Source organism: Mangrovicella endophytica (genome assembly GCF_002893625.1).
Taxonomy (GTDB): Bacteria; Pseudomonadota; Alphaproteobacteria; order Rhizobiales; family Rhizobiaceae; genus Mangrovicella; species Mangrovicella endophytica.
The window spans coordinates 114,364-169,605 of sequence record NZ_PKMZ01000006.1 but is presented as its reverse complement, the minus strand read 5'-3'; the positions used below and the strand labels follow the sequence as shown (position 1 = coordinate 169,605).

At 66.9% G+C, this 55,242-nt stretch carries 54 protein-coding genes (2 of these 54 cut by a window edge); 13 read left to right on the top strand and 41 right to left on the bottom strand.

Annotated elements, in window-relative coordinates; translation table 11 throughout:
- The 3 genes from C0R46_RS14760 to gshB form a co-directional block, all read right to left on the bottom strand.
- Window positions 1-451, bottom strand: the beginning of a protein-coding gene (locus C0R46_RS14760; protein WP_102960409.1) for a YifB family Mg chelatase-like AAA ATPase. Its footprint begins 1,082 nt before the window's first position; the window shows 451 of its 1,533 coding nt (coding positions 1-451); it begins with the start codon at window positions 449-451; its stop codon lies beyond the left edge, outside the window.
- A gap of 246 nt (window positions 452-697) precedes the next feature.
- Window positions 698-1,498: an SH3 domain-containing protein gene (locus tag C0R46_RS14755; RefSeq protein ID WP_102960408.1), complete on the bottom strand. Its 801-nt coding sequence runs from the start codon at window positions 1,496-1,498 to the stop codon at window positions 698-700.
- A gap of 142 nt (window positions 1,499-1,640) precedes the next feature.
- Entirely contained in the window at window positions 1,641-2,585 is a 945-nt protein-coding gene (gshB, locus tag C0R46_RS14750) for a glutathione synthase (protein WP_102960407.1), read from the bottom strand.
- Between the two features lie 237 nt (window positions 2,586-2,822).
- Here gshB and C0R46_RS14745 point away from each other — a divergent pair, with 237 nt between their 5' ends.
- On the top strand, window positions 2,823-4,601 hold the full coding sequence (locus C0R46_RS14745) for an SLC13 family permease (RefSeq protein WP_102960406.1): 1,779 nt from the start codon (window positions 2,823-2,825) through the stop codon (window positions 4,599-4,601).
- A 58-nt stretch (window positions 4,602-4,659) separates the two neighbouring features.
- On the opposite strand, the gene C0R46_RS14740 is transcribed toward C0R46_RS14745, so the two are convergent.
- From C0R46_RS14740 to infC, 15 genes are all read right to left on the bottom strand, one after another.
- Window positions 4,660-6,552 carry a potassium transporter Kup gene (locus C0R46_RS14740; protein ID WP_245413596.1) on the bottom strand — a complete coding sequence of 631 codons (1,893 nt, stop codon included), beginning with the start codon at window positions 6,550-6,552 and terminating at the stop codon, window positions 4,660-4,662.
- A gap of 268 nt (window positions 6,553-6,820) precedes the next feature.
- A complete protein-coding gene (locus C0R46_RS14735) occupies window positions 6,821-7,219 on the bottom strand; it encodes a YraN family protein (protein WP_102960404.1) in 399 nt (132 codons plus the stop codon).
- Between the two features lie 29 nt (window positions 7,220-7,248).
- On the bottom strand, window positions 7,249-8,178 hold the full coding sequence (rsmI, locus tag C0R46_RS14730; RefSeq protein ID WP_102960403.1) for a 16S rRNA (cytidine(1402)-2'-O)-methyltransferase: 930 nt from the start codon (window positions 8,176-8,178) through the stop codon (window positions 7,249-7,251).
- 37 nt (window positions 8,179-8,215) lie between these two features.
- On the bottom strand, window positions 8,216-8,539 hold the full coding sequence (locus C0R46_RS14725; protein WP_102960402.1) for a YnfA family protein: 324 nt from the start codon (window positions 8,537-8,539) through the stop codon (window positions 8,216-8,218).
- Between the two features lie 33 nt (window positions 8,540-8,572).
- Window positions 8,573-9,769, bottom strand: coding sequence for a radical SAM family heme chaperone HemW (gene hemW, locus C0R46_RS14720; protein WP_102960401.1), 1,197 nt, complete (start codon window positions 9,767-9,769; stop codon window positions 8,573-8,575).
- Window positions 9,766-10,410 carry an RdgB/HAM1 family non-canonical purine NTP pyrophosphatase gene (rdgB, locus tag C0R46_RS14715; protein WP_102960400.1) on the bottom strand — a complete coding sequence of 215 codons (645 nt, stop codon included), beginning with the start codon at window positions 10,408-10,410 and terminating at the stop codon, window positions 9,766-9,768. Before rdgB ends, hemW begins: the two co-directional genes overlap by 4 nt.
- A complete protein-coding gene (gene rph / locus C0R46_RS14710; protein ID WP_102960399.1) occupies window positions 10,407-11,135 on the bottom strand; it encodes a ribonuclease PH in 729 nt (242 codons plus the stop codon). Before rph ends, rdgB begins: the two co-directional genes overlap by 4 nt.
- Before the next feature lie 165 nt (window positions 11,136-11,300).
- The gene (gene pheT, locus C0R46_RS14705; RefSeq protein WP_102960398.1) at window positions 11,301-13,715 is read right to left on the bottom strand and encodes a phenylalanine--tRNA ligase subunit beta; all 2,415 of its coding nucleotides are present in this window, start codon (window positions 13,713-13,715) and stop codon (window positions 11,301-11,303) included.
- 90 nt (window positions 13,716-13,805) lie between these two features.
- Window positions 13,806-14,207, bottom strand: a complete 402-nt coding sequence (locus C0R46_RS14700; RefSeq protein WP_102960397.1) for a hypothetical protein — start codon at window positions 14,205-14,207, stop codon at window positions 13,806-13,808.
- Between the two features lie 81 nt (window positions 14,208-14,288).
- Window positions 14,289-14,606: a BrnA antitoxin family protein gene (locus tag C0R46_RS14695; RefSeq protein WP_102960396.1), complete on the bottom strand. Its 318-nt coding sequence runs from the start codon at window positions 14,604-14,606 to the stop codon at window positions 14,289-14,291.
- Window positions 14,566-14,691 (bottom strand): BrnT family toxin, encoded by a 126-nt coding sequence (locus C0R46_RS21355; RefSeq protein WP_198598348.1) that lies wholly within the window; start codon window positions 14,689-14,691, stop codon window positions 14,566-14,568. The genes C0R46_RS14695 and C0R46_RS21355 overlap by 41 nt, the downstream gene beginning before the upstream one ends.
- 184 nt (window positions 14,692-14,875) lie before the next feature.
- A complete protein-coding gene (gene pheS / locus C0R46_RS14685) occupies window positions 14,876-15,958 on the bottom strand; it encodes a phenylalanine--tRNA ligase subunit alpha (RefSeq protein ID WP_102960395.1) in 1,083 nt (360 codons plus the stop codon).
- A 175-nt stretch (window positions 15,959-16,133) separates the two neighbouring features.
- On the bottom strand, window positions 16,134-16,550 hold the full coding sequence (gene rplT, locus C0R46_RS14680; protein WP_102960394.1) for a 50S ribosomal protein L20: 417 nt from the start codon (window positions 16,548-16,550) through the stop codon (window positions 16,134-16,136).
- 32 nt (window positions 16,551-16,582) lie between these two features.
- Window positions 16,583-16,783, bottom strand: coding sequence for a 50S ribosomal protein L35 (gene rpmI / locus C0R46_RS14675; RefSeq protein ID WP_102960440.1), 201 nt, complete (start codon window positions 16,781-16,783; stop codon window positions 16,583-16,585).
- Between the two features lie 234 nt (window positions 16,784-17,017).
- On the bottom strand, window positions 17,018-17,557 hold the full coding sequence (gene infC / locus C0R46_RS14670) for a translation initiation factor IF-3 (RefSeq protein WP_102960393.1): 540 nt from the start codon (window positions 17,555-17,557) through the stop codon (window positions 17,018-17,020).
- A gap of 277 nt (window positions 17,558-17,834) precedes the next feature.
- Between infC and C0R46_RS14665 the strand changes: the two genes are divergently transcribed.
- Together C0R46_RS14665 and C0R46_RS14660 are read left to right on the top strand one after the other, a co-directional pair.
- Window positions 17,835-18,629, top strand: coding sequence for an alpha/beta hydrolase (locus tag C0R46_RS14665; RefSeq protein ID WP_102960392.1), 795 nt, complete (start codon window positions 17,835-17,837; stop codon window positions 18,627-18,629).
- A gap of 390 nt (window positions 18,630-19,019) precedes the next feature.
- A complete protein-coding gene (locus C0R46_RS14660) occupies window positions 19,020-19,550 on the top strand; it encodes a transglutaminase-like cysteine peptidase (RefSeq protein ID WP_245413595.1) in 531 nt (176 codons plus the stop codon).
- Between the two features lie 326 nt (window positions 19,551-19,876).
- Here the strand turns inward: C0R46_RS14660 and yacG are convergent, their stop codons facing one another.
- The 4 genes from yacG to murA form a co-directional block, all read right to left on the bottom strand.
- A complete protein-coding gene (yacG, locus tag C0R46_RS14655) occupies window positions 19,877-20,077 on the bottom strand; it encodes a DNA gyrase inhibitor YacG (protein WP_102960390.1) in 201 nt (66 codons plus the stop codon).
- 9 nt (window positions 20,078-20,086) lie between these two features.
- Window positions 20,087-20,731 carry a Maf-like protein gene (locus tag C0R46_RS14650; protein ID WP_102960389.1) on the bottom strand — a complete coding sequence of 215 codons (645 nt, stop codon included), beginning with the start codon at window positions 20,729-20,731 and terminating at the stop codon, window positions 20,087-20,089.
- 20 nt (window positions 20,732-20,751) lie between these two features.
- Window positions 20,752-20,970 (bottom strand): translation initiation factor IF-1, encoded by a 219-nt coding sequence (infA, locus tag C0R46_RS14645; RefSeq protein ID WP_102960388.1) that lies wholly within the window; start codon window positions 20,968-20,970, stop codon window positions 20,752-20,754.
- Between the two features lie 182 nt (window positions 20,971-21,152).
- On the bottom strand, window positions 21,153-22,442 hold the full coding sequence (gene murA / locus C0R46_RS14640) for a UDP-N-acetylglucosamine 1-carboxyvinyltransferase (protein WP_102960387.1): 1,290 nt from the start codon (window positions 22,440-22,442) through the stop codon (window positions 21,153-21,155).
- A gap of 299 nt (window positions 22,443-22,741) precedes the next feature.
- Here murA and C0R46_RS14635 point away from each other — a divergent pair, with 299 nt between their 5' ends.
- Genes C0R46_RS14635 through C0R46_RS14625 form a run of 3 tightly spaced genes read left to right on the top strand, consistent with a single transcriptional unit; the run spans window position 22,742 to window position 26,885 of the window.
- Window positions 22,742-24,145 carry a c-type cytochrome gene (locus tag C0R46_RS14635; RefSeq protein WP_102960386.1) on the top strand — a complete coding sequence of 468 codons (1,404 nt, stop codon included), beginning with the start codon at window positions 22,742-22,744 and terminating at the stop codon, window positions 24,143-24,145.
- Window positions 24,139-24,627 carry a (2Fe-2S)-binding protein gene (locus C0R46_RS14630; protein ID WP_102960385.1) on the top strand — a complete coding sequence of 163 codons (489 nt, stop codon included), beginning with the start codon at window positions 24,139-24,141 and terminating at the stop codon, window positions 24,625-24,627. Before C0R46_RS14635 ends, C0R46_RS14630 begins: the two co-directional genes overlap by 7 nt.
- A complete protein-coding gene (locus tag C0R46_RS14625) occupies window positions 24,627-26,885 on the top strand; it encodes a xanthine dehydrogenase family protein molybdopterin-binding subunit (RefSeq protein ID WP_102960384.1) in 2,259 nt (752 codons plus the stop codon). The genes C0R46_RS14630 and C0R46_RS14625 overlap by 1 nt, the downstream gene beginning before the upstream one ends.
- A gap of 82 nt (window positions 26,886-26,967) precedes the next feature.
- Here the strand turns inward: C0R46_RS14625 and C0R46_RS14620 are convergent, their stop codons facing one another.
- Window positions 26,968-27,315 (bottom strand): ArsR/SmtB family transcription factor, encoded by a 348-nt coding sequence (locus C0R46_RS14620; protein WP_102960383.1) that lies wholly within the window; start codon window positions 27,313-27,315, stop codon window positions 26,968-26,970.
- Window positions 27,316-27,428: 113 nt separating this feature from the next.
- Here C0R46_RS14620 and C0R46_RS14615 point away from each other — a divergent pair, with 113 nt between their 5' ends.
- Window positions 27,429-28,607 (top strand): MFS transporter, encoded by a 1,179-nt coding sequence (locus tag C0R46_RS14615; protein ID WP_157944653.1) that lies wholly within the window; start codon window positions 27,429-27,431, stop codon window positions 28,605-28,607.
- Window positions 28,608-28,632: 25 nt separating this feature from the next.
- Here the strand turns inward: C0R46_RS14615 and C0R46_RS20970 are convergent, their stop codons facing one another.
- The 5 genes from C0R46_RS20970 to betB form a co-directional block, all read right to left on the bottom strand.
- Window positions 28,633-28,791, bottom strand: a complete 159-nt coding sequence (locus C0R46_RS20970) for a hypothetical protein (protein ID WP_198598345.1) — start codon at window positions 28,789-28,791, stop codon at window positions 28,633-28,635.
- A gap of 189 nt (window positions 28,792-28,980) precedes the next feature.
- A complete protein-coding gene (locus tag C0R46_RS14610; RefSeq protein WP_102960381.1) occupies window positions 28,981-29,541 on the bottom strand; it encodes a fasciclin domain-containing protein in 561 nt (186 codons plus the stop codon).
- A gap of 130 nt (window positions 29,542-29,671) precedes the next feature.
- A complete protein-coding gene (locus C0R46_RS14605; RefSeq protein WP_157944652.1) occupies window positions 29,672-30,436 on the bottom strand; it encodes an anti-sigma factor in 765 nt (254 codons plus the stop codon).
- Window positions 30,433-31,014 (bottom strand): sigma-70 family RNA polymerase sigma factor, encoded by a 582-nt coding sequence (locus C0R46_RS14600; RefSeq protein WP_198598344.1) that lies wholly within the window; start codon window positions 31,012-31,014, stop codon window positions 30,433-30,435. Before C0R46_RS14600 ends, C0R46_RS14605 begins: the two co-directional genes overlap by 4 nt.
- 132 nt (window positions 31,015-31,146) lie before the next feature.
- Window positions 31,147-32,610: a betaine-aldehyde dehydrogenase gene (gene betB / locus C0R46_RS14595; RefSeq protein WP_102960378.1), complete on the bottom strand. Its 1,464-nt coding sequence runs from the start codon at window positions 32,608-32,610 to the stop codon at window positions 31,147-31,149.
- 169 nt (window positions 32,611-32,779) lie between these two features.
- Between betB and C0R46_RS14590 the strand changes: the two genes are divergently transcribed.
- Window positions 32,780-33,145, top strand: coding sequence for a DUF427 domain-containing protein (locus C0R46_RS14590; protein WP_102960377.1), 366 nt, complete (start codon window positions 32,780-32,782; stop codon window positions 33,143-33,145).
- A 45-nt stretch (window positions 33,146-33,190) separates the two neighbouring features.
- On the opposite strand, the gene C0R46_RS14585 is transcribed toward C0R46_RS14590, so the two are convergent.
- Window positions 33,191-33,484, bottom strand: coding sequence for an Rdx family protein (locus C0R46_RS14585; RefSeq protein ID WP_102960439.1), 294 nt, complete (start codon window positions 33,482-33,484; stop codon window positions 33,191-33,193).
- Window positions 33,485-33,634: 150 nt separating this feature from the next.
- On the opposite strand from C0R46_RS14585, the gene C0R46_RS14580 reads away from it, so the two are divergent.
- Entirely contained in the window at window positions 33,635-33,967 is a 333-nt protein-coding gene (locus tag C0R46_RS14580) for a four-helix bundle copper-binding protein (protein ID WP_102960376.1), read from the top strand.
- A gap of 50 nt (window positions 33,968-34,017) precedes the next feature.
- On the opposite strand, the gene C0R46_RS14575 is transcribed toward C0R46_RS14580, so the two are convergent.
- The 6 genes from C0R46_RS14575 to C0R46_RS14550 all read right to left on the bottom strand — a co-directional run bounded on the left by C0R46_RS14575 (window position 34,018) and on the right by C0R46_RS14550 (window position 43,050).
- Entirely contained in the window at window positions 34,018-34,551 is a 534-nt protein-coding gene (locus tag C0R46_RS14575; RefSeq protein ID WP_102960375.1) for a metallophosphoesterase family protein, read from the bottom strand.
- A 63-nt stretch (window positions 34,552-34,614) separates the two neighbouring features.
- Window positions 34,615-36,669 carry a sensor domain-containing diguanylate cyclase gene (locus tag C0R46_RS14570; protein ID WP_198598343.1) on the bottom strand — a complete coding sequence of 685 codons (2,055 nt, stop codon included), beginning with the start codon at window positions 36,667-36,669 and terminating at the stop codon, window positions 34,615-34,617.
- A gap of 315 nt (window positions 36,670-36,984) precedes the next feature.
- Complete coding sequence (locus C0R46_RS14565; RefSeq protein WP_102960373.1) at window positions 36,985-37,443, bottom strand: RrF2 family transcriptional regulator; 459 nt, start codon at window positions 37,441-37,443, stop codon at window positions 36,985-36,987.
- Window positions 37,444-37,625: 182 nt separating this feature from the next.
- Window positions 37,626-40,715 (bottom strand): efflux RND transporter permease subunit, encoded by a 3,090-nt coding sequence (locus tag C0R46_RS14560; protein ID WP_102960372.1) that lies wholly within the window; start codon window positions 40,713-40,715, stop codon window positions 37,626-37,628.
- On the bottom strand, window positions 40,712-41,851 hold the full coding sequence (locus tag C0R46_RS14555; RefSeq protein ID WP_102960371.1) for an efflux RND transporter periplasmic adaptor subunit: 1,140 nt from the start codon (window positions 41,849-41,851) through the stop codon (window positions 40,712-40,714). The genes C0R46_RS14560 and C0R46_RS14555 overlap by 4 nt, the downstream gene beginning before the upstream one ends.
- The gene (locus C0R46_RS14550; RefSeq protein ID WP_102960370.1) at window positions 41,848-43,050 is read right to left on the bottom strand and encodes an efflux RND transporter periplasmic adaptor subunit; all 1,203 of its coding nucleotides are present in this window, start codon (window positions 43,048-43,050) and stop codon (window positions 41,848-41,850) included. The genes C0R46_RS14555 and C0R46_RS14550 overlap by 4 nt, the downstream gene beginning before the upstream one ends.
- A 232-nt stretch (window positions 43,051-43,282) precedes the next feature.
- Between C0R46_RS14550 and C0R46_RS14545 the strand changes: the two genes are divergently transcribed.
- Window positions 43,283-44,005: a TetR/AcrR family transcriptional regulator gene (locus tag C0R46_RS14545; protein WP_198598342.1), complete on the top strand. Its 723-nt coding sequence runs from the start codon at window positions 43,283-43,285 to the stop codon at window positions 44,003-44,005.
- Between the two features lie 83 nt (window positions 44,006-44,088).
- Here the strand turns inward: C0R46_RS14545 and C0R46_RS14540 are convergent, their stop codons facing one another.
- The 6 genes from C0R46_RS14540 to C0R46_RS14515 form a co-directional block, all read right to left on the bottom strand.
- Complete coding sequence (locus tag C0R46_RS14540; RefSeq protein WP_102960438.1) at window positions 44,089-45,783, bottom strand: glycerol-3-phosphate dehydrogenase/oxidase; 1,695 nt, start codon at window positions 45,781-45,783, stop codon at window positions 44,089-44,091.
- 20 nt (window positions 45,784-45,803) lie between these two features.
- Complete coding sequence (locus C0R46_RS14535; protein WP_102960368.1) at window positions 45,804-47,330, bottom strand: FGGY-family carbohydrate kinase; 1,527 nt, start codon at window positions 47,328-47,330, stop codon at window positions 45,804-45,806.
- 115 nt (window positions 47,331-47,445) lie between these two features.
- Entirely contained in the window at window positions 47,446-48,399 is a 954-nt protein-coding gene (locus tag C0R46_RS14530; protein WP_102960367.1) for a D-ribose ABC transporter substrate-binding protein, read from the bottom strand.
- Window positions 48,400-48,466: 67 nt separating this feature from the next.
- The gene (locus C0R46_RS14525; RefSeq protein ID WP_102960366.1) at window positions 48,467-49,567 is read right to left on the bottom strand and encodes an ABC transporter permease; all 1,101 of its coding nucleotides are present in this window, start codon (window positions 49,565-49,567) and stop codon (window positions 48,467-48,469) included.
- 26 nt (window positions 49,568-49,593) lie between these two features.
- Complete coding sequence (locus tag C0R46_RS14520; RefSeq protein WP_102960365.1) at window positions 49,594-51,156, bottom strand: sugar ABC transporter ATP-binding protein; 1,563 nt, start codon at window positions 51,154-51,156, stop codon at window positions 49,594-49,596.
- Window positions 51,153-51,812 (bottom strand): DUF2291 family protein, encoded by a 660-nt coding sequence (locus C0R46_RS14515; RefSeq protein WP_102960364.1) that lies wholly within the window; start codon window positions 51,810-51,812, stop codon window positions 51,153-51,155. Before C0R46_RS14515 ends, C0R46_RS14520 begins: the two co-directional genes overlap by 4 nt.
- 335 nt (window positions 51,813-52,147) lie before the next feature.
- Between C0R46_RS14515 and C0R46_RS14510 the strand changes: the two genes are divergently transcribed.
- The 3 genes from C0R46_RS14510 to C0R46_RS14500 all read left to right on the top strand — a co-directional run.
- Entirely contained in the window at window positions 52,148-53,113 is a 966-nt protein-coding gene (locus C0R46_RS14510; protein WP_102960363.1) for a sugar-binding transcriptional regulator, read from the top strand.
- A 103-nt stretch (window positions 53,114-53,216) separates the two neighbouring features.
- The gene (locus tag C0R46_RS14505) at window positions 53,217-54,869 is read left to right on the top strand and encodes an FGGY-family carbohydrate kinase (RefSeq protein WP_102960362.1); all 1,653 of its coding nucleotides are present in this window, start codon (window positions 53,217-53,219) and stop codon (window positions 54,867-54,869) included.
- A protein-coding gene (locus C0R46_RS14500; protein ID WP_102960361.1) for a glycerol-3-phosphate dehydrogenase crosses the window boundary here: on the top strand, window positions 54,862-55,242 show its 5' end (the start). It continues 1,131 nt past the right edge of the window; 381 of the gene's 1,512 nt are visible here — the first part of the coding sequence; the start codon lies at window positions 54,862-54,864; its stop codon lies beyond the right edge, outside the window. The genes C0R46_RS14505 and C0R46_RS14500 overlap by 8 nt, the downstream gene beginning before the upstream one ends.

Here is a 55,242-nt window from a genome sequence, read left to right as displayed (position 1 = left end):
CGCCGCTCGCCCAGGCGGCCTCCGCACCACAATCGGCGGGGCAGATGAGCCCGAGACCGGCCGCATTGGCGCCCATGGCCGCCGGCAACGCGCCTGCCACGGCTGCGATCGTTCCGTCCAGCGACAACTCGCCCAGGACAGCGAAACCCGCCAGGACATCGGATGGCAGCGCGCCCAGCGCCGCCATCAGGCCGAGCGCGATAGGCAGATCGTAGTGGCTACCCTCCTTCGGCAGATCGGCGGGCGCGAGATTCACCGTCACCTTCTTCGGCGGCATCGACAGGCCGGAGGCATGCAACGCCGCCTGGACGCGTTCGCGGCTTTCGGCCACCGCCTTGTCCGGAAGGCCAACGATCTGAATGCCGACCTTACCCGGCGCCACCATGACCTGAACGTCGACCGGTATGGCTTCGACACCCTGGAACGCCACGGTCTTCACGCGTGAAACCATCGCCGCCGCCCTTCCGACGCGTGCATGCGGGGACGATATGCCCGCTGCGGTGGAAGCTAAGCATGCTTGCCTTCGACGCGCAAGAACATCTGGAGAACAAACACGAACCGAATCGCGACTGCGATTCCGGTGTCACCGATGCTTAACGAGCATTTAACAGCGCTCCGCTGTCCAACTGACTGAACCGCAAATGAAAAAGGCGCACACCTGCGTGGCGCGCCTCCTGATTCTGATGGGCTGTCGAACTTACTCGGCAGGCAGCATGACGCGGCGGTTGACCTGCATGCCTTCGCCACCGGCGCCATCACCGCGGCGCCACTGCCGATCGCCGCCGCCCGAACCACGACGACCCTGCTCGAAGCCGCCATTGTCGTCCCGATCGAAGCTGTCATCCTGCCGGTCCGAAGTGTCACGACGCGGCGGCAGATTGTCACGCGGATCGCCGAACTCGGCGCGGTCGGCGCGGCGCGGCGGAGGACCGTCGCGACGATCGCCATCGCGGCGGCCGTCCCAGTCACGCTCGCCGCGACGACCGTCCCAGTCACGCCGGTCACCGCGGCGATCCCAGTCCCGGTCCCTGTCACGATCCCGGCGGTCCCAGTCGCGGTCGCGGCGATCCCAGTCGCGATCCCGGCGCGGGCCGGCGCGGTAGATGTCGCGATAGCGGTCGCGATCGCGGTAGAAGCGGCGGCCGCGGTAGTGATTGTCCCAATAGTCGCCGAAGGAATAGGTGATGATCGGCGCACCGATCAGCGGGACCACCCGCTCGCCGGTGTAGCGGCGACCACGATCGCTGTAGGCGAGATAGTTCGACGACATCCAGCCGCGCTGACCGTCATAGGAGACGTCGCACCAGGAGCGGTTGGACAGGCAGCCGAACACACGCACCCGATCGCCCGCACCTACGACATTCACCGGCGGATAGGCCGTGGACGGCCCGGCGCGCAGATTGACGTTGGTCACCGCGATTGCCGTCGCGGCCGAAGCCACTGCCGGCAGCAGGACGGCACCCAGCAGAGCTGCGGCACCTAGGAGTCTTCGATGCATTGTCGTTTCCCCGACGTGTTGCTTCTTGCGCGATCAAAGCACGGCGAACCCGAATGGTTCCGAAACGAACCATTCATCTCCCGTTCATCGGAACGGATCGCGGCGTTTTCGCCAGAGCAAATCACGGGCCGAGTGGCCCGTATCAGCGTGCGACCTTGCTCTCGATAACGTCCCAGAGCCTCGCCGCGATATCGACGCCGCCGAAGCGCTTCACCTCGCGGATACCCGTCGGCGAGGTCACGTTGATCTCCGTCAGATAGTCGCCGATCACGTCGATGCCGACGAAGAGGAGGCCCAGCCGGCGGAGCGCCGGGCCGATGCGCTCGCAGATCTCCCGCTCTCGGTCCGTCAGCTCGGTCGGCTCCGCCCTGCCGCCGACATGCATGTTGGAGCGCGCGTCGGTTTCCGAGGGCACGCGATTGATGGCACCGGCAAACTCGCCATCGACGAGGATGATGCGCTTGTCACCCTTGCGCACATCCTTGAGGTAGCGCTGCACGATAAAGGGCTCGCGGAAAAGCAGCGCGAAGGTCTCCATGAAGGAGGTGAGGTTCCTGTCCTCCCGCGTGATGTGGAAGACGCCGGCGCCGCCATTGCCGTAGAGCGGCTTCATGACGATCTCGCCGAACTCCTTGCGGAACTCGGCCACCTCGAGCGGATCCTTGGTGATCAGCGTCTCCGGCATCAGATCCGGAAACTCGGTGACGAAGATCTTTTCCGGTGCGTTGCGCACCGAGGACGGGTCGTTGACCACCAGCGTCTTGGGATGGATGCGGTCGAGGATATGGGTCGAGGTGATATAGGCCATGTCGAAGGGCGGATCCTGGCGCAGCAGGACGACATCCATCGTGGCGAGGTCGATCTTCTCAGACGGGCCGAGGGTGAAGTGCTTGCCCTGTTCCTCGAAGAGCTCCATCGCCTCGGTGCGCGCGGTTGCGCGGCCATCGCGCAGCGACAAGCGATCGGGCGTGTAGTGGAACAGCCTGTGGCCGCGCTGCTGCGCCTCCAGGCATAGGGCGAAGGTCGAGTCGCCCTTGATGGTGATCGAGGAGACATGGTCCATCTGGACGGCGACGTTGAGCGGCATGCGCGAAGCTCCGGACATTCGAGTTGCCCCGAGGCCTAGCGCCTCGCCGGCGCGCTGACAATTCGTCCGCGCGCGGCCGGTGCGTTCGACCTGCCGGCGTGGCCCACGACGCACGCCGCCGGACTGCGGCAGTCATGATCTTTTCCGGCTGCAGCAAATAAGCCGAGGCCGGCGCGAACCGCGAGGCGTTCCGCGCGTTCGCTGTCCCGACGCCCTTCCGCGTCCCGGACCCGCCGAATGACATCCGCACAGATCTACGCATTCGCCGTCATCGCCCTGATGATGGCAGCCTTCATCTGGGGCCGGCTGCGCTACGACCTCGTCGCGGCACTGGCCCTCCTCCTTGCCGTCGCGACCGGCATCGTCCCCTATGAGGATGCCTTCAGCGGCTTCAGCGACGAGATCGTCATCATCGTCGGCAGCGCCCTTCTGGTCAGCGCGGCGGTGGCCCGCTCCGGCATCATGGAGGTGGCGATCCAGCGCTTTGCGCCCGGCATCAGCTCCGTGCGCGGGCAGCTGACGCTTCTTGTCATCATCGTCACCATCCTGTCGGCCTTCGTGAAGAACATCGGCGCGCTGGCGATCATGATGCCGATCGCCTTTCAGTTCGCCCGCCGCTCGGGCGTATCGCCCTCGGTCTTCCTGATGCCGATGGCCTTCGGCTCCCTCCTGGGCGGGCTGATGACGCAGATCGGCACATCGCCCAACATCATCGTCTCGCGGGTGCGGGAGGATATCGGCGGAACACCGTTCACCATGTTCGACTTCACGCCGGTCGGGGCCGCGCTGGCCGTCGTCGGCATCGTCTTCCTCGTCCTCTTCTACTGGCTGGTGCCGCAGCGGAGCCGGGCAACGGCCTCGATGCACGAGGCGATCGACATCAAGAACTATGTGACGGAGGCGCGCGTCGTCGCGACATCGACGGTCATCGACCAGACGGTTCGCGATCTTGCCAAGATCGCCGAGGGCGAAGCGATGGTCATGCAGATCGTGCGCGCCGGCAATCGCCGGCTGACGCCGCTCCCCGACGTGACGCTGAAGGAGGACGACATCGTCATCCTCGAAGGTTCACCGGAGGCGCTGGACAGACTGGTGGCACAAGGAGGACTGCAGCTCTCCAGTGACCGCCGCGCCGCGGTCGCCGTCGAATCCGCCGCCGAGATCGGTGCCATCGAAGCCGTTGTCGGCGAGTCTTCGGAGCTGATCGGCCGCACGGCACGGCAGTTCGCCCTGTTCGACCGGCACCAGGTCAATCTCCTCGCCATCAGCCGCAAGGGCCAGCGCCTCAGCAGTCGCCTCGGCGAGGTGCAGATCCGCATGGGCGACGTCCTGGTGCTGCAGGGCAGTCTGGAGCGCCTTCCCGAGCTCCTGCGCGATCTCGGCTGCCTGCCGCTGGCGGAGCGGCCGCTGCGGCTCGGCAGCGTGCGTCGGGGGCTGGTGCCGATCGCGATCCTGGGAGCGGCCATGATCAGCACCGCCCTCGGCGTTCTGCCGGTCGCGGTCGCCTTCTTCGGCGCGGCGGTGCTGATGGTGCTGGCGCGGGCGGTGCCGCTTCGGGAGGTCTACGACTCGATCGACGGCCCCATCCTGGTCATGCTGGCTGCGCTGATCCCGGTCAGCGATGCGCTCCGCACCACCGGCGGCACGGACCTCATCGCCAAGCTCCTGTCGGATATCTCGCACTCGCTACCGCCCTACGGCGCGCTGGCGCTGATCCTGGTTGCGGCGATGGCGGTCACGCCCTTCCTCAACAATGCCGCAACGGTGCTGGTGATGGCGCCGATCGCGGCGGGCTTTGCCAGCGGTCTCGGCTACCGGCCGGAGGCGTTCCTGATGGCGGTGGCGATCGGGGCCGGTTGCGACTTCCTCACCCCGATCGGGCACCAGTGCAACACGCTGGTGATGGGGCCGGGCGGCTATCGGTTCGGCGACTACTCGCGGCTTGGCCTGCCGCTGTCGATCCTCGTGGTGTTCGTTGCCGTGCCCATGCTGATGCTGGTGTGGCCGCTGCGATGACAGCGACCGACGGCGGCTGCCCGAAGGGAGCCGCCTCACCGATGCGCAACAGTCCGGCTCAGACGGTGAACTGCTGACCCATCTCGACGACGCGGTTGGTCGGCAGGCGGTAGAAGCTCGAGGCATCCGCGGCCGACTGCGCCATCAGGATATACAGATCGTCCTGCCAGAGCGGCATGCCGGCATGCGGCGAGCGCCGCAGGCTCCGCCGCGAGAGGAAGAACGAGGTCGACATGATCTCGAACTTCAGGCCCTTCTTCTTGGCCGCCGCCAGTGCCTTCGGCACGTTCGGCTCCTCCATGTAGCCGAAGGTCAGCGATACGCGTTGGAAGGAATCGACCAGCGGCTCCACCTTGACGCGCTCCTCCTCCGAAACGCGCGGCGTGTTGGCGTAGTTGATCGTCAGGATCAGGTTCTGCTCGTGCAGCACGCCGTTGTGCTTCAGGTTGTGGAGGAGGCAGCTCGGCGCGACGGTGGCGTCCGAGGTTAGGAACACGGCCGTGCCCCGCGCCTCCAGCGGATGCGAGCGCGTCAGCATGCGGGCGAGGTCGTCGAGGGCGACGCTGTCGCGCCGCGCCTTGGCATAGACGATCGCGGTGCCACGGATCCAGGTCCACATCAGAACGGTCAGCGCCGCGGCGAGGCCAAGAGGAACGTAGCCGCCGTCGAACAGCTTCAGAAGATTGGAGCCGAGGAAGACGAGTTCCAGGAGGATCAGCGGCAGGATCACCGCCGTCGTCAGCCAGATGGACCAGCGCCAGCACTTCCAGAAGACCAGGAAGGCGATGGTGGAGGTCACCACCATGTCGCCGGTGACGGCGATGCCGTAGGCATTGGCGAGCGCACCCGAGGTCTGAAAGGTCCAGACGAGGATGATGACGCCAAGGAACAGGAAGAGGTTGGCGCGCGGGATGTAGATCTGCCCGAACAGCTCCTCGGAGGTGTGGCGGATCTCCAGGCGCGGGATCAGGCCGAGCTGGATCGCCTGCCGAGTAACGGAGAAGGCGCCGGTGATCACCGCCTGGCTGGCGATGATGGTGGCGACGGTTGCCAGGATCACCAGCGGGAGCAGCGCCCAGTCCGGCGCGAGGAGGAAGAACGGATTCTCCAGCGCCTGGGGCGAGGAGAGGATCAGTGCGCCCTGCCCGAGATAGTTCAGCGCCAGGGCCGGAAAGACGATGGTGCCCCAGGCGACGCGGATCGGGAAGCGGCCGAAATGGCCCATGTCGGCATAGAGCGCCTCGGCGCCGGTGACGGCGAGGAACACCGAACCGAGCACCACCAGCGCGACGAAGCCGTGGCGGTAGATGAAGCCGATCGCATAGCCGGGATCGATGGCATAGAGGATGTCCGGCTGATCGCCGATATGCATGAGCCCGAGCCCGGCCATCACCGTGAACCAGACCAGCGTGATCGGCCCGAAGAACTTGCCGATGCGCCCGGTGCCGCGGCTCTGCACGGCAAAGAGCGCCACCAGGATGACGCTGGTGATCGGCAGGACCCAGTGGCTGAGCGAGGGCACGGCGAGCTTCAGGCCCTCGACCGCCGACAGAACCGAGATCGCCGGCGTGATCACCGCGTCGCCGTAGAAGAGCGAGGCGCCGACGACGCCGATGCCGAGCAGGAAGCCGCGGCGGCCGAGCACCTTCTGTGCCAGCGCCAGCAGCGACAGCGTACCGCCCTCGCCATTGTTGTCGGCCTGAAGGATCAGGACGACATATTTCAGTGTCACAATGAGGGTCAGCGTCCACAGGAGCAGCGATACGACGCCGATGACCTCGGAATCGGTCAGCCCGTCACCTGCGGCGTGATGCAGCGCTTCGCGCAGCGCATAGAGCGGGCTCGTCCCGATGTCGCCATAAACGACACCGATAGAGCCGAGGAGCAGGCCCCAAAAGCTGGCCGGCGCGTGCGCGGGCTCGGCTTGGAGACGGCCTTCAACAGCAGCCAATGGTGCCTCCGGCATCCTTAAAGATGGTCATGGGTTCTTTCGTGCTGCGAGCCCGGACGTCGCAGGCTGACCGTTCAGGTTCCGGCCGATACCCGGGATGATCACGCGCCCGCTTCTTGCGGATGCGATAGTGAATGGACCGGCCGCCAAAGAGTTGCGAAGACCTCTGCTGCTGCGGGCGGGCTTCTAACACCGCTGCCGTAGCATTGGGAAGCACCCCCGGCGATCGCGATGTCGCGTTGCAGGGCTGCTGGTCGTCGCTAAGCCATCAGATAGGATCGAGATTGCGGCTTCGCCAGGCACCCTGAACATGCACCGGCCAGCGACGCGGCAGCACCGCAACGAGGTCGAATCGGATCGACAGCCGGGCATGATCGCGCTGGCGCGCAAGCCATAGATCGGTCGCCGCTTCGATGCGGCGCTGTGCCGCCGGACCAACCGCATCCATCGCCGCGACGACGCTCGTTCGCGCCTTGACCTCGACGATGGCGACGAGATCACCTCGCCGTGCGATCAGATCGATCTCACCGAGGCGGGTCCGATAGCGCGTCTCGAGGATGCGGAAGCCCTTCAGGCGGAGCGCCCAGGCGGCGAGCCACTCGCCGCGATGGCCGCGCCTGAAGCCGCGCCGCCGCTTCTCCCGCTCGTCGCCGGCCGACAGCGGCATTCCCTGCCCGCCTCGAGCCGACGTGCTTCTCATCGTTCCGCCTTCAGCGCCAGGGCCCGCTGGTAGAGATCACGCCGCGACAGGCCGGTGAGTCGCGCCGCTTCCTGCGCCGCATGGGCCGGCTTCATCTCGGCAAGCAGACCCGTCAGGATCGTGTCGGCATCCGCCGCACTGGCCGCTGCGACCTCTACCGGCGGCGGGGCGACGCAGACGACGATCTCGCCGCGCACCCGCTCCATCGCCGCGAAATCCGCCGCCAGCGACGCCAGCGTGCCGCGATAGGTCGTCTCATAGGCCTTGGTCAGTTCGCGGCAGACAGCCGCCGGTCGCTCAGCACCATAGGCCGCGGCCATGTCGGCGAGGCTTTCCGCGATGCGGTGTGGCGCCTCGAAGAAGATCAGCGTGCCAGGAATACGGGCGAGCTCTGCCAGCCGCGATCGTCGGGCACCCTGCTTCTGCGGCGGGAAGCCGGCGAAGAAGAAGGCATCGGACGGCAGGCCGGAGGCGAGCAGCGCCGCAAGAGCGGCGGATGCGCCCGGTACCGGAATGACCGCGATGCCGCGCTCGATCGCCTCGCCCACTAGGCGGTAGCCGGGGTCCGAAACGAGCGGCGTCCCGGCGTCAGACACCAACGCGACGGAGAGACCGGCTTCGAGGTCGGCGATCAGCGCGGGCCCTGCCTCGGCGGCATTGTGCTCGTGATAGGCCAGCATGCGCCGCTCGATCCCGTAGCGGGACAGAAGCTTGGCCGTCACCCGCGTATCCTCGCAGGCAAGCCTGTCGGCGCCGGCGATCACCTGCAGCGCCCGCACTGTCATATCGGAGAGATTGCCAATCGGCGTCGCCACGAGATAGAGGCCGGGCTCCGGCCGCAGGGCGGTGTAGGCGGCATCGCCGATCCGGTAGCGGCCGGCCTTGCCCTCGGTGCCGCTTGCCTCACCGTCCGCCTCGGCCGTCATGCCGCGTCCTTCGCTCGTGTCGACAGCCGGTCCTGCATCATGCCGTGCGGGGCCCCCACAGGATCACGGCAGCGCCCATCAGGCAGATCAGCATGCCCGCAAGGTCCCAGCGATCCGGCCGGCCGCTCTCCATGATCCAGAGCCACAGGATCCAGGCAAGGATGTAGATGCCGCCATAGGCCGCATAGGCGCGTCCAGCATAGTCCGACTGCGCCAGCGTCAACAGCCAGGCAAAGATGGCAAGGCTGAGGAGGCCGGGCAGAAGCAGCCATGGCGAGCGGCCGAGCCGCAGCACCGCCCAGACGGCAAAGCAACCGCCGATCTCGGCGAGCGCGGCAGCGATGTAGACGAGGATCGTCATGCCAGCCGGCCTCCCTGCTGCGGTTGCGCCACCTCAGGCAAGGTCGGCGACGACGGCGTCCAGCACCAGCATCCCGGCCGGCGTTGCGCGAATGCGGTCCGGCCCCAGCCGCTGCACCATGCCGTGCTGCGTCAGGTCCGATTCGCGAACCGGATCAATGTCGCGGCCGGTGAGCCGGCGCCAGCGCTTGAGATCGATGCCTTCGGCAAGGCGCAATCCCATCAGCAAGAGCTCGTCGGCCTCTTCCGCGGGACTGAGCAGCTCGTCCGAGGCGATGCCGGTCTCCCAATCTTCGACCATCCGCAGCCAGGTCTCGGGATGGCGCTCGTTGGCGATGGCGTGGCGACCGTCCTCGCCCATCAGACGGCCGTGGGCGCCCGGGCCGACGCCGGCATAGAGACCGTAGCGCCAATAGGTCAGGTTGTGGCGCGACTCGGCGCCCGGTACCGCGTGGTTTGAGATCTCGTAAGCCGGCAAACCGCGAGTGGCGGTCAGGCTCTGCGTCGCCTCGTAGAGCTCAGCGGAGAGGTCGCCGTCCGGCACGACGAGGCGTCCGGCGCGATGCAGCGCGTAGAAGGGCGTCCCTTCCTCGATGGTCAGCTGGTAGAGCGACAGGTGGTCGGCCGCAAGGTCGATCGCCTGGGTCAGCTCGGCTTCCCAGTCCGCGACCGTCTGACCTGAACGCGCATAGATGAGGTCGAAAGAGAGGCGCGGGAAGATCTCGCGGGCAAGCCTGATGGCGCTGAGCGCCTGGCCGACATCGTGCATCCGGCCGAGCGCCTTCAGATCCCGATCGTTCAGCGCCTGGACGCCAAGCGAGACGCGGTTGACGCCGGCCGCCCGATAGCCACGGAAGCGATCCGCCTCGACGCTGGTCGGATTGGCCTCCAGCGTCACCTCGGCACCCGGCGCAACCGTCCAGTTCGCGGCGATGGCATCGAGAATGGCGCCGACCGTAGCGGGATCCATCAGCGAGGGCGTGCCGCCGCCGAGGAAGATCGAGGTCACCGTCTGCCCCCGCGAGCGCCGCGCCATCTCGGCGAGTTCGCGGCCGAAGGCGGCGGCGTAGCGCACCTGGTCGACCGGCTGATGCCGGACATGGCTGTTGAAGTCGCAGTAAGGGCACTTGGCCGCGCAGAAGGGCCAATGCACATAGACGCCGAAACCGGGATCACGGGGAACCGGCGGAAACGCCAGAAGGCCGGCGGCCGGCGTCGGGTGGATCGTCATCGAACGCCGAGCACCTCCTCGGCAAAGAGCTTGAAGGCGCGGGCGCGATGCGACAGTGCGTCCGGCTGGCCCGGCTTCCAGGCGTGCTTCTCCAGCGACATCATCTCGCCGAAGGTGCGATCCAGCCCGTCCGGCAGAAAAATCGGATCATAGCCGAAACCGAGCGTGCCGCGCGGCGGCCAGACGATCTCGCCGCCAATCTCACCGCGGAACTCGCGCGGCTCCTCACCGGGAACCGCCAGGCACAACACGGCGACGAAGGTCGCGCGTCGCTTGTCCGGCGTCGTCGCGCCAGCGGCCTGCAGCTTCTCCTCGACATTGCGCATCGCCATGACGAAGTCCCGCGCCTCGCCGGCCCAGCGGGCGGAGTAGATGCCGGGGTCGCCGCCGAGCGCCTCGATGCAGATGCCGGAGTCGTCCGACAGCGAGGCAAGGCCGGTCGCCTCCATGGCGGCCAGCGCCTTCAGCCGGGCATTGGCCTCAAAACTGTCGCCGGTCTCCTCGGGCTCCGGCAGTCCCTTCTCGGCCGCCGAGGTGACGGTGAAGCCGAACGGCTCCATCAGCTCGCGGATCTCCCAGATCTTGCCCTCGTTGTGGCTGGCGACGAGAAGCGGGCCGTCCTTCGGGTCGAGCATCGTCATGTCGCCGCTCCGGCGATCACCTCGCGCTGCTTGGCCACCAGCTCGCCGATGCCCTTGGACGCCAGCGACAGAAGCGAGAGGAGTTCGTCCTGCGAGAAGGGCGTTCCTTCCGCCGTGCCCTGGATCTCGACGATGCCGCCCGAGCCGGTCATGACGAAGTTGGCGTCGGTTTCGGCGGCGGAGTCCTCGATATAGTCGAGGTCCAGAACCGGCGAACCGGCATGGATGCCGCAGGAGATGGCGGCGACATGGTCCTTCAGGACGGCGGCGCGCTTGACCATGCCCCGCCCTTCCATCCAAGCGAGGCAGTCGTTCAGCGCCACGAAGGCGCCGGTGATCGCCGCGGTGCGCGTGCCGCCATCGGCCTGGATGACGTCGCAGTCGACGGTGATCTGGCGTTCGCCGAGAGCGCCGAGGTCCACGACGGCGCGCAGCGAGCGGCCGATCAGGCGCTGGATCTCCTGCGTGCGGCCGGACTGCTTGCCGCTGGCGGCCTCGCGGCGCATGCGCTCGCCGGTGGCGCGCGGCAGCATGCCGTATTCGGCCGTTACCCAACCCTTGCCGGTGTTGCGCAGCCAGCCCGGCACCTTCTCCTCAAGGCTCGCCAGGCACAGGACGTGGGTATCGCCGAACTTGACGAGGCAGGAGCCTTCCGCGTGGCGCGAGACGCCGCGCTCGAGGGAAACCGGCCGCATCTCATCGGCACGGCGCTTCGATGGCCTCATGGTCCGTCGCTCTCTCAAATTCACGAATTTCGATGGAATCAGCGTGCAATGGCACGCTGTCGCTCCGGTTTGTACCCGCAGCGACTCACACGCGCAAAGGGTTCGTCAGCCGCAGCCTGCGATTGCCCGGCCCGCCGTAGCAGGCCGGCAACGGCCCGCTTGCCGTCAGACCCGCAGGGTGGCGCCGGTCGCCTTCTCGACTTGCGCGACGATCTTCTTTGAGACCGCCTCCAGATCCTCGTCCGTCAGCGTCCGCTCGCTCGGCAGCAGGGTAACCTCGATCGCAACCGACTTGCGACCCTCGCCAAGCGCCGATCCGGTGAAGACGTCGAACACCCGGACCTCGCCGACGAGCTTCTTGTCGGCGCCTTCAGCGGCGCGAACGATGCGCAGCGCCTCGACATCCGAGCCCACCACGAAGGCGAAGTCGCGCCGCACCGGCTGGAAGGGCGAAAGCGTCAGCACCGGCTTGGTACGGGTCGCTTTGCGCTTGGGTTCAGGAATGGCGTCGAGGAAGACCTCGAAGCCACAGAACGCACCGGTCGCACCGAGCGCCTTCAGAACCTTGGGGTGGAACTCGCCGAACTCGGCGAGCACGACCTTCGGCCCGAGCTTGATACGGCCGGAGCGGCCCGGATGATACCATTCGCTCGCAGGGGCTTCGATCATCAGCCGCTCGACCGGCGCACCAGCGGCCTCCAGCGCTGCGATCGCGTCGGCCTTGGCGTCATAGACGCCGACGGACGGCGCCGTGCCGTCCCAGGTGCGGCCGGAACCGGTTGCCACAGCGGTGCCGCGGCGGATGCCGCCGGCAACACGCTTCTGCCCTTCCGGCTCGTCGGAGGCATAGATCGCCGCGACCTCGAACAGCGCGACATCGCCATAGCCGCGGGCGGCGTTGCGCCCCGCCGCGGCGATCAGGCCCGGCAGGAGCGAGGGCCGCATGTCCGACATATCGGCGGCAATGGGGTTCTCGAGCGCCAGACGTTCGTCTCCGCCGCCGAAGAGAGCCGCATGCGCAGCCGGGATGAAGGTGTAGGTGACCGCCTCCACCATGCCGCGGGCGGCGAGCGCGCGGCGCGCGGCGCGATCGCGGATCTGCGGCACGGTCAGGATGCGGCCATTGACGCCGCCAATGGGCGCGAGCGGGGCCGGCGCGATACGGTCGACCCCTTTGAGGCGCATCACCTCCTCGACGAGGTCAGCCTTGCCCTCGATGTCCTGGCGCCAACTCGGCGCGGTCACGAACGCGCCCTCGCCCTGGCGTTCGACGTCGAAGCCAAGACGGGTAAGGAGATCCACCTGCTCGTCGGCCTCGACGGCAAGGCCGGTCAGCCGTTCCACCTCGGTGAAGGGCAGCGCAATGGCCTTCGCCTCGACCGGTGCGAAGTCGGTCGCGATCCGGCGCGACGGCGTGCCGCCACAGATGTCGAGGACGAGGCGGGTGGCGAGGTCGAGCCCCGGCTCGGCGAAGGCCGGGTCGACGCCGCGCTCGAAACGGTAGCGCGCATCGGTGATGATCCCGAGCGCCCGCCCCGTGCGGGCGATGGCGATCGGCTCCCACAATGCCGATTCGATCAGGACGTCCGTCGTCGTCTCGTCGCAGCCGGAGTGCTCGCCGCCCATGATGCCGCCGATCGATTCGACGCCGGCATCATCGGAGATGACGCACATGCCGGCCGACAGCGTATAGGTACGCCCGTCAAGCGCCAGGATTTCCTCGCCCTCGGCGGCGTCGCGCACCACGAGGTCGCCCTTGACCTTGGCGGCATCGAAGACGTGCAGCGGGCGGCCGCGATCGAAGGTCAGGTAGTTGGTGATGTCGACCAGGGCATTGATCGGACGGAGCCCGATGGCCTTCAGGCGGCGCTGCATCCAGTCCGGCGACGGGCCGTTCCTGACGCCGCGCACGAGCCGGAGCGCAAAGCCGCGGCAGACGGCGCTTTCCACGCGCACGGCTGTCGGGCAGTCGCCCTCGCCCTCGATACGCTCGACCGGCGGCGTCTTCAGCCGACCGAGACCGGAGGCGGCGAGATCGCGCGCGATGCCGGCAACACCCGTTGCATCAGGCCGGTTCGGCGTCAGGTTGATGTCGATGACGGGATCGGCGAGATCGGCATAGTCGGCAAAGCGGGTGCCGACCGGCGCATCGGCCGGCAGGTCGATGATGCCGTTATGCTCCTCGGAGAGCTGCAGCTCGCGCTCAGAACACATCATGCCGTTTGAATCGATGCCTCGGATCTTGCCGACGCCGAGGGTCGTGTCGATCCCCGGCACGTAGGTGCCAGGCAGCGCCAGAACGCCGATCAGGCCGGCGCGCGCATTCGGCGCACCGCAGACAACCTGCAGCGGCTGGCCGCCATTCACCTCGGGACCGGCATCGACGGTGAGCACCTGCAGCCGCTCGGCATCGGGATGGCGCGCGGCTGTCAGCACCCGCGCGATGCGGAAGGGCTGCATCGCCGCCTTGTCGTCCACCTCCTCGACCTCAAGACCGATCATGGTCAGCCGCTCGACGATCTCGGCGAGAGACGCTTCAGTCTCGAGATGATCCTTCAGCCAGGAGAGCGTGAACTTCATGGTTCGTCTTCTTGTCGTCAGCGTCGCAGGGAGCAGCCGCGCGGCATGCGCGTCCTCACAAGGCCCAGGGGCCGTCCTGTCGAAATGGATTCAGAGGGTCGGCTCGTCCGGCGTCATCCTCGTACGGACAAAGCCATTGGCATGGACGAAGCGGTAGGTGAAGAGGGAGGCGAGCGAGAACAGCACATAGAGGAAGAGCAGACCGCCCCAGCCGAGCACTGAATCAAAGGCGTAGCGATGCAGCACCGCCGGCAGGATCACCCCAGTGAAGAAGGCTGCAAGCGCGGCCGGCGTCGGCGGCAGCGAACGATAATAGAAGGCATAGATGCCGACGGTGATCAGCGCGACGACGAGATGGCCTGGCGACGTCACGAGGCCGAGAAAGGGCCCGTCGAAGAACAGCCAGTTCAGGATGTCGAGAAGAAGCGTGCCGATCACGGCGCCGGCGAGGACGGCAATGGCTTCAACGGCGATGGTGCGGGGATGCGGCACAGATGTCTCCGGTCAGATTTCAACCAGGGGCAGTCGATGAGGCCGATGGCCCTGGAACAGATAGGTAGGCCGTTTAGCAATTCAGCCGCCGTCATGCTCCCGTACATAGGCTGCGAGAATGTCGTTGATGCGAGATTGCCACCCTGTTCCCGTGCGGCGGGAGTGATCCACGACTTCGCGATCGATGCGCAAGCCGATCCGCTCCTTGGTAGGTGCCTTCTGCGGGCCGCGCTGGCCGCGCAGCCGCTCGAGGTTCTCAGCCAGATCGGGAAACATCTCCCGCAATGGACGGGCGGGGGCAAAATCAGCCTCGGACCATTCCGGGATCTCTTCAAAGGCTTCGCGTTCGATCTCTTCCTCAGAGCGCTTGTCGTGCGTAGGCTCTGCGTTCCCGGTCATTGACCTTCCTCATCGGGATGATGCGCATGCGATGTCCCCGCATCGTCCAGCAGAAGGTGCACAGGACACCATCGAGATAGCCGATCGCGTTGAAGCGGCGTTCACCGTACTCGAAGCGTTTGTCCTCGTAAGGTCAGAACGGACGCCGGATCAAAGCGAACAACGTCCGCGAAGTCGAGACCGCGTTCCCGGAGTGTCTGCAGACGCTTCGCCTCGTCCCACTCCAGATCCACGAAGCTCCATCCTATCTGATCGTCACCACGAAAAGATCAAGCACTCAAGCCGCCAAACAGCGTCGGCACGTCAAGGGGCCGGAAGCCGTAGTGCTCGATCCAGCGCACATCGGCGTCGAAGAAGGCCCTGAGGTCCGGCATGCCGTATTTCAGCATGGCGATGCGGTCGATGCCCATGCCCCAGGCAAAGCCCTGATACTCGTCGGGATCGAGGCCGACGCCGCGCAGCACGTTTGGATGCACCATCCCGCAGCCGAGGATCTCCATCCAGTCGTTGCCCTCGCCGAAGCGCACCTCGGCGCCCGAGCGGTCGCACTGGATATCGACTTCCAGCGACGGCTCGGTGAAGGGGAAGAAGGAGGGGCGGAAGCGCATGTTCAGCGACGGCACCTCGAAAAACGCCTTGCAGAATTCCTCCAGCACCCACTTCATGTTGGCGACGTTGGCCGTCTTGTCTACGACCAACCCCTCCACCTGGTGGAACATCGGCGAATGGGTCGCGTCGGAATCCTGCCGGTAGGTCTTGCCGGGAATGACGATGCGGATCGGCGGCTTCTGCCGCTCCATCGTATGGATCTGCACTGGCGAGGTGTGGGTGCGCAGCAGCTTGCGCTCGCCCGCTGCGTCGGCCCTCAGGAAGAAGGTGTCGTGCATCTCGCGGGCGGGATGACCTTCGGGGAAGTTCAGGGCCGTGAAGTTGTAGTGGTCCGTCTCGATGTCCGGGCCTTCGGCGACCGCAAAGCCCATATCGGCGAAGATCGCGGTGATCTCGTCGATCACCTGGCTAATCGGGTGGATCCGTCCCTTGGCTGCCGGGCTTGGGCGAACCGGAAGCGAGACGTCGAGGCGCTCGGCCGCGAGGCGCTCGGCGATGCCGGCGTCGGCGAGGGTCTCGCGACGCGCTGAGATCGCCTCCTGCACCCGGTCGCGCAGACCGTTCAGACGCGGGCCCTCAGTGCGGCGTTCGTCCGGGCTCATCTTGCCGAGGCCTTTGAGAAGCTCGGAGATACGACCCTTCTTGCCGAGCTCGGCGACTCTGATCGTTTCGAGCGACGCTTCGTCAGCCGCCGCCGCGACGCTCGCGACAATCTCCGCTTCCAGCGCGTTCGCATCACTCACGGGACGATACTCCGTTGCAGGCCCTGACACGTCTGCCGGCTTGCCGCCGGCCCGTTGGCAAGGCTCCTAACCCAGGGCGGCACATCCGCCAACCCGGCTCCTCAAAAGCAAAAGGCCTGCGTCGCCCTTCGGCGCCGCAGGCCTCGATCATTCCAGTCGCGTCGAGCGTGCGGCCTCAGGCCGCCTGCTTCTCGCCGACAGCCCGCTCATAGGCGTTGTCGTTGCCGTCCTTGAGATAGGCCAGCGACGCCTTAGCCTGCTCGCAGAGGCTCGCAAAGACCTCGGGCTCGTGGATGGCGATATCGGAGAGAACCTTGCGGTCGATCTCGATGCCGGCCTTGTTCAGACCGTCGATGAAACGGCCGTAGGTCAGGCCATGCTCACGGACCGCGGCGTTGATGCGCTGGATCCAGAGAGCGCGGAAGTTGCGCTTCTTGGTGCGGCGGTCACGCGTCGCATACTGCTTGGCGCGGTCGACGGCGGCCTTGGCGGCGCGGATGGTGTTCTTGCGGCGCCCGTAGAAGCCCTTGGCTTGCTTCAGGACCTTCTTGTGCTTGGCGTGGGACGTCACGCCCCTCTTAACACGTGCCATGATCTAGCTCCTTGATCTCGTCTGCCGGCCGCTCAGCGGTTGTACGGCATGTAAATCTTCACGATCTTCGCATCGGCATCGGACAGGATCATCGTCCCGCGCGCGTTGCGGATGAAGTCGTTGGAGCGCTTGATCATGCCATGGCGCTTGCCTGCCGGCTGGGCCTTCACCTGGCCGGAGGCCGTCATCTTGAAGCGCTTCTTGGCGCTCGACTTGGTCTTCATCTTGGGCATTTTGCTCTCCTTGGTCAGGATCGCGACGAACGGTGCCTCGCCCGATGAGAACGGAGCGCCGCCAGACCTGTCGATGTCTTGATGTCGCGACAGCATTCCGGACCGCCACGGCATGCCCTGCCGGTCGGTCCGCTTGAACGGCGCGCTTATAGCGGCGGAGCGCCGCGAAAACAAGCCGCGGCGCAGAGCTGCATCAGCGTGAGTACCGCCGCTGGCGCGGCGGAATGGTCATGATCAGGCGCGGGGCGCCAGCACCATCATCATCTGGCGGCCTTCGAGCTTCGGCTCGGCTTCCACCTTGGAGATGTCGGCGGTCTCCTCACGGACGCGGTTCAGAAGCTGCATGCCGAGCTCCTGGTGCGCCATCTCGCGACCGCGGAAGCGCAGGGTCACCTTGACCTTGTCGCCTTCGTCGAAGAAGCGCCGCACCGCCTTCATCTTGGTGTCGTAATCATGATCGTCGATATTCGGACGCATCTTGATTTCCTTCACCTCGACGATCTTCTGACGACGGCGCTGTTCGGCCGCCTTCTTCTGACCTTCGTATTTCAGCTTGCCGAGGTCGAGGATCTTGCAGACCGGCGGGTTTGCGGTCGGCACGATCTCGACGAGATCAAGGCCGGCCTCCTCCGCCATGGCCAACGCGTCCTGCGTCGGCGTCTGGCCAAGATTCTGTCCCTCGGCATCGATGAGCTGTACCATCGGAACCCGGATGTCCCGATTGGAACGCGGCCCTTCCTTCTGGACCGTCTGCGCACGAAATGGCCTGCGAATGGTCGTTCTCTCCTGTTGTTCACGACTTGCGTCGAATCGGGGTCCGCTGCCGGCAATCTCAGCTGCTGCAGCACAAGATCGCCACTTCCTTCAAGCAGCGTTTGCCCGGCCAGCGCAGATGCCGATATAGCAGAACAGTCGGGAGGCGGCCCCGTTCCGCGCGAGCGCGGAGGTCGAGCTGTCGTTCCGGCATGCTCCGGTTCGCACACCATATAACACGTCCATGCGCAGCTTTCACGCCGCGACGACAAGAAAACTGGCGGCGGAGACTTTTCCGATGACGACGGACACGACCACTGAGGCGCCGCGCTTCCTCGATGTCGGCACCGGCGAAGCCTTGCGACGCATCGCTTACCGTCGCCTCGACGGCCACACTCCGAGCGTCCTGTGGCTCGGGGGCTACCGATCCGACATGCGTGGCAGCAAGGCCGAAGCGCTGGCCGAGCTATGCGCACAGAGAGGCTTAGGCTTCTGCCGCTTCGATTATTCCGGCCATGGCGAATCGGGGGGCCGCTTCGAGGATGGCACGATCAGTCGCTGGACCGAGGAAGCAATGGCCGTCGCGCGGACGGTGACGAACGGGCCGCTCGTCATCGCAGGCTCGTCGATGGGCGCCTGGATTGCGCTCCGCCTGATCGCCGATTTGCGCGCAGCTGGTTCCGGCGCCAGGGTGCGCGGTCTCCTGCTGCTCGCGCCCGCGCCCGATTTCACCGAGCGGCTCATCGAGCCCCGGCTGACCGACGAACATCGCGCCGCGCTCGAGCGCGACGGCTTGGTGAGCCAGCCGTCGGATTACGGCGGCACGGACATCTTTACGCGTGAACTGATCGAGGACGGGCGCCGCAACAGGGTGATGGAGGGGGTCATCGAGACGGGCTGCTCCATCCACATCATCCAGGGGATGATGGATGCCGATGTGCCCTATAGTCACGCGCTGGACCTAGTCAGCCATCTGCCGGCCGACGGTGTCATTCTGACGCTTATTCGCGATGGCGATCATCGCCTGTCTCGCCCGCAGGATCTGGACCGGATGAAAAGAGCGATCATCGATCTGATGGAAGGTGCCGGCTGAGCCAAACGGCAGTTGGTTCCATCCTCACACCATGATTCTGCTTGAAATGCGAGCATTGTTGCAGCGTGGTCACATAAGCATCCGTTAACAATTTTATCTAGCACGTTCAATGCTTTATGGCCGTTAACCAACTGTTACACAGCGCCCGAGGCCATCGCCGCGCCGGATTAGGGCGTGTCTAACTTACGTCAAGCTCTCGCAACCCGATTCAGCCGCCTGCCGGTGCGTTGACACCCTCCCGCATTGCACTCACCATCCTCCCAACAAACAAGAATAAGCCGGTCATGGCGGGGGTCTGGAATGGGTGCAGTTCGCGCATTTGGCGCCACGGCTTTGCTCGTCTTGAGCTTCTTCTCGAGCAACACGCTCGCTGAAGCCCGCGATGCTTTCATGACCGTAGGCAAGGCCACCACGCAGCCGATCGGCCACTACCGCTTCTGCCTGGCTAATCCATCCGAATGCCAGGCCGTCACCAGCCCCGGCCTCGACGATCCCCTGGAACTGACACCGACGCTCATCGCCGCCATTTCGGCCGTCAACATTGCCACCAATGCCGAAATCAAGCCGCGCTCGGACCGCGAAGCCTTCGGCGTCGAGGAGCATTGGGACTATCCCACGACGGGTGCTGGCGACTGCGAGGACTACGCGCTGGAGAAGCGCCGCCGCCTCAACAAGATGGGCGTCGCCCTCTCCAATCTGCTGATGACGGTGGTGAAGAAGCGGGATGGTACGGGCCACGCGATCCTGACCCTGCGCACCACCCATGGCGACTTCGAACTGGACAATCTCGATTGGCGCATCCGGCTGTGGAAGGAGACGTCCTACACCTACCTCAAGCGCCAGAGCGTGCGGAATCCCGGCCTCTGGATCAGCATCGAGGATACGGGCGAGGACGTGCTGGTCGGCGCGCTGAAGAAGTAGGCGTACGCTCGCCTCGCGGCGGGCTCGCGATCATCCACAGACGGGTCCGTCACGAGAGCCTCGGGTGGGACTCGCCGCATCCATCGCGCCGATCGAGACACGATCCAAGCTTCGGACAAGCAGGCAACCATACGATGTTCTATAGAGAAGCAGCCCGAGGCTGATCTCATGCTCAACGGGGCGCGATCGCACACCCCTCAAACTGGTCGCGCCCCTTTTTCTTTCCGCATCCGAGCCACGCAACAGACAATCCGCCAGCCGCGCGCGGCCGCTTCCGGATCGACGCGACGGTCAGGCTGCCGCGCTTGAATGCGGGATTGAGACGGTCAGCGCGTTTCGCCGCCCTCGCCTTCCGGCTCGGACGGCTCCTCTTCGGAGGCGGCGATGACGTAGGAGCCGCTCAGCCAGCGATTGAGATCGACATCCTTGCAGCGCGGCGAGCAAAAGGGAAAGCTCGCCCGGTCGGACGCCCGCCCGCATTCGGGACATTTGCGCTTGGGGCGCAGGGCAGTGATCGTCGCAGCCATGACCTGGCTTCAGCCTTCGCCGGGCTCACCCGCGCCGCCGGCGCGCCAGCGGGCATGGATGTCGAAGCCCTCGCCGCCGAGAAGCGCGATCGCCTCATAGAGCGGCAGGCCGACGACGTTGGTGTAGGAGCCGACGAGGCGGACGACGAAACTGCCGGCCAGCCCCTGGATGGCATAGCCACCTGCCTTGCCGCGCCACTCCCCGGAGGCCGTATAGCTCTCGATATCCTGTCGCGACAAGCGCTTGAAGCGGACGCGCGTCTCCACGAGACGCTGGCGCAGCCGCCCGTTCGGCGTCAGCAGGCAGACACCGGTATAGACGCGATGCGTGCGCCCGGAGAGCGTGCGCAGATTGGCGACGGCATCCTCGATCAATTCGGCCTTCGGCATGATCTGCCGGCCGACGGAGACGACCGTGTCGGCCGCGAGCACGAGGCGCCCTTCGGCCTCGCCGCGCTCCTTCAGCACCACCATCGCGGCTTCCGCCTTCGCCTTGGACAGGCGCTTGGCGAGCGAGCGCGGATGCTCGTTGCGCTCCGGCGTCTCGTCGAGATCGGCGGGCAGCAGGCGCTCCGGCTCGATTCCGGCCTGCTGCAGCAGTTCGAGCCGTCGCGGCGAGGCGGAGGCAAGAACCAGTCGACGCGGCTCAGCCATGGGACGGCCTACGATACGGATTACTTGAAGCGATAGGTGATGCGACCCTTGGTCAGGTCGTAGGGCGTCATCTCGACGAGGACCTTATCACCCGTGAGAACGCGGATGCGGTTCTTGCGCATGCGGCCTGCCGTGTGAGCGATGATCTCGTGGTTGTTCTCGAGCTTGATGCGGAAGGTCGCATTGGGGAGCAGCTCGGTCACCACGCCCGGGAACTCGAGAACTTCTTCTTTTGCCATTCGGATCGAAACCTTGCATGAGCGGAGGAGCGAAGGCGCGCCACCGTCTGGGATCAAGTATCGCTGCGGAAACAGCGGGGACGAATTTGCTGGATGTGCTCTAGATCATGTCGAACGCCGCGAAAAGCAATATCGCGGCGTTCAAGTTCAGCGATGAAGCACTCGGCGTTGCAGCCGCCGCGTCAGGACGAGATGCGTTCGATCTCCGCGCCGCAGGCGCCAAGCTTCTCCTCCAGGCGCTCGAAGCCGCGATCGAGATGGTAGACGCGGCTGACCATCGTATCGCCCTCGGCCACCAGCCCGGCGATGACGAGCGAGACGGAGGCGCGCAGGTCCGTCGCCATCACCGGGGCGCCAGTCAGCCGCGTCACGCCCTCAATGGTCGCGACCTGGCCGGACAGCGAGATCTTGGCACCGAGGCGCGCCAGCTCCTGAACATGCATGAAGCGGTTCTCGAAGATGGTCTCGGTGATGTGTGCGACGCCATCCGAGCGCGTCATCAACGCCATGAACTGCGCCTGCAGGTCGGTCGGGAAGCCCGGATACGGATCGGTGATGACGTCGACCGGATGGATACCGCCACCGTTGCGCATCACTCGCACGCCGGTCGGCGTCGCCTCGATCGCGGCACCTGCAGTGGTCAGCGCGGACAGCGCCGACTGCAGAAGATCGACGCTGGTGCCTTCCAGCGTCACGTCGCCGCCGGTCATCGCCACTGCCATGGCATAGGTGCCGGTCTCGATACGGTCAGGCAGCACACGGTGACGGGCACCGGACAGCGCCTCGACGCCTTCGATCGTCAGGGTCGGCGTACCGGCGCCGCTGATCCTGGCGCCCATCGCGTTGAGGCAGCGAGCGAGATCGACGATCTCAGGCTCGCGCGCGGCGTTCTCGATCACCGTCTCGCCCTTGGCGAGCGAGGCGGCCATCATCATGACGTGGGTGGCGCCCACCGACACCTTGGGGAAGACGTAGCGGTTGCCGACGAGGCCCCCTTTGGCCTCGGCGACGACATAGCCATTGTCGATGTCGATCGTGGCGCCAAGCGCCCGCAGCCCATCGATGAAGAGGTCGACCGGACGCGTGCCGATGGCGCAGCCCCCCGGCAGCGAGACCCGCGCCTTGTGCATGCGGGCGAGCAGCGGGCCGATGACCCAGAAGCTCGCGCGCATCTTCGACACGAGCTCGTAAGGAGCGGTCGTGTCGACGATGGTGCGGGCGGTGAAGTGGATGGTGCGGCCGCTGCCGGGATCGTGCCGCAGACGCTTGCCGCTGACAGCGTAGTCGACGCCGTGGTTGCCGAGAATGCGGATCAGCTGCTCGACATCGGCGAGATGCGGCACGTTCTCCAGCGTCAGCGTGTCGTCCGTCAGGAGCGAGGCGATCATCAGCGGCAGCGTGGCATTCTTCGCGCCCGAGATCGGGATCGTCCCGTTAAGCGTATTGCCGCCGCGAATGCGAATGCGATCCATGAAGCCGATCCAGCCCAGACGTGTCCTGAAAGCGGGCTCTCTACACCAGCGGCGGTGCAGTGACAAACGAGCCCTGCATTTAGCGTCAATTCTCCGGCCCCGCGGCCTTCAGAGCATGCCCTTTTCGAGGCGCGGAGCGCGACCATGCGGCCGCATCAAGCTCAAAGCCGCCCCTCAACACGTTGCGACGGCAATATAATTCGGTTGCCTGACCACTTTCCACAACGTGCAGCCTGTCTATTTCCGCCAGTCTAGAAGGATTCCAGGCACCGGAGTCCTCGTCGTCTCGCGGAATGTGAATGAAGCTCGTCCGAGTCCTCCTGGCGCTCGTCGCCGTCCTGCTGATCGGGCTCGGCGGCTTCGTCGCCTACGCCTGGCAGCCGACCATCGACCCCATCGAACCGTCGCAGGCGGCCAGCTTCGATCCGGCGCTGGTCAAGCGCGGGGCGGAACTCGCCGCCATCGGCAACTGCGCCGTCTGCCATACGGCACCGGGCGGGGCGATCCTCGCCGGCGGCCTGGCCCTGCCGACGCCGTTCGGCACCATCTACGCCACCAACATCACCCCGGATCCGGACACCGGCATCGGGCGCTGGTCCGAGGCGGCCTTTACGCGTGCCATGCGCAAGGGTGTCGATCGTGAGGGGAACCACCTCTACCCGGCCTTTCCCTTCGATCACTTCACGCATGTCACCGACACCGACAACAAGGCGCTCTATGCCTTTCTCATGACGCGCAAGCCAATCGCAGCCGAGGCGCCTGCCAACGATCTGCCCTTCCCGCTCAACATCCGCATGGCGGTCGCCGGCTGGAAGCTCCTGTTCTTCCGCGAGGGCGTCTATCAGCCGGACACCTCAAAGGACGAGATCTGGAACCGCGGCGCCTACCTGGCCGAAGGGCTCGGCCATTGCGGCGCCTGCCATACCCCGCGCAACTCGCTGGGCGCCGAGAAGCGGGGCGAGCACTTTGCCGGCGGCGAGGCGGAAGGCTGGTCAGCCTATCCGATCAACGCCGCATCGCTGGCGCCGATCCCCTGGACGGTCGACAGCCTGACGCATTACCTGCGCGATGGCTGGGAGGACGTCCATGGCGTCGCCCGCGGCCCGATGGCGCCGGTCACCGCCAATCTCGGCGCGGTTCCGCAAGAGGATGCCCGTGCCATTGCCACCTATGTCGCCTCGGTGATGGGCGAGCCGTCGCCGGAGCGCAAGGCGCGCGCCGAGCGCCTCATGGCGGAGCCCGCGACGCATAGGCCGGGCGCCGTGGTGCAGACCGCTGGAAGCCAGACCGTTCCGGTCAGCGCCACGCCGGAGAACGCCGGCGCGGCGATCTACGCCGCGGCCTGCTCGACCTGCCACGATGCGGGACGCCCGGTCCCGTATGGCGGGCTGCCGCTCCGGCTCTCGACTGCCATGTACGGCGACACGCCGGCGAACCCGATCAACGTCATCCTCTACGGCCTGCCGGCGCCCGAGGGCGAGAAGGGCCCGATCATGCCGGGCTTCGCCGGCGTGCTCGACGACGACAAGATGGCCGCGCTCCTCGCTTACATGCGCTCGACCTTCAGCGATCGCCCGGCCTGGCCCGACCCGAGGAAGCTCACCGCCGATATCCGGGCCGGCCACGAGGCTACGGATATCCGCTCTCTGCCCACGGGCAGCAACGCACCGGCCAACCCTTCCAAGCGAGAGACCGCATGGTAACCCTGAGCGTCAACGGCCAGTCGCATGCGATCGACGCCGAGCCCGACACACCGCTGCTCTACGTGCTGCGTGACGACCTGAAGCTGCACGGCGCCAAATATGGCTGCGGCCTCGGCCAGTGCGGCTCCTGCACCGTCCTCGTCGATGGCGAAGCCGTGCTCTCATGCGTCACGCCGATTCTTCTCCTCGAGGGGCGGCAGATAACCACGGTGGAGGGTCTCGGCACGATCGAGGCGCCTGGACCGATGCAGCAGGCCTTCATCGAGGAGCAGGCAGCGCAATGCGGCTACTGCATCCCCGGCATGATGATGCGGGCGCAGGCGCTGCTGCAGAAGGATCCGTCCGCATCCGACGATGCGATCCGGGCTCACATGGAGCCGAACCTCTGCCGCTGCGGCACCCATATGCGGATCATGGCCGCGATCAAGCGTGCGGGCGCACTGATGCAGACGGCCTCCACCAGCACGGAAAGGGCAGGCTGATGGGTGCGCTCCCCGATATCTCGCGCCGCTCGGTGCTGCTCGGCAGCGGCGCGCTGGTGCTGTCCTTCTCGCTGCGCCCGGCGGGCGCGCAGACGATCACCAGCCCCGGCGACGAGACGCAGAACTTCCAGGCCATCGCCGAGCCGGCGCCGGAGCTGCCCGGCAGCCTGAAGACCAATCCGAACCTTGATTCCTGGATCCGCATCGACGCGACCGGCAAGGGGACGATCTTCACCGGCAAGGCCGAGCTTGGCCAGGGCATCAAGACGGCGGTGCTGCAGGTTGCGGCGGAAGAGCTGGAGATGCCCTTCGAGCAGCTTTCGCTCGTCGGCCCAGACACCAGCGAAAGCCCGAACGAAGGCTATACCGCCGGCAGCCACTCCGTGCAGGACAGCGGCACGGCGATCCGCAACGCCGCTGCGCAGGTGCGCGATATCCTGATCGCCCAGGCGGCGCAGCGCCTCTCCCTGCCAGCCGAGCAGCTGAAGGCCGAAGCCGGCGCGGTGGTCGCGCCGGACGGGCGGCGGCTCGGCTATGGCGAGCTCGTCGCCGCCGACCTCCTCCATGTCGAGGCACAGCCGACATCGCGGCTGAAGCCCTCGGCCGCGTTCCGCGAGATGGGCAAGCCGCGCCAGCGCATCGACATCCCCGGCAAGGTCACCGGCGGCGCAGCCTATGTCCAGGACATGCGGCCCGACGGCATGCTGCACGGCCGCGTGGTGCGCCCGCCGAGCCCGGGCGCCCGGCTGCGCAAACTCGACACCGCACCGGCCGAGGCGCTCCCCGGCGTCGTGAAGGTGGTGCGCAACGGCTCCTTCGTCGGCGTTCTCGCCGAAAAGGAATGGCAGGCGATCAAGGCGATGCGCCTGCTCGCCGCGGGCGCTGAGTGGGAGGAGCGCCCCACCCTGCCGAAGGCGGCCGAGCTGCCGGCGGTGCTGATGGCGATGCCGCATGAGGACGGCATCGTCGCCGACGATCGCAAGCCGGTCGCCGGCGGAAAGACCCACGAGGCGACGTTCACGCGGCCCTATCAGATCCACGGCTCGATCGGTCCGTCCTGCGCGCTCGCCCATCTCGACAACGGCACCACCACGGTCTGGACGCATACGCAGGGCGTGTATCCCGACCAGAAGGCGATCGCCGAGATGCTCGGCGTGCCGGTGACGCAGGTCCGCTGCATCCACGCGGAGGGCTCGGGCTGCTACGGCCACAACGGCGCCGACGATGCGGCGGCCGACGCCGCGCTGCTGGCGCAGGCGGCACCGGGGCGGCCGGTACGGCTGCAATGGATGCGCGAGCAGGAGCATGCCTGGGAACCCTTCTCGCCGGGTATGGTGACGAAGGCGCGCGCCACCGTCGACGATAAAGGAACGGTCGTCGACTGGAACTACGAGCTCTGGAGCAACAGCCATAATTCGCGGCCCGGCTCGGCCGGCAATCTCCTGCCCGCGCAGTGGCTCGAGAACGCCTTCCAGCCGGATGCGCCGAAGCTGCAGATCACCAAGGAAGGCAACGGCGACCGCAACTCCAACCCGCTCTATGCCTTCCCCAGCCGCCACGTCGTCTGGCACTTCCTGCCCGAGATGCCGTTGCGCGTTTCGGCACTGCGCGGCCTCGGCGCCTATATGAACGTCTTCTCCATCGAGAATTTCATGGACGATCTCGCCGTCGCGGCGAAGGCGGACCCGGTGGAGTACCGGCTGCGGCATCTGCAGGATCCGCGCGCCCGCGACGTCGTCACCAAGGCGGCCGAGCGCTTCGGCTGGAAAGCGGGCCAGGCGGCGCCGGAGAACCACGGCTACGGCTTTGCCTTCGCGCGCTACAAGAACCTTGCTGCCTATTGTGCCGTCGCCATGGAGGTGATGGTGGAGCCGGAAACCGGGCGGGTGCGGATGCTGCGCGCCAACGCCGCCGTCGATGCCGGCGAGATCGTCAACCCGAACGGCATCGCCAACCAGGTGCAGGGCGGCATCATCCAGGCGGCAAGCTGGACGCTGTACGAGGGCGTGAGCTTCGACGACACGCGCGTCACCAGCGTCGACTGGTCGACCTATCCGATCCTGCGGTTCGATACGCTGCCGGACAGGGTGGATGTCGACATCATCCCGCGGCCGGATCAGCCGTTCCTCGGGGCCGGCGAATGCAGCCAGGGCCCCGGCGGTGCCGCGCTCGCCAATGCGATCACGCAGGCGATCGGCCGGCGCATCTACGATCTGCCGCTCAGCCGCGACAAGATCAGGGCGGCGACCGGCGCCTGAACCGCTTCAGACCCGAAACCGAGGGGGCGCCTCAGGGCGCCTCCGCATCGAGCCGCTGAGGCCTTAGAGCGGCATGCGGTGATTACCCGCCGGCCTCAACGGCGGCTTGGCGTGCAGCGGCCGCCTCCTTGACGATGCTGTCCAGAAGCCCCGGAAAGCGGCTCTGGAGATCGTCGACGCGCAGGAACAGCCTGCGTCGCGTGCCCTCCGGCTGGACGTGGACGACGCCCGCCTCGCGCAGCTTGGCGACGTGGTAGGTCAGGTTCGTCTTCGAGGTCAGGCAGTTGAACTCGCCGCAGACGAGCCCGAGCGGCTCCACGGCAAGCTGCCCAACGATGGCGAGACGGAGCTCGTCCCCCAAAGCCGCCAGGACGTCGCACAGGCTGATCTCGGCCGTCTGCGGGTAAGGCAGGTAGGTATCCTCTTTCATGAGCATCCTATATCGCGTATTGCCAGCGTAGTTCAACGATTGTTGGACGAGGCTTGACAGCTGGCTGACGACAGGCTCATTAGTTCAAAAAATTTTGGACAATGAGGTCCGTCATGGACAAGCGTCTCTACTGGCTCGCGCTCGGCACCTTCGCCATCGGCGTCGAGAGCTTTGCGATCACCAGCCTCTTGCCGCAGATCGCCAGCTCCGTTTCGGTCTCTCTTGCCGAAGCCGGCTATCTCATCATCATCTATTCGCTAGCCAATGCCTTCGGGACGCCCGTTCTCGCGGCCGTGACCGGCGGCATCGACCGGCGGACGGTGCTGGTCTCGGCTGCCCTCGCCTTCGCTGCGGCCGGCCTCTGGGCAGCGCTTTCCAGCGGCTATGGCGGCCTGATGGCGGCTCGCGCCGCCATGGCGATCTGCGCCGGCCTCTATACGGCGACAGCGCAGGCGACCGGTGTCGCCATCGCCTCGGCTGATCATAGGGCGCGCGCGATCTCGATCATCGTCGGCGGGACCACGCTCGCCGTCGCCTTCGGCGCCCCGCTCGGCTCGCTTGTCGGCACACTCGCCGGCTGGCGTGGCACCTATGTCTTCGTGGCCATCTTCGGCCTGGTTGCGGCGGCCGCGATCTGGCGGCTGATCCCGGCGGGGCTGAAGAGCGCGCCGATCCCGCTCAGCCAGCGTCTGGGCGCGATCACCGTTCCCGGCGTTCCCGTCGCCTTGCTGACGATGTGGCTCTACATGAGCGGCGCCTTCACCGTGATCGTCTATCTCTCCGTGGTGACGGTCGATGCGATGCAACTGCCGGGCGGTCTCATCCCCGCCGTACTCTTGGCCTTCGGAATTGGCGCTGCGGTCGGCAACATTGTCGGCGGCCAATGCTCGGACCGCTTCGGTACGATTCCGACGCTGATCGGCGCGACGCTCCTCAGCAGCCTGCTGCAGGCGATTCTTGCCCTCGCGCCCTCGCTGCCGGAGAGCACCAGGATGCCGCTCTTCTTCACCTTGATGGTGTTGTGGGGCGCGACCGGCTGGGCCTTTGCGCCGCCGCAGGCGAGCCGCCTCGCCCGTCTGGCGCCGGCGAGCGCGCCCCTGGTGCTGTCGCTGAACAGCTCGGCGCTCTACCTCGGCATTGCCACCGGCTCGCTCGCCGGGGGCCTCGTCCTCGATCACGGTTCGGCGACGCAGCTTCCGCTCGTCGCGATCGCCTTCACCGTTCTGGCACTGGCGGTCCTTGCCGCAGGGCGGCTGAGCTGGGCCCGCCGCACCGCGCCGCTGCTCGGCTGATCAGGGACAGCCTTGATCCCGCCGGCTATTCCGGCCGGATCAGCGCTGTGACGCCGAAGACGAAGAGGGCGAAGAGCGCGATCTTCCAGAAGTCGCCGCGCTTGCGCAGGCCCGGCAGGCCGAGCGGCCGGACGAGATGGAACAGCATCAAGAGGAAGAGCAGCGCGGAGAAGAGCTTCGTCATCGCGCTGCTTGTAGAGGCTTTCCCGGCCGGCGCGAAGCGCTGGCTCTCCGCAGGAAGCGCGCGATGCCTCGATGGATGGCCTCAGGCCCAGCGTGAAGCAAGTGCGGGCGCCGGAGGATGCTCCGACGCCCGCGCCGTTTGACCAGCTGGCCCGGAAGGGGGCTTACCGGGCCCTCTGATCGAACGCGATCAGCCCTTCGGCATCAGGACGTTGCCGACCACATGGACGACGCCGTTCTTCTGCATGACGTCGGCCTTCTGGATCACGGCGCCTTTGCCGGTCTCGTCGATCACGACGAGCTTCTTGCCGTCCATCTTGAAGGTCAGCGGGGCGCCCTCGACGGTCTTGAGCGTCAGCTCGCCGCCCATCTTCTTGATGTCCTTCATGATCGTCGCCGAGGTGTAGGTGCCGGGAACCACATGATAGGTGAGGACGCCGGTCAGCTTGTCCTTGTTCTCCGGCTTCAGCAGCGTGTCGACGGTGCCCTTCGGCAGCTTGTCGAAGGCCTTGTTGGTCGGCGCGAAGACGGTGAAGGGACCCTTGCTGGCGAGCGTATCGACGAGGCCGGCGGCCTTCACCGCGGCGACCAGCGTCGTCAGGTTCTTGGCGTTCGGCGCGTTCTCCGCGATCGTCTTCTCCGCATACATCGGCGCGCCACCGACCATCACCGGAGCCGCAGAGGCCATGCCGGCGGCACCGAGGGTCATTGCGGCCGCGATGATGGCGGCGAGGCTGGACGTCCTGATCATTGTTCGTCTCCCGGTTGGTCTTCTCTGCCTGAGAACGTGACCGCAGCTACGAAGACGATCCGACGCCAGATGCGCCTCTTCATCGAAGACGCGATCACATGACGGTGAGGATCATGCGATCGGCGGCGGTTCAGATCGAGGCGAGATGGCCTGAGGCCACCACGGGCCCGGTCGGGAGCCCGGTCGGCGAGCCGCCTTCCGGCTCCATCGAGACGGCGAGCGCGGCGCCGGCTCTCTGCGACGCCTCCTGCGGCAGGACCAGCCGCAGCGGCTGCTGGGCGTCGAGGAGCCCGAGTGAGCGGGGTGCGCCGCCATCCGTCTCGGGCAGCAGCCAGAGTTCGGGTACGCGCCCGTCGCTGCCCGGCATGTCGATGGGCACCAGCGTCGCCGTCCCGGAGGCGCGGTCGAGCACGACGGTCAGCAGCGGCACTCCGGCCTCCGACTCGAGCGTCGCCGTCAACGTGTCCCGCTCCGACGGGCCGGGCGTCCAGATGCCGGCGGCGATCAGCGCCAGAGCAGCGAGACTCGCTGCGGCAAGTCCGGTGCCGCCGAGACCGAGCCAGCGCCACAAGGAGGCAACGCGGTCGTCGCGCCGCTCCGCCCGCCGTTGTGCGATGGCCACGTCGCCGGCAGTCCCGGAGCGCGGTCGGCGCGTCATCCGGGCCAGATCCCGCTCGATCGCCGCCCAGGTGTCCGCCGGCGGCTGCGCCGGGGTGACGGCGTCACCCAACGGTGCCAGCCGCTCGCGCCAAGCCTCTACGCTTGCCGCAAAGGCGGGATCGCGCAGCATCCGCCGCTCGGCGGCGCGGATCTCCGCGGCGTCCAGCGTGCCGAGTGCCAGTTCCGCTGCCAGGATGTCGGCCTCCTCGTCGGAGGTGCGGGATTGGTTGGTCATGGCTGGCGAGCCTCCAGGCATCCCTTCAGCCGGATGAGGCCGCGCCGGATGAGGCTCTTCATCGTGCCGAGCGGCATCTCGGCCCGTAGGGACAGCTCTTCATAGGTCAGGCCGCCGAAGAAGGCCGCCCGGATCGCCTCGCCCGCACGCTCGTCCAGCGTGCCGAGGCAGTCGCTCAGCGCCTGTGCCTCATCGCCCTGTGTCAGCAGGTCCAGCGCGTCGGGCCTGTCGTCGGCGCGCTCCTCGGCATCCTCCAACGGCCGGGAGAACGCGCGCGGCCCCAGTGCCCTGCGTCGGTCGATGGCCCGGTTGCGGGCGATGGTGGCCAGCCAGGTGATCGGTGACGCACGACCGGGATCAAAGCCGTCGGCCTTGTTCCATATGGTCAGATATACGTCCTGCAGCACGTCCTCGGCCTCCTGGCGGTCATCCAAGATACGCAGGCAAATGCCGAATAGTTTCGCGGCCGTACGATCATAGACCTGGCGAAGGGCAGCCTGATCCCCGGCCGCAACCGCGAGGAGACTCGCCGTCAGCGCCTCGCGCCCCGCAATGCCTTCATCTGTCCGGTTCAGCATGGCGGCCATGATCTTCAGGTGAGCGCCGGGCGCGGGTTGCAGCAGCCCAGCATTGACTGAGCCGCAAAGTCAACGCGGGCGGCGGCAGCGCAGCGTGATTGCGGGCAGGACGGTCGCTGTCGACCGGCCGCCTCAATACGGCGCTTCGCTGCGGCCCATCTCGACATAGACGGACTTCAACTGGCTGTAGTGCTCGAGCGCGGCGCGGCCGTTCTCGCGCCCGAGGCCGGAGCGCTTCACGCCGCCGAAGGGCATTTCGACCGGCGTCAGGTTGTAGGCATTGATCCAGCAGGTGCCGGCCTGCAGCTTCGCCACCACCCGATGGCCGCGCTGGATATCGCGCGTGTAGACGCCGGCGGCCAGGCCCATCTCGGTATCGTTGGCGCGCGCGATCGCCTCCGCCTCGTCCTCGAAGTCGAAGACGCACATGACCGGCCCGAAGATCTCTTCGCGGGCGATGCGCATATCGTCGGACACATCCGTGAAGATGGTCGGCTCGACGAACAGCCCGTCGGCAAGGCCCTGCGGCCGACAGGCGGAGCCGCCGACCGCCAGCGTGGCGCCCTCCTCACGGCCGATCTTCATATAGGCCAGCACGCGCTCGTATTGGGCGCGCGAGACCAGGGGCCCCAGATGCGTCGCCTCGTCCAGCGGGTCGCCGAGGCGGATCGCCTTCGTGCGCTGCACCAGCTTGGCGACGAAGGCCTCGCGGACGCTGCGCTCGACGAAGACGCGCGTGCCGTTGGAGCAGATCTGGCCGGTGGAATAGAAGTTGCCGAGGAGCGCGCCCGAGGCCGCCGCATCGAGGTCGGCGTCGGCGAAGACGAGGATCGGCGACTTGCCGCCAAGCTCGAGCGTGACGTGCTTGGTGGTCGACGCCGCCGTTTCCATGACACGCGCGCCGGTCGCGACTGACCCTGTGACCGACACTTTGGCGATCGCCGGGTGACGGGCGAGCGCCGCACCGACCTCGCCGAGCCCCTGCACCACGTTGAAGACGCCGGCGGGAACGCCGGCCTCAAGGAGGATCTCGGCGAGCTTCAGCGCCGACAGCGGCGTGATGTCGGACGGCTTGAAGATCATCGCATTGCCGCAGGCGAGCGCCGGCGCGGCCTTCCACGAGGCGATCTGGATCGGATAGTTCCAGGCGCCGATGCCCGCACAGATGCCGAGCGGCTCGCGCCGGGTGTATGCGAAGCTGCCGCCGAGATCGATGTAGTCGCCTTTGATGTCGGCAGCGAGCGCGCCGAAATACTCGAGGCAGTCCGCGCCGGACGCGGCATCGGCGACGAGCGTCTCGCTGAGCGGCTTGCCGGTGTCGAGCGTCTCCAGTTCCGACAGCTCGCGATTGCGCTCGCGCATGATCGCAGCGGCCCGGCGCAGGATCCGGCCGCGCTCGGCCCCGCTCTTGGCCGCCCATTCTTCCTGTCCGCGCTTTGCCGCTGCGACGGCGGCCTCGATCACCGCATCGGTGGCGGCGTGCAGCCTGGCGATCACCTCCCCAGTGGCGGGGTAGACGCTTTCGAAGGGCGTGCCGGCGGCATCCTCGACATAGGCACCGTCGATGAAGTGGGACGCTTGGGGCTGGGCGCGCATGGGCTTCTCCGGTTCGGCTCGCAGCGCTTCTAAACTATGCGGGCGAGAGGCGGAACGGTCCGTCTGCGACAGGCGCGAGCGGGAAAAGGCACGGTCAGGATGCCATGTGCCGGAACCACCCTTGGCTGTGCGCACTTCTCAATGATCACGGTTTTACAAGGAGATCGCCATGAGCGACGTCGCCAGCGACAGGACGCGTCAGCGGATCACGATCGAGCGCGAGACGCGGCCGGTCAACGTCCTCTTCAACGACAACATCGTCGCCTCCACCAAGGAAGCGCTCATCCTGCGCGAGGAGGGTCACGACCCCGTCTACTACATCCCGAAAGATCATGCGGCGATGGAGTTCATGCTGCCCTCGGACACCCATACGACCTGTCCCTACAAGGGCGAGGCGCGCTACTGGACGATTTCGGCGCAGGGTAAGGCGGCACCCGATTCCGTCTGGGCCTATGACAATCCGCATGCCGGCGTCGAGGCGATCGCCGGCCATCTCGCCTTCGACACCAAGGTGCTGCGCGTCGAGGTCGGCTGAGCCGTCCAGTCTGCCTGCACGGGGCGTGAGCGATGCCGGCTCGCCTCAGGGCCGGTCGCTGTGGCCAAGGTCGCGGCCGGGATCGAGCCGGTCGCGCACCCGCTGCTTCAGCACCTTCGCTTCGGGAAAGCCGCCATCGGCCTTGCGCTCCCAGATGGTCTCGCCGTCATAGGTGATCTCGAAGGCGCCGCCCGTTCCCGGTTGCAGGGCGACCTCGCCGAGATCCGTACTGAAGGTCGACAGCAGCTCCTGCGCCATCCAGGCGGCGCGCAGCAGCCACTGGCATTGCGTGCAGTAGGTGATCGCGATGCGCGGGCGTGCGGCAGAGATATCGGACATCGTTCGTTCCTCGGCTTCGTTCCGGCTGCAGCGGTTCTGTAGCATGACAACGTGCTTCATCCCGCTGCCGATCGCGCCCAGCTCATTCCAACAAGAAAGGCGGTCGCGCCCTGAGCCAGACCCCGATCTGACCACATGAGGAGCTCTGAGATGAAACACACCTCGCCCGACATGCAGGCTTGCATCGATGCCTGCCTCGCCTGCTACCAGACCTGTCTTAGCATGGCGATGAACCACTGCCTGGAGGCCGGCGGCAAGCATGTGGAGCCGGCACATTTCCGTCTCATGATGGCCTGTGCCGAGATGTGCCGGACCTCGGCGCATCTGATGCTGATCGGGACGCCCGAACACAAGCAGAGCTGCCGCGCCTGCGCCGAGATCTGCGAGGCGTGCGCCGCCAGCTGCGAGGCCGTCGGCGACATGGATGACTGCGTCAGCGCCTGCCGCAGCTGCGCCGAACGCTGCCGCGCCATGGCGGCGTGAGCACGCCGAGCGAGCCGGGCCTCGCGGCCCGGTTCCGGCAGGCGCCCTGATCAGCCCGGACGGGTACCATCCGGCGGCACGGTCCGGCTGCCGCGCTGCGGCCGCGACGCCAGGATCTCCTCCAGCGTCACGGGCCTGAACGGGAAGGCGTCGACGCCGACATCGTACTGGCGCGGGATCGGCTTCAGCCGTCCATGCGAATGGCCATGCAGGTCGATTGCGCCCTTGCCCATGCTGTTCCAGGTTCGGAAGGCGTAGTGGCAGAGGACGAGGCGGCGCCCGTCCAGGAGAAGTTCATGATAGGTGCGCACGCTGTCCCATCCGGTCAGCGCCAGCGTGACGGCATCGTCGTTGTTACCGGCGATCAGATGCTTGCGGCCGTTGAGCCGCGACAGCAGCGTTTCCTTCGCTGAAGCGGTTCCACGGGCGAAGTCGCCGAGGTGCCAGACCTCGTCGGACGGCGCGACCGTCCGGTTCCAGGTCTCGATCAGCGCCTCGTCATGCTCGGCCGTGGTGGCGAAGGGACGGCGGTCGATCCTGAGCACGCGCGGATCGGCGAAATGGGTATCGGCGGTGAAGAACATCGCCGCTCATCATAGCGCTGCGCCGGCGCCGAACGAGCGGAGCTCTGGAAAATCGGCCCGGGATCAGCGTCGTCCGTCGGCGGAGCGGCGCGGCCAGACAGGCAGCGACGTGATGGCCTGCAGCGGCGCCTGGCAGACGCGGTTTCGCCCACCATGCTTGGCCTCGTAGAGCGCCTTGTCGGCAAGCTTGATGAGCCCGGCAGCCGAGGTGACGCGATCTGCCCCGGCGATCGTCGCGACGCCGACGCTGATCGTGACGATCCCATGCTCGCTGCCGTCATGGGTGATGGCGAGCCGCTCGGCCGCCGCACGGACGACCTCGGCGCGCTCAAACGCGCCTTCAGGGTCGGTCCCCGGCAGCAACGCGACCAGCTCCTCGCCACCATAGCGGGCGACCACGTCGCCATGCCGGCGCAGCGCTGCACCGAGCGCTCCGGCTACGGCCTTCAGGCAGGCGTCACCAGCGGGATGACCATAGGTATCGTTGAAGATCTTGAAGCGGTCGACATCAATGAGGATCAGGCTGAGATCGCTGCCGTCGCGACGGCTGCGGGCGAATTCGACATCGAGCGCCCGATCAAACTCACGCCGGTTGGCAAGGCCGGTCAACTCGTCGGTCGAGGCGAGAATGGCGAGCTTGCGATTGGCCTCCGCCAGTCGCTCCTCCGCCAGCTTGCGATCCGTGATGTCTCGCAGAGCCAAGGCGAGGCCGCCATTGTCCTCGATCGGGCGACCGATTACGTCGACCCAGACATAGTGGCCGTCGCGATGGGCGACCCGGTACTCGGCGCGCGCGACCTCGCTGCCGGAGCGCAGCATTCTGAGCATTGCCCTGACGATCGGCACGTCGTCCGGATGAACGAGGGCCTCGGGCGTCTTGCCGAGAAGTTCGGCGGGCTCGCGACCGACCAGCTCGCGGCTCGCATCCGAGACGAAGATCCTTTGCCCGGCGGCGTCGACGGCGGTGATCATGTCGGCGGTATTCTCCGCCAGCAGCCGATAACGCGCCTCACTCGCAGCAACGGCTTTCTCGGCTTCGCGGCCGGCCGCGAGCTTCTCCGCCATGGCGTTCAGAGACGCCCCGAGCGTGCGGAACTCCGGCGCCTGCCAGGTCTCGATGGCGACCTGCGTTTCGAACGCACCCGAACCCAGCCGGTCCGCGGCCGCCTTGAGCCGTCCGATCGGGCGCAACTGCGTCCAGTATCCCAGCCACCACGTTGCCATCGCGGCGATGCTGACGGCAACGATGGTCAGGCCCAGGGCGATCAACCCGCGCTGCTGGACGGAGCCGGTGATGTCGGCTTTGGCGACGCCGAGCGCCACCATGACGTTCGATGCGCCGCCGAGGACGATGGGAGAGACGCCGAACAGCCGACTGGAGCCGTCGAGGTCAACCGACTCGACCACCCCGCCAGCCTGGAACAGGCGGAGCCGCTTCAGCAGCGGCGTGCCCTCCATGGGCGCGCCGAAGGTGACGATGTCCGGCCAACGGGCAAGGACGCGGCCCGATGCCGTGTCGGCCATCAGGACGGAGCGGCGCCCGCCCTCCGACATCTGCCGCGCCACATCGGAAATCCAGTTGAGGTTCAGCGACAGGAAGACCGAGCCTTCCGGCTGGCTGCCACGCTGCGGCAGCTCCATGGCGACGGCGACCGTCGGCTGGTGGCTGACCTTGCCGATCATGAACGTGCCGACGAGAAACTCGGCATGGCCCGGCAGCATGATGCGCCGGGCGAGATCGGCATCTCCGAACGCCTGCCGGCGGCGCAGCTTGTTGTGGCAGACGATGGTGCCGTCCGGCGACAGGACGCCCATTGTCAGGATCTGTGGCTGCGACGCCTGCAGCTTGGCCAGGAAGTCCTCACAGGCCGCACCGCCAGCGGCCACCTGCGGCATCATCCGCACCGCCGACAGGGTGGCACGGGCATCCTCGAACGCCTCCGACAGGCGCATCGCGGCGAGTTCGGCCGACTTGCTGACGTCGGCTTGCGCGCGGGACGTCGCGTCCTGATAGTCGAAGGCAATGCCGCCGGCGATCAGCAGCATGAGCGGCGCCATGGCCGCAGCGATGAGAAGAAGCAGCCTTCCTCTTATTCCCATGCGCTTGATGAGGATCATGCTGGCCCGAAACATCCGATCACGCCCGACCCTAAGGGGCGATGCCTTAAGATGATGTTCCGATGTTTTACGAAATCGAGACGACCGCTCGCCGGATGCTCAGCCTAGCTGGAGCATGCCCGCGCCATGATAATCGGCGGGAACGCGGCCGCCGCAATAGCAGCTCAGACGGAGCTGATGCAGCCGCACATGCCGGCCCGCAGTTGCAGGCCCATCGATGGCCGAGCCTTTCGGCAGGTGCCGAGGCGGCCCCAGGCCAGCGGCGCTGAGCGTCGACCGCGATGATGCGCCCTCTGGTGGCGGCGCTCGTCCGCTTCAGATGTTGGAAATGAGCTCGCGGACGTCGTCGTCGAAGGTCGAGGGGAGCACCACAAGCTCAGCCAGCGTCTTTTCGTCGAGAACGGCCGAGATGGCGTTGCGCACCTCCAGCATCACGCGGCGCACGGAGCAGGTCTTCTCGTCCCGACAGTCGTCGCAGCGCCGATAGGCCGTGCGGCTGGCACAGGGGATCGGTGCCAGCGGTCCGTCGAGGACGCGAAGGATGTGACCGACTCTGATCTCGCCGGGGCTGCGGGCCAGAGCATAGCCGCCGCCGCGACCCTTGCGGGCCTGCACCATGCCGGCCGCGCGCAGTTCGCCCAGGATCGTATCGAGGAACTTCTTGGAAATGTTGTGCGCCGACGCGATCTCTTCCGAAAGGGCCCGTTGGCCTTCGGCAACGGTGGCCAGATGCAGCATGGCCTTCAGGCCGTACTTGCCCTTCATCGTCAGCATGGCTGAAATCGAGTCTCCGCGAGGTCAGATCGAACGATCCAGCCCTCATGTAGAATGACAGAGCGCCGGACGCCAGCCGGTCGTGACAGGCGCGATTCACATCGGAGCTTCAGTCCTTCGCCACACGCTCGCGCTTTGCGGCGGCCGTAAGCGCTATGCCAGAAGCTCTGGCGCCGGCCCTCTCAAGCCGGCACCGCTTCGGCCCTGCCCTCTTCAGGTTCGGGATCGCTCTTGGGCGGCTCGGGCTTGATCCGGAACCAGGCGACATAGAGCGCTGGCAGGAAGAGCAGCGTCAGCACCGTTCCGACGATGATGCCCCCCATCATCGCATAGGCCATCGGACCCCAGAAGATCTCGCGCGAGATCGGGATCAGCGCGAGGCTCGCAGCCGCGGCGGTCAGGAGAATCGGCCGCATGCGGTGCTCGGTCGCCTCCAGTACGGCGTCCCATTTGGCTTTTCCTTCCGCAATCAGGTGGTCGATCTGCACGACGAGGATCACCGAGTTGCGGATCAGGATGCCGATGAGCGCGAGAACGCCGAGGATCGCCACGAAGCCCAGCGGCGCACCCGACGGCAGCAGCGCCGCGACGACGCCGATGAGGCCGAGCGGCGCGACGGCGACCACCAGGAACAGCCGCTGGAAGCTCTGCAGCTGCACCATCAGGATCGTCGCCATGGCGAACAGCATCAATGGCACGATGGCGACAATCGGCCCCTGCCCCTTGCCGCTCTCCTCCACGGCGCCGCCGATCTGGATCTTGTAGCCGCCCGGCATCGCCGCGGCGACGCTGTCGATCTGCGGTTGCAGGGCCGTGACGACGGTGGCCGGCTGGATGTCGCCGACGACGCTCGCCTTGACGGTGATGGTCGGCTCGCGGTCACGCCGCCAGATGGTCGGCTGCTCCATCACATATCGGAAGGTGGCGATCGCCGACAGCGGGATCGCCCGGCCGTCTTCCCTTTGGATCTGCAGGTTCTCCAGCGTCTCGATCGACGAGCGCTCCGCCGCACGGGCGCGGCCGACGACGTCGATCAGGTAGATGGAATCGCGGATCTGGGTGATCGTCGTTCCCGCGACCACCCCGTTCAGCGTTGAGGCGATGCTCTCGGAGGTGATGCCGAGCTGCGCCGCCTTGTCCTGGAGAACATCGACCTTCACCACCCGCGCCGGCTCGTTCCAGTCATAGACGACGGCACCGAGGTCGGCGCTCTTGCCGAGGATGGACGCCACCTTCTGGGCCTGGACGCGCACCTCTTCCACTCGCGGGCCCGACACACGGTACTGCACGGGGCGCCCGACCGGCGGGCCGATATCGAGCGTGTGGACGAAGACGTCGGTGCCGACGAACTCGTCACGGGCGAGCGTCCGCAGTCGCGCCAGCAGCCGCTGACGCGCTTCCAGCGAGTTCGTCAGGATCACGATCTGGCCGAAATTGGGGGCCGCGGGCTGCACGTCGTAGGAAAGGAGGAAGCGCACCGCGCCCTGCCCGACATAGGACGACCAGCGTTCGATATCGTCGTCGCCGACGAGGGTCGCCTCCATGCGATCCATCTGCCGCTTCGTTTCGAAGATCGAGGCGTTCTGCGGCAGCGTGAAGTCGACGATGACTTCGGGACGATCCGAGGACGGAAAGAACTGGTTCTGGACGAAGCCCATGCCGAAGATCGAGGCGCCGAACATCCCGAGCGTGACGAGGATCGTCAGCCACTTGAAGCGCACGCAGATCGCCAGGACCCGGCGGAAGGCGCGGGTAAAGAACCCCGCTTCGGCATGCGCATGCTTCAGCTTGCGCGGCAGCAGCGTCACGCCGAGGAGCGGCGCGAAGAGGACCGCGACGACCCAGGAGGTCAGCAGCGAGACGGCGATCACGACGAACAGCGTGAAGGTGAATTCGCCGGCGGCGCTGCCGTTGAGGCCGACGGGGATGAAGCTTGCGACCGTCACCAGCGTGCCGGTCAGCATCGGGAAGGCCGTCGAGGTGTAGACGTAGGTCGCCGCACGCTCCAGCGTATCCCCCACTTCAAGGCGGGAGACCATCATCTCCACCGCGATCATCGCGTCGTCGACGAGGAGCCCGAGCGCGATGATCAGCGCGCCGAGCGAGATGCGCTGTAGCGAAATGCCGAGATAATTCATCACCACGAAGGTGATCGCCAGAACCAGCGGAATCGTCAGGGCGACCACGAAGCCGGCGCGCATGCCGAGGCTGATGAAGGAGACGATGAGGACGATGCCGACGGCCTCCGCCAGCGCCTGGGTGAAGCCGCCGACGGCTTCGTCGACGACCTTGGGCTGGTCGGCGACGAGATGGATGCCGACGCCGATCGGCAGCTCGGCCTCGATTGCCGTCATCTCCTTCGTCAGCGCCTCGCCGAAGGTCAGGAGATTGGCGTTCGGCCGCATGCCGACCGCGAGCCCGATCGCCGGTTTGCCGCCGAAGCGAAAGAGCGTCGACGGGGGGTCCTCATAGCCGCGGGAGATCGTCGCGACGTCCTGCAGCCGGAAGAAGCGGTTATTGACCCAGAGATTGACGTTGCGCATCGCGTCTTCGGACGAGAACTGGCCGTTCACGCGCACCGCGACGCGTTCGCCATTGGCCTCGATGACGCCGGAGGGGACGATCGCATTCTGCGCCTGCAGCGCTGCGATCACCATCTGCTGCGTGACGCCCAGCGCCGCGGTCTGGCGGGTGGAGAATTCGAGGTAGATGACCTCGTCTTGCGCACCGATGAGATTGACCTTGCCGACATTTTCCACGGTGAGGACGCGGGCACGCGCGGCCTCGACATAGTCGCGCAGCTGGCGCTGCGTGAGGCCATCGGCGGTGAAGGCATAGACGTTGCCGTAGACATCGCCGAAATCGTCGTTGAAGAACGGACCCTGGACGCCGGCGGGCATCTGCCCCTTGATGTCGGAGATGATCTCGCGGACGCGGATCCAGCTCGCCTTGACGGCTGCACTGCGCGCGGTGTCCCGCAGGTTCAGGAAGATCGTCGACGAGCCGGCCGTCGTCTGGCTGCGGACGAAGTCGAAGTTCTCGAGCTCCTCGAGCTTCTTCTCGATCCGGTCGGTGACCTGCGCGACCGTCTCCTCGACGGAAGCGCCGGGCCAGTTGGCCTGGATGATCATCGTCTTGATCGTGAAGTTCGGATCTTCCTCGCGGCCAAGATTGACATAGGCCAGCGCGCCGAAGGCCGCCGCCACGATCATCAGATACCAGACGAGCGAGCGGTGCCGCAGCGCCCAGTCCGAAAGATTGAAGCCGTTCATAGCGTCAGCCCTTCGTTCAGCTTGACCCGCTGTCCGTCCGAAAGGCTGTTGACCCCGGCCCGCACGATGGTCGTTCCTGGCGCAATCCCCGAGACGATCGTCGTCGACGTTCCGTCTTCGTCGGTGATCTCGACCGCATGAAGGGCAACCGAAGCTTCGGCGTCCGCCCCGGCACTCCCGGACTGCGCACCGTCTGGCGGCGTGGCGGCATCTTTGCCTTGCCCCATGACCACCCAGACGAAGCTCTTGCCGTCCTTCGTCAGGATCGCCGTATCGGGCACACGCAACTCGCCCTCGCCCTCATGCACCGGCGTCGCGGTGATTGTGGTGCCGACGCGAAACTGTGTCGGATTGCCGGAGAGGGTGATCTTGATGCGCCGCGTTCCGGTGGAAGCGTCGGCTTCCGGCGCCACCTCGCGGACCGCACCGCGGATCGTCGTTGAAGGATCGACCTGCAGTGCGACGATGAAGGGCGAACCCTCCCTGATCTTCCGCGCCTCGGCCTCCGGCATGTCGACAACCGCCTCGCGTATCTCGACATTGGCGATCGTCGCCACCGTCTGGCCCGACGGGACCTGCTGGCCGACTTCCGCCGAAACCGCAATCACGACACCGTCCAGATCGGCGACGATCTGCGTATAGGCGAGTTGTTCGCGCGCCTTCGCCAGCGTCGAGCGCGCCTGCACGACCGCTGCAGCTGCCGCCTCCCGCGTCTGCTCGGCGGCCTCCACGTCGGAGCGGGCGCCGACATTGCGAGCCAGCAGCTCAGCTTTGCGAGTCTCGTTGGATGCGGCGTTCTCGAGCTGGGCTTCTGCCTTTAACAGGTCGCTGCGGGCTGCTCGGACCGCCAGGTCCTGGGTCGAGGCATCGATCGTGGCGATGCGATCACCCTTGGCGACGACGTCGCCGACATTGACGTCGCGGGATTGCAGGCGGCCAAGGACGCGGAAGGCCAGATCGGTGGTGAAGCGTGGCTCGATCGAACCGGCAAAGCCGTCAGCGCGCATGGCGCCTTCCTTCACCACGAGCGACAGAACCGGACGAACCGGGGCGGGAGCCGCCGGCGCCTCTTCGCTGCAACCGGACAGAAGCGGCAGCGCTGCCAGGGCCAGCGCCGATAGCGCCAGAGACCTCATCGTGCGCTCCCTTCGCCGTCCGGCATCTGCGGTGACACGGCCGGCTCTCCGCCGTTCGTCTGCCGTTCTGCCGTGATACCCGCTGCGCCGTCAGGCCTGCCGCCATCGCCCGGGTTCGCTGGCTCCTGATCACCGGCAGCCTTTCCGGCTTCGACGACGCTCACCGCCTGCCCGGGCAACAGGAGCTGGGTGCCCTTGGTGACGACGACGTCGCCGGGCTGCAGCCCGTCCGCCACCAGGATCGCGCCGGTCAGGTAGCGGTCGATCTCGATCACGCGCTGCGAGACGGTGTTCGTCTTCGGATCGACGACCCAGACACTGGGTTCAGCCTTGGTCGAATACAGCGCGGTGGCGGGCAGCCTCACCACCTTGCGCGCCGGGAAGGTCGCCGTGCCGACGACGGCGGCGCCAAGACCGATCTGCGATGGCGCGTCGATGAGCCCCAGCTTCACGCGGAGCGTCCCGCTCGTCTTGTCAAAGACCGGCGAAATCTCGCGAATGACGGCTGTCGCGGTCACCGAAGGGTCCGATACCAGCCTGACCGCGACACGTCGGCCCACGGGCTCCTCGGTCATCGCCCGCTCGTCGATGTCGAAGACCGCGTCGCGCGCGCCATCCAGCGCGAGCGAGAAGACCGTCTGCGCCGCGGCGACCACCTGCCCCTGCTCGACACTGCGCTCCGTGATCACGCCGGCCGCCGGAGACTTGAGATCGGTGTAGGTCAGCTGCTCGCGCGCCGTCGCGACATCGGATCGCGACGCTTCCAGCGAATTCTGCGCCGAACGCAACTGCTCCTGCGCGGCGTCGAAGGCGCTCTGGGTCGTGTAGCCGCCCTTGAACAGCGTCCGCTGCCGCTCGAAATTGGCTTGCGACTGCTTCAGCGTCGCCTCGTTCGCACGCTGCGCCGCCTCTGCGGCCTCCAGCGTTGCCTGCGGCTCGTCCGTTTCGATGCGTGCCAGAAGCTGGCCTTGCTCGACATGGTCGCCGACATCGACCAGCCGCTCGGCCACCTGTCCGCCGACACGAAAGGAGAGGTTGCTTTCAACCCGAGGAGCGATGACGCCGGTCAACTCGACCGTCGGGGAGAATTCGACTGGCGTGACGGTTTCGGCGATGACTTTGGGAAGCTCCTTCTCGTCATGCCGTTCCGGCTGGCATGCAGCGAGCGCCGTCAGAGCAATGGCCGCGGTGACAAGCATCGTCGAGCGCCGTCCGGCAGACTGACCGAACCGCAAGGTCGCGGAAAGGCTGGGCCGCACGGCACTCCGCCATCGCTGGGCGGTGCCGCCGAGCGACCTGCGGGTCACTGCTGTTGGCGTTCCGGACACTATCCGCTCCAATGCGCGACTAAACTAAACCGTACGGTTCAGTCTTGACCCTTGTCGCTCAACCCGTCAGATGTCAAGCGCGCCTCGCCTTCTGGAATGGTCGATGAACTCGGATATCACGCCCTTGGCCGACAGCCCGACGGAGGCCCGCAATGCTGCCGAACAGCCGGCTGCTCCGGGTGGTCGCTGCCCCGGCGGGAGTGCGACATCGGCCGTCGATCTGGACAACCCGAAGGTCAGGGATGTCCTGCAGGCGGCGCGTTCACTCTTCCTCGCCGGAGCGTATGACGCCGTCAGTACCGACGCGATCGCCAGGGCTGCCGGCATATCCAAGGCGACGCTCTACTCGCATTTCGGCAGCAAGGAGCATCTGTTCTCGATCCTGATCGGTGAGGAATGTCGATCGATCCAGAGCCGGCTGCCGGAGCAGACCACTGCAGACGATGACATCGAAGCCGTCCTGACCGAGATCGCCCGAAGCCACATCACCATCCTGACGAGCCCGGATGCTTTGTCCTTCTACCGAAGCGTCGTCGCCCAGGTCCCGCGCTTTCCCGAACTCGGCCGCATCTTCTTCGAAACCGGACCCTGCACGATGCTGGCCCGCATCGCGGATGCTCTGAGCCAGGCTGACCGTGCAGGCTGCCTCGTCGTTCCGGATATCGGTGCGGCATCCACCCAGTTCATGAGCCTTATCGCCGGCGACGTTCCCATGCGCGTTCTCCTCGGCTTCGCGCCTCCAACGGTCGAGGAATGGGAGAAGCGGATCGGCGCGAGCGTCGCCTTGTTCTTGGGCTACTACCGCGCCGCAAGCCATCGCGCATAGTCACAGCGCGGCGCGAGAGGGCCGCGGTGATCGGCCGATGATCGCGTCGAATGACGCGGCGCCGGATCGGCCGTCCAGCAGCGTCAAAGTCGCATGCGATGGCGGGTGGTGAGGCGTTCGAGTGTCGAGGCGATCTCGGCCGACCGTTCTGCTTCCGTCCAGCCGAGCGCCGCGGCGGCGACATCGGCGATGGCCTCGACCGTCGAGCGGGTCAGGTCGCCCGTGACCGCCAGCAACGTGCGTCGCATGACGATATCCTCCAGCCGGACCACCATCTCGCTGCGCACGATCCAGTCGATCTCGGCCCGGCTGTAGCTTTCAGCGCCCGGCAGGCGGTCCGCATCGCTCCAGCGGCCGCGCCACATCGCAACGTCGAGCGCCGTGGTGCCGTAGCGGTCTAGGAGCTGTGACATTCGCTCGGTGCTGAGGCCGGCTTCGGCGGAGGCCTGCGCCAGCCAGGTCAGGCGCTCAGCCTCGTCGGGCGGGAAATCGCGGCCACCACCGATCGGCACTCTCTGGGTCGAGATACGACGGGCGTGTCCGAGGCGCGCCAGAACCACGTCGGCCACCTCCTCCGCGAAGCCGCGGAAGGTGGTCCACTTGCCGCCGACGAGCGAGATGATCGGGAACGGCCGCGCCCGCGTCGGCTCGGCGACGGGCGCCGAATGGTCGCGGCTGATCAGGCCGGGGATTGTCGCGTTCGAGGCGGGCAAGGGACGAATGCCGCTATAGGCATAGACGATCTGGGTGCGGTCGAAGGACAGACCCGGCAGTAGCCGGCGCAGGCAAACCAGGAAGTAGTCGATCTCGTCGTCATCGCATCGCACCACATCTGGATCGGCGGCGGGAATGTCGGTGGAGCCGACGAGAACGCGCCCGAGATGGTCGTAGACGAGGCAGATGCGCCCGTCGTCGGCTTCGAAATAGATCATCCGGCCGGCGAGACGTCGGCGCAGGTCCTCATGGTCGAGGAGAATATGCGACCCCTTGGTGCCGCCGATCATGGCGGATGGCGCGCCGAGCGTCGCATTGGCCTCGTCGATCCACGGCCCGGCGGCATTCACCACCAGCTTCGGGCGGACCGAGAGCTGCCGACCATCCGGCGCCCGGACGCTCAGCGTCTCGCCGGCAACAGGATCGAGCGATGTCCAGTTCAGGGCGGCCGATCGAGGATGAGCCGCGAGCCCGTCGCGCACCAGTTCCAGCACCAGCCGCTCCGGCGAGGTGACCTGCGCATCGTAATAGGTGCCGGCCGCCACCACGGCCTCCGTCAGGCCGGGGATGCTGCGCAAGGCCGCGCGGCGGCTCAGCAGCGCGTGGCGCGGCATCACCTGATTGCGTGAGCCGTAGAAGTCGTAGAGCCATAGGCCGATCTTGACGAGAACGGCCCCCCGGCTGCGCGGCGCGGTGGTCGAGCCGAACAGCGTGCGGAGCGCTGCCCAGACACCCTTGGTCCAGGTGAAGATCGGAATCAGCGTCGGCAGCGGCTTGACGTAGTGCGGGGCATTTCGGAGCAGCAGATTGCGCTCCAGCGTCGATTGCGCAACGAGCCGGAACTCGCCCGTCTCCAGGTACTTCAGCCCGCCGTGGATGAGGCGCGACGGCGCCGCACTGGTGCCGGAGCCGAAGTCCCCCTTGTCGATGATCAGGCAATCGATGCCCTGCAGGCAGAGGTCGCGAAACAGCCCGGCGCCATTCACTCCGGCGCCGATGATGACGACATCGATCGGCTGCCCGTCGAGCGCGGCCAGGCGGGCGTCCGTATCGGCCGCCGTCATGACGGATGGACCGTTCATCGCTATCCCATCTGCTCCAGGTCGAGCGCTTCGATCTCGGGCCAGACCGGCTTCAGCGCGCCGACGATGCGGTCATAGATCCGGTACCGCCTGTCATACGCGGCACGTCGTCCGGGATCGGGGTCGTGGGTGTGGCTCGCCGCGTCGAGGTCACGCGGATCGTCCTGGACGGACGCATAGAGACCTGCGGCCGTGCCGGCACAGAGTGCCGCACCCCAGGCCGCGGCTTCATCCGTTGCCGTGACAGTGACTGGCAGGCCGAGGACATCGGCAAACAGCTGCACGAAGACGGGATTGCGCGAAATACCGCCGGTCAGCCGCGCCGCGCCGATGCCAAAACCGGCCCGCAGCGCATCGACATGGCTGCGGTGGTTGAAGGCGATCCCTTCCAGCACAGCGCGCAGCATGTCGCTCCTGTCATGCCAGCCGCGCAGGCCGATGAAGCTGCCGCTTGCGGCATCACCATGCGGCGAGCCGAAGAGGTAGGGGTGGAAGAGGAGCGTCGAGGGCTTCTCGAGCGCCGCTTCCACGCGGCGGCCGAGGGCCTCATGGGCCGAACCGCCGGTCTGCGCGGCCTCTGCCTGCAGGTCCTTGCACAGCGTATCGAGAAACCAGTCGTAGTTCGCCGCAGAGGCCGGGGAGATCGACATGGCGTTCCACTGGCCCGGCTCGATGGCGTTGCGGCAGAACCAGCCGGGATCAACAGCCGGTTCGCTGGTGACCACCTCGTTGATCGAGTAGGTGCCGGCGACGATGCCGGCGACGCCCGGCCGATGGGCGCCGATACCGAGGGCCGAGGCGGTGACGTCGTGAAGCCCGGCCGCCACCGGTGTGCCTTCCGCCAGGCCGGTCAGCGCCGCAGCCTGCGCCGTGACGTACCCGACGATGCTGGCGGAGTGGGCAACCGGCGGCAGCGCGTCTGTCAGCGCCGCAAGGCCGTAGAGCCGCAGCGCCTCGGGCGAATAGTCCTGCGTGCGGACATCGGTGAAGGAGATGCTGGCTTCCGTCCGGTCGGTGCCGATCGTGCCGGTGAGGCAGAAGCGCAGCCAGTCCTTGCAGGCGAGCACATGCGCGATGCGGGCGAAGCGCTCCGGCTCGTGGTCGTGAATCCAGCCGAGCAGCGCCGAGGGCGCCGAGACATGCGGGTGCTGGCCGGTCGCGGCCAGAAGATCGGGAAACAGTCCCGCCTGCTCCCAGGCGCGTACCGTCGCGCCGGCACGGCTGTCGAGCGACAGGATGCCGGGACCGAGCGGCTGACGCTCCCCGTCGAGAAGATAGAGCCCGTCGCCATGGGCGGTCGCGGCCACCGCAGCGATGTCGCTGGCGGGCCGGCCGCAGGCGGCAACGGCCTCGGCAATGGCTTCGGCGGTGGCGCGCCAGAGGCCCGCCATGTCGCGCTCGATGCGGCGCGGCTCGGGGATCGATTGCGGCACGCGGCGCCGGGCGGTCGCCAGCGGCGAGCCGTCGACGTCGAAGATGACGGCCTTGGTCACCGTCAGGCCGTTGTCGATGCCGAGCAGGCTGGGCATGGGCGATGCTTCGCTGAAAATTCGCCGCCGCGGTTACGATCGCGGCGGGCGCAGGACCGGCAGGAACAGTAGCGGAAGGGCCGAGGCGCCGTTTCCAGCGCCCCGGCCCTTCATATCACTCGCTGAGCGTGAAGGCCGCGGTGTACTTGTCGACATTGTCCTTGGTGATCAGGAGGCAGTCGAAGAGCTGCTTCTCCTTGTCGACGCCGGTCTTGCCGTTCTTGATGAAGCTATCGGCCTGCTTGACCGCCTCGGCGGAGAAGACGGCGACCGGCTGCAGCACGGTATACTGGAGTTCGCCCGCCTTGATGGCGGCAACCGCATCGGGCGAACCGTCGAAGCCGCCGACCTTCACGTCGGCAAGCTTGCCGGCTTCCTTCAGCGCCGCGATGGCGCCGAGAGCCATCTCGTCATTGCCGCTGATGACGCCGTTGATGTTGGGGTTGGCCTGCAGGAGGCTCTGCATCTTGTTGTAGCCCTGGGTACGGTCCCAGTTGGCGACTTCCTGGCCGACCTTCTCGAGATCGGGGTACTGGCTCAGCACGGTCTCGTAGCCGTTGGAGCGGGTCTGGGCGTTGTTGTCGGACGGAGCGCCGAAGAGCTCGACATACTTGCCCTTGTCGCCAATGCTCTCCACCCACTGCTGGGCACCCAGAGCGGCGCCCTGCGCATTGTTGGAGACGAGCTGCGCCTTGGCAAGCCCCTCCTGATTGATCTCGGCATTGACGAGGATCACCGGAATGCCGGCGGACACGGCCTTCTGCACCGCGCCCACAGACCCGTCGGCATTGGCCGGATCGAGGATGATCGCGACCGACTGGTTGGTGATGGCGGTGTCGATCAGGCGGCTTTCGGTGTTGGTGTCGCCCTTATGGGCACCAACTGACGCGGTGTAGCCAAGCTTCTCGGCCTGTGCCTTTGCGACTTCGCCCTCGGTGAACCAGTAGGGGTTCGAGGGGTCGTTGACGATGATCGAGATTTGCCCGGCAGCGAAGGCCGGGCCGGCGATCACGGCCGAGACGGTGATGGCGGCCGCTGCAAGAAGAAGGCGCCGGGTTGCGGTGAACATGGTGGTTTCTCTCCCTTGTTGAACGTCAATGATGCCGGTTGCCCGGCGCCTCCCCGCCCGGGTGGCTTCAGGCCGCAGATCCGGTTGGCGAAGAAGTGGGTGTCGCGGCCGCAGCCGCCGGTCGGGCCCGGCGCCGGCCGTACTGGATCGAGTTCAGAAGCACGGCGAGGACGATCACCGCGCCGGTGAAGACGGTCTGCCAGTAGGACGAGACGCCGATGATCACGAGGCCGTCCGAGAGGAAGCCGATCACGAAGGCGCCGAGCATGGTGCCGCGGATGTTGCCGCGCCCGCCGGTCAGCGCCGCGCCGCCGATGACGACCGCCGCGATCGCCGTCAGCTCGTAGGTCGTGCCCGCCGTCGGGCCGGCCGAGGTGAGCTGCGAGGACAGGACGAGGCCGGCGATCGCCGCGCAGATGCCGGAGAGGATGTAGACGGTGACCTGGACGCGCTTGACCGGCACGCCCGACAGTTCCGCAGCTCTGGCATTACCGCCGGTCGAATAGACCCAGCGCCCGAAGGCGGTGCGATTGAGGAGAACGCTGCAGACGAGCGCGACCACGGCGAGGATGATGACGCCGATCGGCACCGTGAACAGCCGGTCGAAGCCGAGCCAGTTGAAGCCGGTGTTGCCGAGCTCCGGCCGGCCGCCGAGATTGTTGTAGGTCAGGCCGTTGGTCATCAGGAGCGCGATGCCGCGCGCGACATAAAGCAGGCCGAGCGTTGCGACAAAGGCCGGCACCTTGAAGTAGGCGATGAGGACGCCATTGATCGCCCCCACCAGCGCGCCGACGCAAAGCGTCAGGACCACCACCACCCAGACCGGCGGGTAGAGGACGACGCCGAAGGCATCCAGCTGCACGCCCTGCATCAGGAAGCCCGCGATCACGCCGGCAAGGCCGAGGGTCGAGCCGACCGACAGGTCGATGCCGCCGGTCAGGATCACCAGCAGCATGCCGATCGCCAGGAGGCCGAAGATGGCGACATGCGAGGCCATGATCAGGAAGTTGCTGGTGGAGAAGTAGAAGGGCGACAGGATCGAGAAGACCACGATGATCGCGATCAGTGCGAAGAAGGCGCGGCCCTCGAGCAGGATGCGGCCGAGATCGAAGCCGCTGCCGAGGCTTTCGCGGCGCGCTCGCTTGTCGGCGGGGCTGACGTCGGTCATGCGGAAGGCTCCGGCTTTCTCGTTCTTCAGTGGACCACGGCTTCGCCCGAGGCGGCCATGATCTCTTCCTTCGTGACGTTCGATCCGAACTCGGCGGAGATCCGGCCGCGGCTCATCACGATGATGCGGTGGGCGATCGACAGGCACTCGCCGACCTCCGAGGTCGAGTAGATCACTGCCAGCCCCGACCTTGCCCCCTCAGCAAGGAGGCGGAAGACCTCCCCCTTGGCGCCGATGTCGATGCCGCGGCTCGGCTCGTCGAGGAGAACCACCGACGGTTCCGTCGCCAGCATCTTGCCAATGACCACCTTCTGCTGGTTGCCGCCCGACAGGGAGCCGATCGGTGCACGACCGCCGTCGGTCTTGATCTGGACGTTGCGAATGGAGCGCTCGACCAGCGCCTGCTCGCGCGAGCGCGAGGTGAAGAGCCCTTTGGTGAAGGCCGCAATGCTGGCGATGGAGAGATTCTGCCCGACGCTCATGGTCTGCACGAGGCCATCGCGCTGGCGGTCCTCCGGCACGAGGACGAGCCCCCGCGCAATGCGCTCGGCGATCGACAGGTGCGAGACGTCCTGGCCCTCCAGGAGGATCTGCCCGCCGCTGGCGCGCACCCGTCCGGCGACGCATTCCAGCAGCTCCGTGCGACCGGCGCCCATCAGGCCGTAGATACAGACGATCTCGCCAGCCCGCACATCCAGCGACAGCCCATCCACTACCATGCGGTCCGGGCGGGCGGCGTCGGGAACACTGACACCCTGGATCGCGAGCGCGACGTCGCCGATCGCATGGCCGGTCGGCGGGGAGCCGAGATCGAAGTTCTCGCCGACCATGTTGCGCACGATCCATTCGAGATCGATGTCCTTGCGCTCGGCATAGGCAGTCATGGTGCCATCGCGCAGCACGACCGCATGGTCGGTGATCTGCAGCGCTTCTTCCAGGTGATGCGAGATGTAGACGATGGAGACGCCGCGCGCCTTCAGGTCGCGGATCACCTTGAACAGCACCTCGACCTCGGAGGCCGACAGCGCCGAGGTCGGCTCGTCCATGATCAGGATGCGCGAATTCACTGACAGCGCCCGCGCGATCTCAACGATCTGCTGCTGGCCGAGCCGCAATTCCTCGACAGGCGTCAGGGGATCGATGTCCTCTTCGAGCTCCGCCATCAGGGCGCGGGTCTGGCGCTCCTCCTCGGCGAAGTCCACGCCGGTGGCGGTGCGCAGCTCGCGGCCCATGAAGATGTTGTCGCGCACGCTGAGATTGGGCGCGAGGCTCAGCTCCTGGTGAATGATGGAGATGCCACGGTCGCGCGCCTCGGAGGCCGAGTGGAAGACCACCGGCTCGCCGTCGAGGATGATCTCGCCTGAGGTCGGCTTGTTGACCCCGGAAAGGATGCGCATCAGCGTCGACTTGCCGGCGCCGTTCTCGCCGAACAGCGTCGTCACCTGGCCACGATGGACCTCGAAGTTGACGCCCTTCAGCGCCTGGATGTTGCCATAGGACTTGGCGACGTTGCGCGCCGACAGGACGGCTTCGCCGATGCGGCCGGTAATGCCGCTGGCCTCGACGCGAGAAGCGGCGGGTGCGCTCATTGCACCTCCAGCCGCACCGGCGTCACCAGCCAGCTCTTCGGATTGATGAGCTTGAAGACGCCGGTGACGGTGATCGTCTTGCCGGGCAGGCTGGCGCCGTCGATACCGGCAAGCACTTGGCTCTTCATCGCGTTGTTCAGCGCCGAGCCGGCGTTCTGATACTCGATCTGGTTCTTGAACTGGTCGAAGCCGATCTTGCCCGTGGCATCGCGCAGGTCGGTGCCGTTGATGGCAGGCCCGGTCTGCACGCGCACCGTCAGCTCGGGCGGCAGGTCCGGCACCGCGACCTTGTAGACGCCGGACTTGCCCTCGCCGACGACACCGGTGAACTTCACCGCCATCACGGCCCCGGTTCCCGCGGCGACGCCATACTTGACGCTGGCGGCCGCCTTGTCGGCGGCAATCGCCGCGGCGAGTTCAGGCGCGGCAACCGCACGGGCTTCGACATCGGCCTGGACCGTCGGGAACTGACTGGCGCCGAACTGCTCCGGGGAAAAGGCTGCGGTTCTCGCGTCATTTTCCGAGCCGATCCGCACGACCGTCGTGTCCAGCGCCATGGCCGCCACGAGCGTCACGCCGAGCGCAGCCGCGACGCCAATGCGCATGGCGCCGTTGCCGGATCGGCGTGCGGGGCGGGTGCCAGCTTGGTAAGTCATGGATGTCCCCTCGGGGTTGAGCGATCGAGCGGTGCGAATGCTGTTGCGATCACGGCGTTACGGACGCGGGCGGCCATCCTGCTGCCGCGGATGCGCCGCCGCTAACGCGCGGGTGCCGCGGCACCCGTATCTGCAAACAAGCGTCTGGCTCTGCTCATCGTCGATCTCCCGGCCAGCTCTGCGGAACGGTCTCCTCCCATCCGTTTTGCCGGCTCACCATCGGTGGCCGCGCTGAGGACCCCGACCTGATGCTGGCGCTATCTTATTGACGAAAACGCGCCGGATGCAATAATTTTGTCTCAGTGAAAAATATTGCAGCGCGGGAGCGAGGCAGCATGGCCAAGACTGCCGCGGCCCGCGGCTCGGACGATAGCCTCGCGATCCGGGCGGCCTGGCTCCACTACGCCGGCGGGCTGACACAGGTCGAAGTGGCCGAACGTCTCGGTGTGTCCAACGCCAAGGCGCATCGCCTGATCAGTTGGGCCTATCAAAGCGGCGCCATCCGCGTGACAGTGGTCGGTGACGTCGCCGAATGCGTCATGCTGGAGAGCGAGATTTCGCGGCGATACGGCCTCGCCTATTGCGAGATCGTGCCGGACCTCCACGAAGACGGCCTGCCGTTGCGCGCGCTCGGCAGCGCCGGTGCGTCGTTCCTGCGCCGTGAGATCGAGGGGCTGAAACACGGCATCATTGGGCTGGGGCATGGTCGCACGCTTGCCGCCGCCATCGCGGCGATGCCGCATGTGGACGCCGGCCCCGTGCGCTTCGTGTCGCTGATGGGCGGGCTGATGCGCAACTACGCCGCCAACCCGCATGATGTGATGCACAGGATGGCCGAGAAGGCGAACGCCTCGGCCTATGTGATGCCGATCCCGTTCGCCGCGAACACCGCCGCCGATCGCGACGTGCTCCTGTCGCAACGCGGCGTTGCCGAGGTGGCCGAGCTGACGCGCCAGACGGACCTGATGGTGGTCGGCATCGGCACGGTGCAGCTCGACGCGCAGCTCGTCGCGACGGGCATGATCTATCTGGAGGAGATCGAGGAGGTGCGCCGGCGCGGCGGCGTCGGCGAGATGCTCGGGCACTTCTTCGATACCGCCGGCCAGCCGGTCGAGACGTCGCTCGCTAGCCGGATCGTCACGCCACCGCTCGATCATCTCAAGGGCAGGCGGATCGTGGCCTTCGCCGGCGGGCCGAGCAAGATCGACGGCATCGCCGCGGTGCTGCACAGCGGCTATCTGGCCGGGCTGATCACCGACGAACGAACAGCCCGCGAACTGATGAGCGGACAAGCGTCCTGACGAAGCCCGAGGAGGGGCTGCGTTGCCATGACAGACGAGATTGATCGCGGGTGGAGGACACGCCGTAACGAGCCGCGGCCGCAGCTATCGGCAGGACGGCGCCATGGCGCGTGAGGCCGACATCCTCATCGGCATCGACGCCGGCACCTCCGTGGTCAAGGCGGTGGCCTTCGACCTGAGCGGCCGGCAGATCGGCTCTGCCTCGGTGCTGAACCGTTATGTCGAGCGGCCGGATGGCGCGGCCATCCAGTCGATGGATCAGACCTGGACCGACTGCGTGGCGGCGCTGCGCGGGCTCGGCGACAAGGTGGACGATCTGGCAAGTCGCGTGGCGGCGGTGGCCGTGACCGGACAGGGTGACGGCACCTGGCTCGTCGGCCCGGACGACCGGCCGGTCACGGACGCCTGGCTCTGGCTCGATACCCGCTCCGCGCCGACGGTGCGCCGCCTGCGGTCCGGCGCCGGCGAGCGCCGCCGTTTTGAGGCGACCGGCACCGGCCTCAATACCTGCCAGCAGGGCGCGCAGCTGGCGCACATGGCGGCGACCTCTCCCGACCTGCTGGACCGGGCCGAGGTGGCACTCCACTGCAAGGACTGGCTCTACCTCAACCTGACCGGGGTGCGGGCCTCCGACCCCTCGGAGATGAGTTTCACCTTCGGCAACTTCCGTAATCGTCGCTACGACGACGGCGTGATCGCGGCTCTCGGCCTGCAAGGCCACCGCCGGCTCCTGCCGGACATCGTCGACGGGACTGAAGTAACGCATCCACTTTCGGCACGCGCGGCGGCTGAGACGGGGCTTCCGGCGGGCACGCCGGTCAGCCTTGGCTATGTCGACATGGTGATGACGGCGCTCGGCGCCGGCGTCCACACCGGCGATCCCGACGTCGCCTGTTCCACCGTCGGGTCCACCGGCGTTCATATGCGTGCGGTGAGAAGCGGCGAGGTCGCCCTCAACGCCGAGGGAACGGGCTATGTCATCGCACTGCCTCTGCCGGACATGGTCACGCAGGTGCAGACCAACATGGCGGCGACGCTCAATATCGATTGGGCGCTCGGGCTCGCATCCGATCTCGTCAGTGAGTTCGGCGATGCACCGTCGAAGGCGGAGCTCGTCGCCAGGATCGATGGCTGGCTGGCCCGCAGCGAGCCCGGCGCGCTGCTCTACCACCCCTACATCTCGGCGGGTGAACGGGGTCCGTTCGTCAATTCGGATGCGCGGGCGAGCTTTGTCGGCCTGTCCAGCGGGCATCGTTTCCCGGACCTCCTGCGTGCCGTGACCGAAGGCCTCGGCATGGCAGCCCGGGACTGCTACGCCGCGATGGGGCGGATGCCGGGTGAGTTACGGCTGACGGGTGGAGCGGCGCGCTCGCGCGCCTTGCGCTCCGTGCTGGCGGCAGTCGTCGGCGCGCCCGTGCGCATCTCGGGGCGCGAAGAGGCCGGTGCTGCAGGCGCAGCGATGATGGCGGCCGTTGCCGTCGGCGCCTATCGCAGCATGGAGGACTGCATCGCTGAATGGGTAACGCCGCTGCTTGAAACGCCGGAGCCGCCGGATGCGAGGCTGGCTGAGACCTACGGGCGCCTCTTTCCCGCCTATGTCGATGCGCGGCGCGCGCTCGAACCGGTCTGGAGCCGCATGGCGGAGAACCGGTCAGCCACGCTGCGCTCCGATCCGGGCGCCGATGCGGGCGGGGAACCCATCGAGATCGCCATTGCGGCGGCGGTCGAAGCTGTCGGGAACAATGAGCATGACTGACACGAACACCATCGACCTCCTCGTCGTCGGCGGCGGCATCAACGGCGCCGGCATCGCGCGCGATGCCGCCGGGCGCGGCCTTTCCGTCATTCTCTGCGAGAAGGACGATCTCGCCGAGGGCACGTCGTCGCGCTCGGGCAAGCTCGTTCATGGCGGTCTGCGCTATCTCGAATATTACGAGTTCCGGCTGGTGCGCGAAGCGCTGATCGAGCGCGAGGTGCTGATGAAGAACGCGCCTCACATCATCTGGCCGATGCGCTTCGTCCTGCCGCACAGCCCGGACGATCGGCCGGCCTGGCTCGTGCGGCTCGGCCTTTTCCTCTATGATCACATCGGCGGTCGCAAGAAGCTGCCGGGCACCCGCAGTCTGGAT

Excerpts from the sequence above, each read along its gene's own strand:
- C0R46_RS14755 (WP_102960408.1), bottom strand. The coding sequence starts at position 1,498 with ATGCATCGAAGACTCCTAGGTGCCGCAGCTCTGCTGGGTGCCGTCCTG.
- gshB (WP_102960407.1), bottom strand. The coding sequence starts at position 2,585 with ATGCCGCTCAACGTCGCCGTCCAGATGGACCATGTCTCCTCGATCACC.
- C0R46_RS14745 (WP_102960406.1), top strand. The coding sequence starts at position 2,823 with ATGACATCCGCACAGATCTACGCATTCGCCGTCATCGCCCTGATGATG.
- C0R46_RS14735 (WP_102960404.1), bottom strand. The coding sequence starts at position 7,219 with ATGCCGCTGTCGGCCGGCGACGAGCGGGAGAAGCGGCGGCGCGGCTTC.
- rsmI (WP_102960403.1), bottom strand. The coding sequence starts at position 8,178 with ATGACGGCCGAGGCGGACGGTGAGGCAAGCGGCACCGAGGGCAAGGCC.
- C0R46_RS14725 (WP_102960402.1), bottom strand. The coding sequence starts at position 8,539 with ATGACGATCCTCGTCTACATCGCTGCCGCGCTCGCCGAGATCGGCGGT.
- hemW (WP_102960401.1), bottom strand. The coding sequence starts at position 9,769 with ATGACGATCCACCCGACGCCGGCCGCCGGCCTTCTGGCGTTTCCGCCG.
- rdgB (WP_102960400.1), bottom strand. The coding sequence starts at position 10,410 with ATGACGATGCTCGACCCGAAGGACGGCCCGCTTCTCGTCGCCAGCCAC.
- rph (WP_102960399.1), bottom strand. The coding sequence starts at position 11,135 with ATGAGGCCATCGAAGCGCCGTGCCGATGAGATGCGGCCGGTTTCCCTC.
- pheT (WP_102960398.1), bottom strand. The coding sequence starts at position 13,715 with ATGAAGTTCACGCTCTCCTGGCTGAAGGATCATCTCGAGACTGAAGCG.
- C0R46_RS14695 (WP_102960396.1), bottom strand. The coding sequence starts at position 14,606 with ATGACCGGGAACGCAGAGCCTACGCACGACAAGCGCTCTGAGGAAGAG.
- rplT (WP_102960394.1), bottom strand. The coding sequence starts at position 16,550 with ATGGCACGTGTTAAGAGGGGCGTGACGTCCCACGCCAAGCACAAGAAG.
- rpmI (WP_102960440.1), bottom strand. The coding sequence starts at position 16,783 with ATGCCCAAGATGAAGACCAAGTCGAGCGCCAAGAAGCGCTTCAAGATG.
- C0R46_RS14665 (WP_102960392.1), top strand. The coding sequence starts at position 17,835 with ATGACGACGGACACGACCACTGAGGCGCCGCGCTTCCTCGATGTCGGC.
- C0R46_RS14660 (WP_245413595.1), top strand. The coding sequence starts at position 19,020 with ATGACCGTAGGCAAGGCCACCACGCAGCCGATCGGCCACTACCGCTTC.
- yacG (WP_102960390.1), bottom strand. The coding sequence starts at position 20,077 with ATGGCTGCGACGATCACTGCCCTGCGCCCCAAGCGCAAATGTCCCGAA.
- C0R46_RS14650 (WP_102960389.1), bottom strand. The coding sequence starts at position 20,731 with ATGGCTGAGCCGCGTCGACTGGTTCTTGCCTCCGCCTCGCCGCGACGG.
- infA (WP_102960388.1), bottom strand. The coding sequence starts at position 20,970 with ATGGCAAAAGAAGAAGTTCTCGAGTTCCCGGGCGTGGTGACCGAGCTG.
- murA (WP_102960387.1), bottom strand. The coding sequence starts at position 22,442 with ATGGATCGCATTCGCATTCGCGGCGGCAATACGCTTAACGGGACGATC.
- C0R46_RS14635 (WP_102960386.1), top strand. The coding sequence starts at position 22,742 with ATGAAGCTCGTCCGAGTCCTCCTGGCGCTCGTCGCCGTCCTGCTGATC.
- C0R46_RS14630 (WP_102960385.1), top strand. The coding sequence starts at position 24,139 with ATGGTAACCCTGAGCGTCAACGGCCAGTCGCATGCGATCGACGCCGAG.
- C0R46_RS14625 (WP_102960384.1), top strand. The coding sequence starts at position 24,627 with ATGGGTGCGCTCCCCGATATCTCGCGCCGCTCGGTGCTGCTCGGCAGC.
- C0R46_RS14620 (WP_102960383.1), bottom strand. The coding sequence starts at position 27,315 with ATGAAAGAGGATACCTACCTGCCTTACCCGCAGACGGCCGAGATCAGC.
- C0R46_RS14615 (WP_157944653.1), top strand. The coding sequence starts at position 27,429 with ATGGACAAGCGTCTCTACTGGCTCGCGCTCGGCACCTTCGCCATCGGC.
- C0R46_RS20970 (WP_198598345.1), bottom strand. The coding sequence starts at position 28,791 with ATGACGAAGCTCTTCTCCGCGCTGCTCTTCCTCTTGATGCTGTTCCAT.
- C0R46_RS14610 (WP_102960381.1), bottom strand. The coding sequence starts at position 29,541 with ATGATCAGGACGTCCAGCCTCGCCGCCATCATCGCGGCCGCAATGACC.
- C0R46_RS14605 (WP_157944652.1), bottom strand. The coding sequence starts at position 30,436 with ATGACCAACCAATCCCGCACCTCCGACGAGGAGGCCGACATCCTGGCA.
- C0R46_RS14600 (WP_198598344.1), bottom strand. The coding sequence starts at position 31,014 with ATGCTGAACCGGACAGATGAAGGCATTGCGGGGCGCGAGGCGCTGACG.
- betB (WP_102960378.1), bottom strand. The coding sequence starts at position 32,610 with ATGCGCGCCCAGCCCCAAGCGTCCCACTTCATCGACGGTGCCTATGTC.
- C0R46_RS14590 (WP_102960377.1), top strand. The coding sequence starts at position 32,780 with ATGAGCGACGTCGCCAGCGACAGGACGCGTCAGCGGATCACGATCGAG.
- C0R46_RS14585 (WP_102960439.1), bottom strand. The coding sequence starts at position 33,484 with ATGTCCGATATCTCTGCCGCACGCCCGCGCATCGCGATCACCTACTGC.
- C0R46_RS14580 (WP_102960376.1), top strand. The coding sequence starts at position 33,635 with ATGAAACACACCTCGCCCGACATGCAGGCTTGCATCGATGCCTGCCTC.
- C0R46_RS14575 (WP_102960375.1), bottom strand. The coding sequence starts at position 34,551 with ATGTTCTTCACCGCCGATACCCATTTCGCCGATCCGCGCGTGCTCAGG.
- C0R46_RS14570 (WP_198598343.1), bottom strand. The coding sequence starts at position 36,669 with ATGATCCTCATCAAGCGCATGGGAATAAGAGGAAGGCTGCTTCTTCTC.
- C0R46_RS14565 (WP_102960373.1), bottom strand. The coding sequence starts at position 37,443 with ATGCTGACGATGAAGGGCAAGTACGGCCTGAAGGCCATGCTGCATCTG.
- C0R46_RS14560 (WP_102960372.1), bottom strand. The coding sequence starts at position 40,715 with ATGAACGGCTTCAATCTTTCGGACTGGGCGCTGCGGCACCGCTCGCTC.
- C0R46_RS14555 (WP_102960371.1), bottom strand. The coding sequence starts at position 41,851 with ATGAGGTCTCTGGCGCTATCGGCGCTGGCCCTGGCAGCGCTGCCGCTT.
- C0R46_RS14550 (WP_102960370.1), bottom strand. The coding sequence starts at position 43,050 with ATGCTTGTCACCGCGGCCATTGCTCTGACGGCGCTCGCTGCATGCCAG.
- C0R46_RS14545 (WP_198598342.1), top strand. The coding sequence starts at position 43,283 with ATGAACTCGGATATCACGCCCTTGGCCGACAGCCCGACGGAGGCCCGC.
- C0R46_RS14540 (WP_102960438.1), bottom strand. The coding sequence starts at position 45,783 with ATGACGGCGGCCGATACGGACGCCCGCCTGGCCGCGCTCGACGGGCAG.
- C0R46_RS14535 (WP_102960368.1), bottom strand. The coding sequence starts at position 47,330 with ATGCCCAGCCTGCTCGGCATCGACAACGGCCTGACGGTGACCAAGGCC.
- C0R46_RS14530 (WP_102960367.1), bottom strand. The coding sequence starts at position 48,399 with ATGTTCACCGCAACCCGGCGCCTTCTTCTTGCAGCGGCCGCCATCACC.
- C0R46_RS14525 (WP_102960366.1), bottom strand. The coding sequence starts at position 49,567 with ATGACCGACGTCAGCCCCGCCGACAAGCGAGCGCGCCGCGAAAGCCTC.
- C0R46_RS14520 (WP_102960365.1), bottom strand. The coding sequence starts at position 51,156 with ATGAGCGCACCCGCCGCTTCTCGCGTCGAGGCCAGCGGCATTACCGGC.
- C0R46_RS14515 (WP_102960364.1), bottom strand. The coding sequence starts at position 51,812 with ATGACTTACCAAGCTGGCACCCGCCCCGCACGCCGATCCGGCAACGGC.
- C0R46_RS14510 (WP_102960363.1), top strand. The coding sequence starts at position 52,148 with ATGGCCAAGACTGCCGCGGCCCGCGGCTCGGACGATAGCCTCGCGATC.
- C0R46_RS14505 (WP_102960362.1), top strand. The coding sequence starts at position 53,217 with ATGGCGCGTGAGGCCGACATCCTCATCGGCATCGACGCCGGCACCTCC.